Origin of the sequence: Bradyrhizobium sp. 153 (assembly GCF_023073835.1) — a bacterium.
Classification (GTDB): Bacteria; Pseudomonadota; Alphaproteobacteria; order Rhizobiales; family Xanthobacteraceae; genus Bradyrhizobium.
The window spans coordinates 1-57,671 of sequence record NZ_JADPKH010000015.1 but is presented as its reverse complement, the minus strand read 5'-3'; the positions used below and the strand labels follow the sequence as shown (position 1 = coordinate 57,671).

Genomic DNA, 57,671 nt, shown 5'->3' with positions numbered 1-57,671 from the left:
GTCAAGGGATGCTCGCTGACCGTGCACGCAGGTGAGGTCGTCGGGCTCGCGGGCCTGATCGGCGCCGGTCGCACCGAGCTCGCGCATCTCATCGTCGGCGCGGCACGCAAGTCCTCCGGCCGTATCGAGCTGGAGGGACATCCGATCGAGATCCGCACGCCGGGCGAGGCCCTTGAGGCTGGCATCGCCTATCTTACGGAAGACAGGAAGGCGCTCGGCCTGTTTCTCGACATGTCATGCCTGGACAACATCAATCTCGCCGTGCTCGCGCGCGATGCGAAGCTCGGCTGGTTTCTGGATCGCGACAAGGCGCGCGAGCGCGCCGAGCGGGCCTTCGCGGGGCTCAGCATCCGTGCCGCCAATGTCGCCGTCCCCGCCGGCGGCCTGTCCGGCGGTAACCAACAGAAGGTGCTGCTGTCGCGGCTTCTCGCTATTGCGCCGAAGGTTCTGATCCTCGACGAGCCGACGCGTGGCGTCGACGTCGGTGCCAAGTCCGAGATCTATTCGATCGTCGACAATCTGGCCAAGGCCGGCACCGCGATCCTCGTCATCTCATCCGATTTGCCCGAGATCATCGGCATCTGCGACCGCGTCATCGTGATGCGCGCCGGACACATCGCCGGTGAGATCAGGCGCGAAGCTGCGGCTCCCCTCAATCAGGAAGACATCATGGCGCTCGCGACAGGGACGGAGCAACTCGATGCATGACAGCTCGCCGAAAGCGGAAGCGGCTGCCGCTGCCGGTCTTGCGGCTGCGCAGGAGACGAAGCGTCAGCGCATAAGGATGCTGATCAGCGCGCTCGGCATGCTGCCAGTCCTGCTGATTCTCTGCATCGGCTTCCACCTGTTGTCCGAGGGCCGCTTCTTCACCGGACAGAATCTCGGCATCGTATTGCAGCAGGCCGCAGTGAATACCGTGCTCGCTGCGGGAATGACTTTTGTCATCCTCACGGGCGGCATCGACCTGTCGGTCGGCTCGATCCTGGCGGCCTCCGCGATGGCCGGATTGACGCTCTCCAAGCTGCCGCTTGGCATGCTGTGGCTGCCAGCCGCGCTGCTCACGGGCCTTGGCTTTGGCGTCGTCAATGGCGTGTTGATTGCGCTGCTTCGCCTGCCGCCTTTCATCGTCACGCTCGGCTCTCTCACCGCCGTACGCGGCCTGGCCCGATTACTCGGGGCCGACACCACCGTCTTCAATCCGTCCATTCCTTATGCCTTCATCGGCAACGGCTCGCTGACGCTCGTCCCCGGCGTCGCCTCGATCCCCTGGCTCTCGGTGATCGCCTTGCTCGTCATCCTCGCCTCGTGGCTGGTGCTGCGACGGACCGTGCTCGGCGTGCACATCTATGCGGTAGGCGGCAATGAAAGCGCGGCGCGGCTTGCCGGCATCAAGGTCTGGGCCGTGCTGATCTTCGTCTACGGCGTCTCCGGCCTTTTCGCCGGGCTCGGGGGCGCCATGCAGGCGGCGCGGCTCTATGCGGCCAATGGCCTCCAACTCGGCCAGTCTTACGAGCTCGACGCAATTACCGCCGTGATCCTTGGCGGCACCTCATTCGTCGGCGGCATCGGCTCGATCTGGGGTACGTTGGTCGGCGCGCTGATCATCGCCGTGCTGTCGAACGGCCTCATCCTCATCGGTGTCTCCGACATCTGGCAATATGTGATCAAGGGCCTGGTGATCATCGGCGCCGTGGCGCTGGACCGCTACCGGCTGCAGGGCTCTGCCAGAACGTGAAGGCTCCGCGAGAACTTGATGGGTTTGGCGCGCACCTGGAGTGCGCCATGGCTTGATGAGAGATTCCGTTGCGGCAACTGGTCTGCCGTGCCGGAGATGAAGACAGACCAGGGAGGAAGCCAATGTTGAAGACGATCACGCTCGCCGGCGCCGCGGTGACGCTTGCCCTAAGCACCGCGCCATCCTTTGCCAAGGAGCTCAAGTCGATCGGCGTCTCGCTGGGATCGATGGGCAACCCGTTCTTCGTCGCGCTGTCGAAGGGCGCCGAGTTCGAGGCGAAGAAGACCAATCCCAACGTGAAGATCACGACCGTCGGCTTCGAATACGACCTCGGCAAGCAGGTCACTCAGATCGACAATTTCATCGCCGCCGGCGTCGACCTGATTCTGTTGAACCCCGGTGATCCCAAGGCGATCGGGCCGGCGATCAAGAAGGCGCAGGCCGCTGGCATCGTCGTCGTCGCGGTCGACACTGCGGCCGAAGGCGCCGACGCCACCGTGACCACGAACAACGTGCAGGCCGGCGAGATCTCCTGCCAGTACATCGTCGACAAACTGAAGGGCAAGGGCGACGTCATCATCGAGAACGGGCCGCAGGTCTCCGCGGTGATCGACCGTGTCGTCGGCTGCAAGAACGTGTTCGCGAAGAACCCGGGTATCAAGGTGTTGTCCAGCGACCAGGACGGCAAAGGCTCGCGAGAGGGCGGGCTCACCGTCGCGCAGGGTTATCTGACCCGCTTCCCCAAGATCGACGCCATCTTCGCCATCAATGATCCGCAGGCGATCGGCACCGACCTTGCAGCGCGCCAGCAAAACCGCAGCGGGATTGTCATCACGGCGGTCGACGGCGCACCTGATATCGAGGCCGCGCTGAAAGATCCGCAGTCGCCGCAGATCCAGGCGTCGGCTTCGCAGGATCCGTTCTTCATGGCGCGTCGGGCCGTGCAGGTTGGTGTCGGCATTCTCAATGGCCAGAAGCCGGCCTCGACCGTCGAGCTGTTGCCTTCGAAGCTCGTGACCAGGGACAATGTTGCCGAGTACAAGGGCTGGACGTCGGATCGTTCTCAGTAGAACGCCGCCCCTAGCCGGTGCGCTCGACACACGAGATGACGGGCGGCGTCTTGAGCGATGCCGTCTGCTAAGCGATTCAGTAAGCGGTGTGTGGATTGGCTCGCGGAGACAAGACGGCCGATGGAGATCTGCTCGTGAAGGCGCGGGTCTTCGGTTGAACGCGCGATCCGTCGATCACCTCGAGCCGGCCGCAGCGGTTCAGGGTGTGCAACTTCCGTCCGGGCCATGCCGGTCCGGGCTTGAGGGAATGGCGGACGATCTGCCCGAATGTCGTCGGCGACAATTCGACGATTTCCGCTAGTGCGAGCGCTGCACCGTAACCGTCCGTACAATTCTGGACGGGCCGCCACAATTTATCATCGATAGTGACGAAATTCCCCGCCGGTCGTGTGCTCGCACGATCGATCAGGACCGGATTGCTAGCATGGGGCAACCACGGACCCGAGAGGCGATCGGCGTAATAGATCGCCAGCGCATCCGAATAGCCGCCCGCGCCGTCGCGCCAGGCTCCAAACAGATAGTGCAGGCCGTTGTGCTGCGTGATCGTGACATCGGCGAGTTCGAGGCCGGAAAGCAGCGTCGCGTGACGCTCCCATTTGTCCGGAAAACGAACGCATTTGTACAGCGCGACGTCGCCGTGAACCGAGCTCTCCGGGATCATCCACAGCGCACCATCGTTCTCGATCAGGAACGGATAGGAGAGGTGCCAGGGCTCCTCCAGCACCGGTACGACTTCGCCGACCGGACCTGCGTCGTTGAACTCGATCGCGGAAATGATCCCCTTTCCAATCCGGTGATCGAGATCTTCGAAGAAGACGAATGTCCGTCCCTGCCATATGATGGGAAACGGATCGGCGTAGAAGCGATGGCCGGGATCGCAGAGGACATTCCAGCCTGGTCCGGACAGATTTCCGGTCTGCCAGACGCCTGCACCGTCATTGAAGCGCCATCCGATTTGCCAATGCGGGGCATAGCAGCAGAGCCGATAGATCTCCTTGGCGATCGACACGGCGAGGCCGCGCGCAACGTATGCCGCCGGCTGCCGGCCGGTGCCGTCTCCGGCGGGGCGCGCCAGCTGCGGCACGATGCGCGGCCGTCCCGACAGGATTGCCGCCACCATGGTCAGGGTTCGCGCCATGACGGTTTCGAGTGCGCCACTCAAGCCGGCCGCAATCTCTCCGGAGGGGTGACCGCGATCGAGCACTGCACCGTCGAGCTCGTTGACGATCTCGATCACCGGCAGGTCGCCGGCCAGAATGGCGGCGAGGGCGGCGTTTTCGCCGGCGACACCGTTGAAGAGAGGGCGCAGATACAGCCGGGCGGAACAATCGGGATCGCGCGCGGCGCCCGTAAAATCGACGATCACGTCGGCCGTCCCGGTGCGAGCCTGCATCCGTTCCGGGATGATCTTCAGCTTGCCGGCGCCGCTGTGCCGGCCTCTGTGCAACACCATGCGTTCGAGTTCGAACAGCGCGTCGAGGCCTGTGGGCCGTGCCTCCGTCGTTGCGGTCCAGGCGATTTGAAGCGGGACATCTCGGCCGTCGATCGACAGCGCGTCGCGGTCCATCCACCGCCGCGCATGCTCTCGTTCACAGCGAAACTCGATGATCATGTCGAGCCAATCTGTTCCCACACATTCCGGTCAGATGACCTGGCCGAGAATCCGAACGTATTCCTCCACCATGGCATCTACCGAATAGCGCAGCCGCAGGCCTTTGGCGTTTTGTCGCAGTTCCTCGCTCAGTTGCTGGTCCGTCAGCAGCCTGGAGACGGCCGTCGACAGCTTCGCATGATCGGAGGCATCGACGAACAGCGCGGTAGGTTTTCCCTCGAAGGACAACACCTCACGTAACACGGGAAGATCGGTGACGACGGAGGGGACACCGGCGTTTGCGGCTTCGACCGCAGCCAGGCCGAAGGTTTCGGCCTGTGTCGGGAACACGAACACGTCCAGACAGGCGAGAAAATCCGCCATCTGACGCGGGGCGATTTCGCCGAGCAGATGCAGCCGGTCCGATACGTTCAATTCATCCGCCAACTGTCTCAGCCGGGCCTCGTCGGCTCCCTGTCCGGCCAGTGCAAGGTGCCAGGATGGTCGATCCGGCAACAGGCGTATCGCCGCATCAAGCCGCTTGTGCGGGTGCAGCCTCGCCGCGCAGCCAAGTAAGATGCGATCCGGCGGCAGACTGAATTTTTGTCGCGCAGCTTCCTTCGGCAGGGTAAGGGCCTTGTCGTCAAAGCCGTGCGGGACATGCACCATGCGTGACCGATAGGCCGCGGGGTAGCGCGAATATTCGCGCTGCATGTCCTTCGAATTGAGCGTGATGCGGTCGAAGAAGCCGAGACTGCCCATCACGACGTCGGCAGCGCGGACGGGCCAGCTCATCGAGAGCGCGGAAGAAACCTGATTGGCGATGACAGGCGCGCGGCAGACGAGGCGCGACACGCCGGCGCCGATCACGTTGCCAAAATGCTGAAAGGTCAGAACGGCGTCGGGTCGGCTGGTCCGGATATGGCGGCCGAGCGTCCACAGCATCCGCAGCAGGGCCAGGGGATTGCCCGGCCGGCTCGAGGCGCAATAGAACGTATTGGGCGGCTCGTCGAACGAATCCGACTGGCGGAAGAAGAACAGATTGGTGACTCGGTAGCCACGGGCGGTAAGGCCCGCACCGAGCAGCCTGGAGATCTCCTGCGCGCCGGCGTTTTCGGCCTGAGTCTGTACGAGAAGGACATGAAGCTTCGGCCCGCTGCCGTCGGACGGCATGAGTGCTGTCGCAGTCGTCTCGCCCAACTCCTTGTTTGGCTGGTAATGGAGCACGGATCCCGACCCGCTGAAGAAACGAAATTTTCACCCTTCTTGATCCCGTACCTACCATGCGAGCATCGCGCGGACACCGGCTAGCAACAAACGGAGTTAATGCGCTGCCTGCCGGAACGGCATCGTTTGCCAGAGAATTCTGGTGGTTTGCAAACGAAGTGAGCGACCGCGTTAACCAATTGGTGATGGTCGCGCGAGGGGCAGGTAACCGCGGATTAACCATAGATATTTACGGTGGAGCAGGCCACTGAACAGTGTTCGCCAGTTGAATCCGAGTAGAGTCCATGACGTTCGGTCGCCGCGCAGACCCGACAAGTTCCGGATCGACCGGCGTTGCCGCGTCTTGGAGCCAAAATTCGTCGGGCGTCGATGAGGCCGCCGGAGCCGCTGCACGCTTTGGCGGTATGTTCACTGCCGCCGGTGTGCTCGCCTTCCTTCGCGAAAACGCTCGGCGGATATTGACGCTCGCTCTTGCGATCTTCGCGCTTGGCGCCGTCGTTCTCCTGATGATTCCGGTGCGGTTCGCAGCGACCGCACTGGTCGTCGTCGATCCCCGCGAGCAACGCGTGACCACGGAGCAGGACGTTCTGCCGGGCATAGGGCAAGATAGCGCCGCGCTGCAAAGCCTGGTCGAAGTGGCGAAGTCCGACGGCTTTCTCGAGCCGCTGATCGAGCAGCTCAAGATTCGCGATGACGAAGACATTTCCGGCGGCTACACGGCCCCCGCGCGCCTGCTCGAGCGTTTCCGCAACCGTCTCGACATTTCCCGTCGCGGGCTGACCTATGTCATCGCCATCCGCTTCACCTCGAATCGGGCGGAGCGGGCTGCCTATTATGCCAACGCCATTGCCGAGGCGTTCGTCGCCAGACAGAGCCGCATCCGCACCGAGGCGACCGACGAGGCTGCCGACTGGCTCGGTGGCCGGCTCAAGACGTTGAGCGACCGGCTGAAGGCGTCGGAGGACGCCGTCGCCACATTCAAGCTCGAGCACCGTATCGTCAACGCCGGCAAGGACGCAACGACCCAGCAATTGCGGGTGACCGAGCTGTCGCAGCAGGTCGCCGCTGCCCGCGCGCGGACCGAGGAGGCCAAAGCCCGTTACGAGCAGGCGCAGCGTGACGCGAAGGCGAATGTCGAGGGTCCCGTCAAGCAGGACCTCCTGAGCGCGTTGCGCGCCCAGCGGTCGGCCCTCAATGATCAGATTGCGCAGAAGCGGGCGGTGCTCGGCGATCGCCATCCCGATCTCGTGATGTCGTACAGCCAGCTAAACGATTTGAACAGACAGATCGAGGTCGAGCGGACGAAAGGCATCGATACCGCGAAGTCGGAATATGAGGCTCAGCGCGATCAGCAGAAGGCTCTGGAAAGCCAGATGAAGGCGGCTGAATCGCAGCTCCTGGTCGACGGTCAGGCTCTGGTCCGGCTCCAGGAGCTACAGCGCGACGCCGAGGCCAACAGAAACATCTACGAGCAATTCCTCTCGCGGTCCAAGACGACGAATGAACAGCGCCTGTTGCAGAGTTCTCAGACCAAGGTCGCCTCGCCCGCCATTCCGCCGCTTCGCTCGACCCTTCCGCCGCTGTCTTTGCTGCTCGCCGCGCTGGCGATCGGATCGCTGCTGACATCGACGGCGGTCGTCGCGGCAACGGGACGCAGATCGAACAAACCCGTTCCGGACGTTCGCGCCCCCGATCCGGCTCCGCGCCAGCCCGGCGCGTGGTCGCGTCCGCCGGTGTGGGCCCGCGTTCCCGAACTCTTGCCCAGCGATGTCCCAAGAAACATCTGGCAAGGTCCGGTGTCCGCGACGAGTGAGCTCGATCTCGGTCCTCATCTGCGTCCGCTCATTGACAGGCTGGAGCAATTGCCTGGAAGCCGGGGTAGGGTTGCTCTCGTGATGTCGGTAGGGAAGCGGGCCGGCGGCAACACCGTCGCGCGCTCGCTCAATCGGTGGGCGCTGAACAGGGGAAAGCTGAGCGTCCTGATCCGGGTCGAGCCGGATCTCGGTGGTGCCGGGGCCAGCCTCGCCAAGGCGCCGGTGGATGGCGCAACCACCGCTGACGTTCGCAGCATCGATGCGCTTTTGAACGTCGGCAACGGACCTGAATCGTCGCCCGCGGACGATATTCGTTCGGAGTTCGATCTGATCGTGATCCATGCCACCTCTCTGGCCTTGCAGCCGGAGGCGGCGGCGCTGGCCGCTCACGCTGATCTCGTCATTCTGGTCGTCCGCGAAGACGCAATCGATTCAGCCGCAATGCGCAGGGTCACGGCCGCGCTCTCTCGCTTTGGCGGCGTGCCGACCGGGATCGTCGTCAATCGTGTGCCAGCAGACCCGTCGTCGGCTCAACGTCGGGGTGCAGCGCTCGGCCTGGCTGGTTGATCGTCGTCCGGCGTGTGCGCTGCCTGTCGCGATCGAACCGAAGCCTAATCGCCCGCGTCAGCGCCGCGGACTGCGTACGTGCCGCGTTTCGATCCGCCGAGGCGCAAGAGCACGAGAATTGAAGGATCGACCCCCGTTCGCCGGCGACAGAGGACGTTGAGCGCGATGGTCGCTAGCGCCAACGACACCGTGGCCGAGATCGCCGCGCCAAGCACGCCAAGCCAGGGAATCAGCACGAGAAATCCGACCACCCGCAACGCCACGTTCGCCGCAACGACGGGGACATAGATGCGCTCATGGCCGGTGAGCTGCAAGATCGCCGCGGATGGACCGCCCGCTGCCTGAAACGCCGTTCCGATCGCGAGCACGATAAGGACCCAGTGCTGCGCGGCGAAGTGAGGTCCGAACAGGTTGAGAAGATGGGGGCCGCCGATCCAGATCAGGAACAGCCCGCTGACCACACAAAGCGCGGTCACCTCCGCCATCAGCTGCAACGTCCGCTCGAATTCCTGATGGTTCTTGCTGAAGTACAGCGAGGGAAGCCGGCGCGCGCCGAAACTGTATAGCGCCGCCGACAGCATGGCGAAGATGTTGGCAAGGCGCGAGGCGGCGAAATAGATGCCGGCTGTCGCCGGATCCAGCATCCAGTACACCAGAATGACGTCGAAATACTGATTGGCGGCTTCCAGGACGGATGCGATCCAGAAATGAAGCGCGCTCGATCTCCAGCGAGACGGCTCGGACCGTGCCGCCGTACCGCGAAGATCCGGCAGAGCTCGCACAATCGAAACGACCTGCGCGACCAGGCCAACCGACATCGCGATCGTCATCACGGCGAACAATTCGGCGGGGTCGAGCCGCCGATGGTCGAACATGATTGCGAGCAGAAACAAGACGACACCGACCCGCCAGAAGAACTCTCTGTTTCCCTCGCCCATGAGGATGCTGACCAACGAGCGCGCAACCTGGCTGCCGAGCATCACCCCCGCATTAACGGCGGTGTAGGCGGACACGGCGAGGATCAGCAGCCACCAGTCGCCCTTCAAGCTCGCCGCAATCGACATTGCGGCGACCACAATCAGCATCGCGAGGGAGGAAATCTTCAGGCTGGACAGCAGCACTCCCTTGGTGAGATCGGGTCGATTTCCGACCTGATATTCGTTCAGAAAGCGCACCAGGAGCGATTCCTGGCCGACCAGGCCCACGACCGATGCGACCTGGGCAACCGAAAGCCAGGTCGCAAAGATACCGAAACCGTCGGGCGACATCGTTCGTGCCGCGAGCGAGAATACCGCAAACGCAAGCGCGCCGCTTCCAACCTTGAGGAGGATGGTCCCGACGACACCGCGCGTCACGTCGCGCCGCATGAGTTGGATGATGGATTCGATCATGGACGTTAAGGGGCAACTCTCCCCTGAAGAGATACGTGCCGATACCGGCGCCAGCCTAGCATGCCGAAAAACCGCGAGTGTTAATGAGCGGCTTCCAGGAGTTCGCCATACACGACGTCGCGGCCAAGTCGGTTGCTTCACTGTGGTACATCGCCGTCTCCATTGTCTCCAGATAGTGCAAGGCCCGGCTCGACCGGGGGGGCGGCAAAGGGCCAGATCGACCGCCGAGGACAGCACGGTCAGCCGTTCGAATGCGGAATGGCTCGCCGGAATGGCCGCGGATCTATCAAGGCGTGAACTCTGCAGAGCCTCCTGAGCAAGGTCCGTGCCGGGACATCGCAGGTCCAGATCTTCCTCCCGTCATTAACCTCGATCGCCGGAAATCATCGCGTTTGGCCCAGCGATGCGACATCAGGCGAGAAAGTTGCAAATGAAGCCACGTTAACCGTGAGAGCCCGGACCATGACGACCGATACAACCGTGACTGAGCCGATCGCCGCTGCGGCAAGCGCGTCGATCGCGACGGACATCGCGATCGTCGGCGGTGGCCTTGCGGGGTCGCTGGCGGCAGCCGTTCTTGCGCGGGCAGGGCATCGCGTTGCCCTGGTCGACAAGCGTGCGGTCTATCCGAACGAATTCCGGGTCGAAAAGATCGGCGGGCGACAGCTGGAGGCGTTCCGCAGGCTGGGCTTCATCCGTGGTCTCGAGAGCGCCGCCTGTCCATACGACCGCGTGCTCAATATCCGGGAAGGCAAGGTGGTCGATGTCAGCGTCGGCCAGGCTTACGGGCTTGCCTATGCCGATCTCGTCGCGATGGCGCGCAGCCAGTTACCTGATCCATCCAGCCTGATCGTCGACGAGGTCACTGCGATCAGCTGTAGCGACGAGCTCCAGCATCTCGAGCTCGCTTCCGGGCGGCGCGTCACTGCGCGCCTCATCGTTCTGGCCACGGGCATGGCAGGAGTTCTCGGCCACAAGCTCGGCATCAGGCGGCGCGTGCTGGCTGCGGGCCATTCGGTCTCGTTCGGCTTTACGATCGCCCGACGCGATGGCGCGCCGTTCGATTTCAACGCGCTGACCTGTTACGGCGAGCGCACAGGGGACGGCGTCGACTACCTCAGCCTGTTTCCCGTGCGCGCGGGTATGAGGGCGAATCTCTTCATGTTCCGCGACCCGGCCGATCCGATCATGCGCGATCTACGTCGCGAAACGGAAGCGACCGTTCTGCGCCTGCTGCCGGGATTGCAGACCTATCTCGGCGACTTCCGCGTGATTGACCGGATACAGAACTGGGTGATGGACCTCTCGGTCGTCGAGGGCCACCTTCAGCCCGGTGTCGTGCTCATTGGTGATGCGTTCCAGACCAACTGTCCCGCCGCCGGAACCGGCGTCGCGCGCCTGCTGGTGGACGTCGAGCGTCTTTGTACCGAATATGTGCCGCGGTGGCTGATGACTCCCGGCATGAACAGGGACAAGATCTCGGAATTCTATTCCGATCGCGACAAGGTCGCGGCAGACCAGCAGTCACTGAAGATGGCACGATTCCGCCAAGCCTTGACCTCGCGCGACGATATCGGCTGGGATGTGCGGCGGCGGCTGCACTTCCTGCGCCGCAGTATCACCCATCGGGTCGATCAAATGCGGCCAGGCTGGCTCGCGCATGTCCGCAGCGCGCTTCGCGCCTGAGCGCCCCGGCCGTTGGCGTCCCGCGCTCGTCAGCGTGTCGGGGTCGAGGTGCGAGTCGGCAGAAGCCTGAACTCCGACATCCGCTTGGCGGCCAGTTTGAGCCAAGGAGCCTGCTTCAGCGCGAACAACGCGACGGCGCCTGCGGTGCTGCCGGCCTTTGTGACCGCCCACATCGGCGATGGCTGCCCGCCGAACAGTTTTTTGTACGGCTCGTCACCTATGGTGAAGTCGAGCATCTGGTCCCCGCGCTCGATGCAATCCCTGGCCACCTGCTCGAACATCAGCGCGCCCAGCGACTGGCTCTTGTAGCCCGCAATGTCGAAGGCGCTCATGATGACGTGGAAGGTGTCGCGGTGGCACAATCCGAGCACGGCGGCGATCACCTCGCCGTCCATCTTCATGGCATAGAGCCGCACAAAGGAGCCGAGGCCGCGGAGGGCCACCTCGGAATAGAAGTCGAAATACTCAGGGCGCTGGAGCAGATCTCCGTCGCCTTGTGACTGAAACCGCGGCCCGCGAAATTTCTTCATGACCTCCAGCGCGTCGAGCATGGAGGCGCTATCGTTGCAGCACGAGAAGCTCAAGGCGCCCTTCTTCTGGAGCTGTCGATATTTCTTCGCGAGTTCCTTCTGATAGGAGCGATCCATCGCGCTGGCCCGCCATTGCTCGAACGGCGCGATGAGAACGGTCGCGTAGGCATTGGTGTCCATCGAGACGCGGCGGGGTGCAGCCAGGAGGTTCTCGATCGGAAGCCGTCCGTCGGGAAGCTTGGTCATGCGGAGCAGGTCGAAAGGGCGGAGGAGGCTCCGAAGCTCCGCGCATGCGCTCTCGTCCGCGAGCAGTTGAGAAAATGCTCCCGGGCTGCAAACCGGCGCCAGATAGTCGGAGACGCGGAGGTCGGCGAATTCGACGGTCCGTATCGGACCACGCCGGATCCGCAGCAGAGGCAGCACCATCGCAAGGGCGCGCGTCGTGCGATGGCGGACCACGACGATGAGACGCGTTGCCCCTGCATGAGATGCCAGCCTAGCATAGAGGCTGTGTAGCCACTGTGGATGCTGGAACGCGGTGGCGGCGGAGTTGTCAAACAACTCTGCGTATTCCGGACACAGAAAATCGAACGCCTGCTCGATGGCGATATCGAACGTGCTGCTGGATCTGTTCATGCGCAACCAAGAAAACCAGACAATTCGTGAAAATTCGATCGAGCTCGATCCGCGCTTTATAGCAGGGTCGTTACGGGCGAGACACCAGCGGGGTACGATTTGCATTAATGCGCCGCGCCGGGTCTCTTATCGTTATTAAATCCTTAAAGTTCGGCCTCCTGTGCGCTGGGAGTGGCGGAGCTCGACCGTGCTAGCAAATTATTAACCGTGCCTAGGGAAGGTCGGTTCATGGCCAGCCTGCAGACCGAGGTGGATTCCGGGACACTCGAGAGCGCGTTCTGGGAGACGCGCAGCGTTGGCGTTGAGAAGATTGCCAGAGCCGCGATCAGTTGTTCGATTACTATCAACGTGATTGCATCGATGGGCATCTTCAACGCCGCGCTCCTGCCGCCGGAGCTCACCTTTGTGCAGCAGACCGCGGCGCTTCTGATGTGGGGCGTCCTCATCTACGCAAGTGCATTCGTGCGCCCGCGCCTGCGTCTGCAGTTCAATCTCGATCTGATCGCGCTGCTCGCATTCTACACGTTCGCGGTGGCCTCCGTGTTCTGGTCGAGCCTGAGCGCGGCGGCGTTCATGAAAAGCGCGGCGCTTGCCATGACGACCTTCGGCGCGTTCTGTCTCATCACGCGCATCGAGATCGACGAGATTGTGAGGGCCACGGCCCTTGGGCTGGTGATATTGGTCGCCGCATCGGCTTTCTGTGCGCTTGCTGTCCCCGATATCGGGATAGACCAGACCTGGATGCATAGCGGTCAATGGCAGGGCGTCTATGAATCGAAGCAGACGCTCGGATTCGTCGGCGCGTATCTGATGTTTTTTGGCTGTTATCGTAAGATGAAGGGGCAGGGTTGGCCGACGTTCCTCTTCGTGTTCCTGCTGGCCTCGACCTGCGTCCTCGCGTCGGAATCGCGCGGTGCCGGCGCTGTTGCCCTGGCAGCCTGTGCGTTGCTCGTGACCTCGATGTGGTCGGTCGGCTGCATGAGGGTCTATGCGGTGCTGCCGTTCGTCATGTGTCTCCTGGCCGGAACTCTGTTTCTTTATTTTTACCTGACAGGCTATGACGCCATCCATGTCGGCGATGCGACGATCGATTTCACTGAACGAACCTTCATCTGGCACTACGCCATCAGCCATTTCGACGATGCGCCGCTGCTCGGTTTCGGGATCAACGGTTTTTGGACGGTGCCGTCGATCTACGATTATTTCGAACAAAACCACGGCTGGGTACTCGACAATTATCACAGCGGCTACATCGCGATCCTGATGGAAACCGGATTTCTGGGATACGTGCTTTTCGCAGCGAGTGTCCTTCTGTTCTCGAGCAAGATTCTCCATCTGATCTCGACCAGATCCATCGATCGTTCGCACTGTGCTCTCATCATCGGATTTGTCGTCCTGAGCTTCCAGACCAATTTCACGGAGACGACATTCCTCCGCTCGACCATGTTCACGTCGGTGTTGCTGGTGGCGTTCTTGTTCGCGACCTGCAGGCCTGTGCCACAGGCCGATTTGCAGTCCTTGCAAATGGACGCAAGATGACCGTCATGCGCGCTCGGTGGGCGGGGAGCGCCATGCTGGCAGCGACGGTGATATTCGTCGCATCGCTCTTCTCCGACGTTCGCGGAGCCGAGCGGGCCAATTCCCGCGACGTGCCGAAACTCGGGCGCGGCATCAATATTCTCGGCTACGATGGAATCTGGGAGGGCGGTCAGAACGCGCCCTTCCGCCTGGAGAATTTGACGGCAATCAAGAAGGCCGGATTTTCGCACGTCAGGATCAACTTCTTCGGCTTCAAGTTCATGGGTCCGGAGAATGTCCTGGATGAGATCGTCCTGAGGCGGCTCGACACCGTCATCGAGGAAGTCCTTGCGAGGGGCCTCATTCCTGTGCTCGACGAACACGATACCCACGTTTGTCAAAGCGACGTTGCCGGATGCACTGAGAAGCTGAAGTCGTTCTGGAGGCAGATATCCGAGCGCTATGCGGGGCAGTATCCCTCGCTCGTCTTCGAGGTCCTGAATGAACCTGGCGGGCTCATGACGTCCGCCAGCTGGAATTCACTGCTCAACGAGTGTCTCGCGATCATCCGCCGCACCAACCCCGAGCGGCCGGTCATTGCCGCCGTTCTCAACACGGATGATATTCCTGTCGACGAGCTGGCTCTGCCGGCCGAGGACAGGAAGCTCATTGTCACTTTTCACTACTACGCCCCCATACGGTTCACGCACCAGGGTGCACCATGGTCTGCAACTTTCTCGAAGATCGGTCCGCTGGCTTGGGGTACTCGGGATGACGAAGCAAAAGCCGCCGCCGATTTCAGGAAAATGAGTCTCTGGGCGGAGAGTGAGAGGCGCCCCCTTTATCTCGGGGAGTTCGGGGTGTACGAGCGTGCGCCGTCCGACAGTCGCTTGCGATACCTCTCCTTCGTGGCGAGAAACGCCGACAGGCTTGGCTGGTCATGGGCCTACTGGCAGTTCGACCATGATTTCGCGGCCTTCGACAGCGCGCGTCAGGCCTGGAAGCCGGGCATCCTGCGCGCCTTGATCCCGCCGCCGCATTGAAGCGGCGACGTGTTCGCAACGGCATCAGAAATGCGCAGCCAGGGCGCCGAGGCGCTTGAACGCCCGTTCACGGGCGGCCTCAATCGGTTGTGGGGGTCCCGTGGTCGGCCCGATCGGCACGAAACGGACATCGTTGATGCCAATGAAGCGCAGGATTTCCCGCACGTAGGGCGTTGCCATGTCGATGCGGCCGCGGTTCATGCCGGTGGAGAAATCGCTGCCGCTGGCGAGGATCACGAGCGTTGGCCGGTCCCTCAGCAGCGGAACGTATCCCTGGGACGGATCGAACCGAAAGGTAAGCCCGGGCTGGACGATGATGTCGATGAACTGCTTCAGCTTGTAGGGGATGCCGAAGTTCCACATCGGCGTCGAGATCAGCACGCGATCGGCGAGTGAAAAGCGCAGCGCGATGCGCTCGGCCTCGGTAAAACCGTCGCGTTGAGGATCGCTGAAGCGCTGGCCGTTCATGCGGGCGTATTTGGCCTCGAGGATGGGACCAGCGAACTCAGGCATCCGCTCGCGCCAGAGATCCATGAAGTCGATGTCCCAATCGGGATGGGTCTGACGAAAGCCGTCAATGAAGACCAGCGCGGCGGCACTCGATTCCGAGTCGGGGCGGGGCGAGCAGGACAGATGCAGGAGCTTCGGCACTGCGCGTCATCCCAGCGCCCTAATGACCGCCTCCGCCCTGGTCACCACCGCGACATTTTGCATGGCGAAGTTGATCGAGGCGTTGTGCCAATCCGCATTCATGGTCGAGCAGCAATCCTCGGGCACGATCATGAAGTAGCCCTTGTCGGCGCCGGTGCGCGCGGTGTGCTCGACCGACATATTGGTCCAGGCACCGGTATTGATTATCATGTCGCGGCCGGTGGCTTTCAGGATCGTCTCCAGCCGCGTGCCTTCCCACGCGCTCATGCGCATTTTCTCGACGACGAAGTCGCCCGGTCGCGGCTCGAGGCCGGACACGGGCGCCGCACCCCAGCTTCCGCGTACCATCGCCTTGCTGTCGACGAGGCCTTCGAACAGCGGCGCATTCAGCGTGACGCCGGGCGCGCCGGGTTCGACGATGAACCAGACATGGATGATGGCGACGCCGCGGGCGCGCGCGGTCTCGGCAAGACGGCGGACGTTGTCAACCACGTGCTGCTGCCGCGCATGACCGGGGGCGCCCGACTCGGCGAAGGCGCCGCCCTCCATGATGACGTCGTTCTGAAGGTCCTGGATGATCATCGCGCATCGCTGCGGATCGAGCCGCATCTCGCCCTCGGCGAGGATGGGCGAGGTTGGCGCGGAGCTTGGCGCCGTGCCGCCGCCGCTTCGCCGGCCGCTCATATAGGGCTCATGCCGCGGGCCGACCTTGGTCGGGATCGCGTACACCGAATGCGTCGCAGTCAGATACAGCATGCGGAAGTCCGGACCGCCCCAGGCGAGGTTAGCGACGAGCTCTGGCACCCGAACCTTGCCGAGCAGCTCACCGCGCGGCGAATAGACCCAGACGCCGCCGGGCGCGGTGACCCAGACATTGCCCTGCTGATCGCACTTCATGCCGTCGGGCAGACCTGGCTCGAGCTCGGAGCGGATGCCGCTCGCAAACACGCGCGCGTTCGACAGTGAACCGTCACTATCGACGTCAAAGACGCGGATCAGCGCCTGCACGGTGTCGTTGACATAGAGCAGCTTTTCGTCGGGCGAGAAGCACAGCCCGTTCGGCTGGTCGAACAGGTTGCGGTCGACGACGAGCTTCGGTTCGCCGCCGGGTACGAGGCGATAGACGCCCTGAAAGCCGAGCTGGCGTGGCCGCTCGACGCCATAGACCGGCATCCGACCATACCAGGGATCAGAGAAATAAATCGCGCCGGAAGAGTGTACGCAGACATCGTTCGGGCTGTTGAGTTCCTGGCCCTGGAAGTGTGAAGCCAGCACCTCTCGCCGCCCATCCGGCCGCTCGCGGACCAGCGACGACGTCGCGTGCTCGCAGACGATGAGGTTGAGCTCGGCATCATAGGTCATGCCGTTGCATTTGTTCGAGGGACGCTTGACCTCCACGACGCCGCGCCGCGCGTCCCAGCGCCGCCGCACGTCGCCCGGCATATCCGAGAACAGGAGGTAGTGATCGACCGGATGCCAGATCGGTCCTTCCGTGAACTCGAAGCCGGTGCCGACTTGCGCGACCGGCGCGTACGGGTCGATCAGGGTCTCGAAGTCGGAACGCAAGGTAACGTGGGTCATCGGTCGATCCTCCAGGACCATGGTCCGGAAAGTACGGCGCGGACTTCCGGCAAGATCATGCGCAGAAAGGGTCTCAGGCCGGGAACCAGTTGCGCTCGGGCAAGGACTGCACGATCGGGCCTGGGACCTGGTCGTGCAGCCGCCCGACGACATTGCCGCCTTCGATCTTGGCGGGGCGATCGTGCACGGGAAGGAGATAGCGCGAATTGCTGAGCAGCTTCTTGATCGCCGCCTTTTCCGCGCGCTTGCTGGTGCCGTGGTTGCCGGTGGTGCGCGGCTCCCAATCGTGGATCTCGTTGAAGGGCGTGACGATCTGGTCGTTGAAGTCGTAGATCACGTCGCCGCAGATGGTGGCAATGCCGTCGGCGGTGTGAACGATGATGTTCATCGATCCCTCGGTATGGGCGTTGGCGGCATCGCAATAGACGCCGGGCATCAACTCGATCGGGCCGGTGACCTCGAGATCCAGAAAGCGCAGCGCGCTCTTGGTGTGCAAGCGGTCGATCAGGTGCTTGATGTCGGGCGCTGGATATTGGGGATGCATCAGGCCGGAAACGGAATATTCGAGCTCCCTGCGGTTGAGGACGACTGTCGTGTTCATCGGAAATAGATCGTCCTTGCCGGCATGGTCGATGTGCAGATGAGTGTGGCAGACGAAGCGGACGTCGCCCATGCGCACACCATGGCGCGCAAGCTGATTCTCGATCATGTTCTCGTGGTATTGCAGCCCGCGCATGCCCAGCGTCTCCATGATCTGGTTGGAGCGATAGCCGGTATCGACCACGACCGGATATTTGCCGCCGAGGATCAGGAAGCCCAGGGTGAGAACGCGGCGCGTGCGGCCGCAGTCGCGGCCGAGCACCAGGAAGCTCGATTCCAGCTCGATATCGCCGTAGTCCAGGATCTTGATCTCCAGCGCCATTCGCGTCCCTCCTTGTATTGCTTCTTGTCTGTCAAAGCCGATAGACGCGCGTAGCGGTCGCCCGAAAGATCGCGTCCTGTTGTTCGGTGCTCAGCGGTGCGGCTGCCGCGCAAAACGCGTCGACGAGCTCGCGATAGCTGGTCCACAATTTCTCGATCGGGAAATTGGAGCCGAACAGGCAGCGCTCGGCACCGAAAATCGCAACGGTGTCGGCGAGAACGGCAGCGATGTGCGCGGGATCGTTGCGATGGATGAAGGTGCCGAGCCCGGAGAGCTTTGAGACTACGTTCGGGCAGGCCGCAAGCCGCGCCATGCCGGCGCGCCAGGCGGCGCGGCCTGCCGCCGAGAGGTCCTCCAGCATGCCGGCATGCTGGAGGATGAAAGTCACCTTTGGACAAGCGTCGGCCAGCTCCGCTGCCTCCGGCATCTGCGGCGTGAACACCTGCAGGTCGAAGCTCCAGCCATAGTCGGCGAGATGCGCGACGTTGCGGCGGATTATTGGATCTGCGCAGAGATCGGGGCGGGCTGCAAAGCGGTAGCGCGGGTTCTCGTGCCAATGCAGTTGCATGCGTACGCCGCGCACGAGCGGATAGCGCTTGAGACGATCGAGCTGGGGACGAACGTCCTCGACCGCGAAATTGGCGTAGGCGATGATCGCGTGCGGCCAGCCGTGTTCGTCGGCGGCCTGCTGCACCCAGGCGGCCTCGTCCTCGAAGCGGTCGTTGGCCCAGTTGGTCTGCACATAGACCGAGCGGGTGACGCTGGTGCCCTCGATGTCGTCGAGATATTCCTGGATCGGATAATCGCGCCGTATCGACTCGTAGGGGCCGAAGATTCGCGGCTGCATCGGACCGATCAGCCAGGGCAGGTCGGCCTGCCGCCAGATGTGATGATGGCCGTCGACAATATTGGTCACGCCGCTCTCCTTCGTCCCAACGCCAGAATGTGCGCGACGATCGACGCGCTCGAGCCGCCATCCACGAGATCATCGACGAAGCGCTCGATGGCAATGAGCGCTTCGGTCTGCGGGCGGAAGGCCGGGCTTGTGGCGAGCGGCGTCAGCCAGCTCAAGCGCCAGGACCGCCGCGATAGTTTCGCGACGGCGTCGCGAAGTGCGTCGCCTTCACCGCGCTCGAGTCCATCGGAGACGATCACCACAGCGGCGCCACGCGCATAGCCGCCGAACCGTGGCACGGCGAGGAAGGCTTGCAGCGCATCGCCAATGCGGGTGCCACCATCCCAGTCGCTGACGAGATGAGCGGCTGCGTTCAATGCCTGCTCGCGACGCTTCAGTCGTAAGGGGCGGGTGACCCGCGTCAGCCGCGTACCGAAGGTGAAGACCTCGACATTGGGTGCCGCCTGCACCAGCGCATGCGCGAGCTTCATGTTCTCCTCAGTGCGAGTCTTCATGGAGCCGGACACGTCGATCAGCAGCAATATCTTGCGTGACCGCTGCCGCCGCTTGAGGTGACCGAGCCGCAAGATCTCGCCGTCGCTGCGGACGGTGTCGCGCAAGGTGCGGCGGAGGTCGGCAAATGGTCCGCGGCGGGCGCGCATGCGCCGGTGGCCACGCCGTCGCGGCAGACGTCGCGACGCCTCGCGCGCCAGGCGGCGTAGCGCGTCCGTTGTCGAACTCACCCCAAAGCGGCGCTCGACCAGCGCCTCGCTTCGGGTCGCGGTGAGGCCGGACTCGCTCGCCTCGTCGGAGAGCAGGGGCTCCTCGTCGCCGCGCCCCTCTTCCTGGAGGCGAACCGTCTCGTCGTCCTCGCCCTCGTCATCGCGCGCAATCGTCTCGCTGCCGCGGAAGTGGAGATCGAACAGCCGGTCGAAGGTGGCACGACGATCGGGCGGCGGAGCTAGCGTCGCCAGTGCAGCTTGTCTGATATCCTCGATGCTATCAGGGCCGAGCAGCTCGATGGCCGCCAGGAACGTCGTGGTCTGCTCCGGCGCCACGGCAAAGCCATTCGCGCGCAGCAGCGGGACGAAGGCGACGAACACGCGCGCGGCGCGCGGGAGCTGCGGCTCGGTGCTCATGCGGTCGCCTCCGCGAGCATGGCGTCGAGCCGCGGCGAAATGAAATGCAGGTCTTCTTCGTCCTTCAGCGCCACGCCGATCGAGCGCTTGAACGCATCGGGCCAGCGCGCGCCGCCCTCGTGAAGGAGCGTCGCGGCCTCGGCCCAATCGACGGCCTCAGCGATGCCCGGTGCCTTGCTGAGCGGCTCGCGCCGCAGCCGTTCGACGGTCGCGACGACCGCGCGTGCCGTGGCCTCGGCGACGCTCGAGGCGCGCATCATGATGATGCGGGCTTCGCGCTCGGCGGTGGGATAGTCGATCCAGTGATAGACGCAGCGGCGGCGCAGCGCTTCGTGCAGGTCGCGTGTCCGGTTCGATGTCAGCACGACCACGGGTCGCTCCGCCGCGCGTACCGTGCCGCGCTCGGGGATCGAGATCTGGAAGTCGGAGAGGAATTCGAGCAGGAAGGCCTCGAACTCCTGATCGGCGCGATCGATTTCGTCAATCAGCAGAACGGTGGAATCGGGTGCGCGCAGCGCGGCCAGCATCGGCCGCTCGATCAGGAACGTCTCGCCATAGATGTCGATGCTCTCGTCGCCGGCCTGGCGGATCGCGAGCATCTGGCGCGGGTAGTTCCACTCATAGAGTGCGGCCGACGCGTCGATGCCCTCATAGCATTGCAGGCGGATGAGCCGGCGGCCGAGCACGGCAGCGATCGCCTTTGCAGCCTCCGTCTTGCCGACGCCGGGCGCTCCTTCCAGCAGCAGCGGCTTGCCGAGCGCGAGCCCGAGATAGGCGGCGGTGGCCAGTCCCTCGTCGGCGAGGTAATAGGCTGCGCGCAGCGCCTTCTCCAGCGCTTGTGGGCTGTCGATTCCGACGATGTTGCTGCGAACCGCCACGGCCAATCGTCTAGCGTCGCGCCTGCGGCCGTGCGCCGCCCTGGGCCTTGATCGCGCGCAGCACTTTCTCGGGCGTAATCGGGAGATCGTCGATGCGCACGCCGACCGCGTTGAAGATCGCATTCGCCACGGCCGGCAGCACCGGGTTGGCGCACATCTCGCCGGGACCCTTGGCGCCGAAGGGACCATCGGGAGCAGGGCGTTCCAGCACCGCGATATCGTGCGGGCAGATATCGCCGGGGCCGGGCATCAGATATTCGACGAAGTCGCGCGGGCCGTGAGCGGGGTCGGGATAGTAAGGCTCGGGCGTCTCGTAGAGCGCGTGGCTGACGCCCATCCAGGCGCCGCCTACGAGCTGCTGCTCGACCAGCCGCGGGTTGAGCGCGCGGCCGAGCTCATAGGCGGAGTCCATCCGGACCATCGCGACCTCACCGGTCTCGTCGTCGACCTCGACCTCGGCGACCAGGCAGGCATGGGCATAGCAGGTTGCCGGCGACATCTCTCCGGTTTCGGGGTCGACATCGGACAGCGGTACCAGGAATATTCCCCGGCCGGAGATGGTCTTGCCCTGCTTGAATTGCGCGGCGATCGCGACATCCTTGGTCGAGATCGAGCGATGCGGCGCGCCTTTGACATGGATGTTGCCGCGCCCGTCTGTCTCGAGGTCGGCGGCGTTGACCTCCAGCTCCTCGGCCGCAGCCTCCATCATCACGCCGCGGGCTTCGCGGGCTGCAGCCATCACGGCGTTACCGACGCGGTGAGTGCCGCGCGAGGCGAACGAACCCATGCAATGCGGGCCGGTGTCGGAATCCGCGGTGTCGACGTAGACGTCCTCGACCGGCACGCCCAGCGTCTCAGCGCAAATCTGCCGCGTCACCGATTTCATGCCCTGGCCGAGATCGATCGACGACAGCGCCACTGTGAACTTGCCGCTGGGATTGGAGTGAACCAGCGCCTGGCTGGGATCGCCGCCGAGGTTCATGCCGATGGGATAGTTGATCGACGCCATGCCGCGTCCGCGATGTCTGGTCATCTAGCGCCTCCTGGTCCCGAACACGGAAGAGAAGCGGGTGGCGCCGTGCGATGGTGCCGCCGGGCGGGGCGGAGGAGGCGGCGGTGTCGGCGGTGGCGGTTCGCGCGGCGGCTCTCTTGTCGCGGTCACGGGTGCGCGGTCATAGGTCGTGCGCTGCTGGGCGGGCGCGGCCGGCCGCGCGCGCACATCCGTCGGCGTCGGCGGAATCGCGGCGCGGCTGCCGCCACCATCCTTGCGCGAGGAGGCGCGCCTGAACTCGTCGCGGATCGGCCATTTGGCCTTTTCGGCGGCGACCTGAACGCATTCGATCAGCGCCGTGTTCTTGGCCTCGCGCCGATGCGCCTTCATGTCACCGTCGCGATAGGCGTTCAGAATCCGGAACTCCATTGGGTCCATGCCGACGAGGTTTGCGAGCTTGTCCATCTGGCATTCGATGGCAAAGTCCATCGCGGTGACGCCGAAGCCGCGCATGGCGGTCGCCGGCGTGCGATTGGTGAAGACGCAGTAGACGTCGCCATAAACGTTCGGGATGGTATAGGGGCCCGGCAAATGCGCGGCGCATTTCACCGCGGCGTAGCTAGAGAGCCGCGTATAGGCGCCGCTGTCGAAATAGGCACGGATCTTTCGGGCGACGATGCGGCCGTCGCGCATCACGCCGTCCTTGATGTAGATGCGCTCGGCGCCGCGCGGCGGGCCGTACTGCATCTCCTCCTCGCGACCGAACACGTAGCGCACGGGCCGTCCGGTCAGCATGGCGCCGAGGATCGCGAGCGGCTCGGTCAGGGTATCCACCTTGCCGCCAAAGCCGCCGCCGACCGTGCCACCGATGAAGTGGAAGGTGTTGGAAGGCACGTCCAAAATCTTGGCGCAGGTATCGACCGAGAAGAACAGCGCCTGGGTCGAGGTGTAGACGACGTAGCGGCCGTTGGTGTCGGGCGCGGCAATCGCGCCATTGGTCTCGGTCGGCGCGTGCTCGATCGGCGACATCTGGTAGCGCTGTTCGAGGACGTGGTCGGCGTTCGCGAGTGCCGCATCGGCATCGCCGAACCGCAGGCGCTGGTGATCGTAGACGTCGTGATAGATGAAGGCGTTCTTCGGATAGGTCTCGTTGACCACGGGCGCGCCCGGCTTGAGGGCATCCTCGACGTCGAACACGGTCGGTAGCGGCTCATAGTCGATCCGCACTTTTGCAATGGCCTCGAACGCCTCACGCTCGCTGTCGGCGACGATGGCGAGGATCGGCTCGCCCTTGTAGCGGACCTTGTCGACGGCCAGTGATGGCTCGTCGTCCTTGCCGAAATTGATCAGGCTCAGCAGCGTGTTGAGATTGACCGGCACGTCAGTGCCGCGAATGATCCGGCGCACGCCGGCTGAGCGTTCTGCGTCCGTGGTATCGATGCGGCGCAGCTTAGCATGGGCCTGAGTCGAGCGAACGACCTTCAAGTGCAGCATGCCCTGGAGCTTATGGTCGTTGAAATAGCTCGACGTCCCCGTGATGTGGCCGAGCATGTCCTGGCGCTGCGTGCCCTTGCCGATCTCCTTGAGATTGTCGTCGCGCTCGTCGGCGAAGATGTCCTTGCGTAGTTCCAGCATGATCTGACCTCAGGCGCTGGCCCGGCCGCCGGCGGCGGCGAGGATGGCATTGATGATCGGCTCGTATCCGGTGCAGCGGCAGATGTTGCCGGAGATCGCCTCGATCACGTCGGCCCGGCTCGGGGACGGATTGCGGTCGAGCAGCGCCTTCGCGGCCATCAGCATGCCCGGCGTGCAATAGCCGCATTGGGCGGCAAAATTGTCGGCAAAGGCGCGCTGGAGCGGGTGCAGGTTCGGACCCTGCTTGAGGCCGTCGAGCGTTTCGACGGAGTGGCCCGCGACGGTCTCGGCGAGCGTCAGACAGGAGAGGTGGAGTTCTCCGTCGATCAGCACGCTGCAGGTGCCGCAGCCGCCCTGGCCGCAGCCGAACTTAGGCGTCATGTCACCGACCAGCTCGCGCAAGGCGACCAGCAAGTTGGCGCCGCCATCGACGAAGATGGCGACGTCGCGGCCGTTGTGACGAAATTGCAGAGGCGTCTTGGACATGTTGGTCCTTGTCTATTCCTGACCGGACAGCAAACGGCGGAGATGGACGCCGACGATCTCGCGGCGATACCAGGCGCTGCCGAGCGCGTTGTCCGCGGGCGATGTGCCCTCGATTGCGGTAGAGGCGGCTGCATTGATGTTCGCGGTATCGAGCGTGCGTCCTTCGAGGGCACGTTCCGCGGCCTTGGCGCGGATCTGGGTCGCCGCCATCGAGCCGAGCGCAATGCGAGCACCGGCGATGCGCCCGCCGCTGACCGGCAGATGTGCGGCCAGCGTGATGACCGAGCCGCCCTTCGGCTTGATGCGGGCAACTTTGCGATAGCGAAAGGCCTCGGCGTTGGCCGGCCGGGTGCAGGAGACCGAGAGGACTAACGCACCGGATTGCCGCTCGCGCGATTGCAGGAACTCCTCGATCGCGATGTCGCGGGCGCCGAAGCCGCCTTGCAGCGCGACTGTGGCGTCGAGCGCCAGCAGCGCCACGGTGAAATCGCCGTAAGGGTTGGGCGCGAACAGATTGCCGCCGACGGTGCCCATGTTGCGCACGGCGGGCCCGCCGATCGAACGGGCGGGCGCGTGCAGGAAAGCGAGGTCCCGCTCGCCGAGAATTCTCGCGAAAGTGACGCCGGCACCGAGCGTGATGCGTGGGCCGGACGCATCGATCCGGCTCAGCGCCTGGTCACTGGCGCGAACGATGGTCGATATCGAGACGTCGCCCTCGTTCAATGCCCGCATCACCAGCGTGCCGCCGCCGAGATAGCGCGCGCTGCGGTCCGAGGATATGGCCCCGGCCGCTTCGCTGGCGCTGGCAAAGGTCTTTACGGTCACAGCCATGGTTAGGCGGCCTCCTTCAGATGGCGGCGGATCGCCTCGAATCCCGCCTGGTAGATGTCTTCCGCGACCATGTGGGTGATGCGGTCCCTATCCTCGGGCTTGGTGGTGAAGCGCGATTCCCAATTCCAGAAGGTGCGGTCGCCATCGGTCACCGGGAGCAGTCGGACATGGGCGACGTAATTGAACATCGGGATCGGGGTATCGAGCAGGCAATAGCTGAAGGTCTGTTCGAGGTCGGACAGCGCCAGCAACTGCTCGCGCAGCTCGGAGCCATCCTTGAGCTTGAAGCGCCTGATACAGCCGATCTTGTCGGAGGCCTGAGCGCGTTCGATCGAGGAGGTCGCAACCGCCGGATGCCAGCGGTCGTGGCCGTTGAAATCCCGCAGCAGGTCCCACACCGCATCGGTCGGTGCGCTCAGGATCGTGCTCTTGACGATATGCGGCACGGCTAACCTCCGAACACGCGTTTCAAGGCGTCGAAGCCGCCCTGGAACACGCCGCCGCCGATGTTGCTGACGAGCTCGGTCTCGCGCTCCGGCGCGCAGTCGAATTCGGCGGTCCATTCCACAAAGGTCTGGTCGCCGTCGGTGACGGGCGTCAGCCGCAAGGTCGCGACGTAGTTCTCGACGCCCATCGGCGATTCCAGGATCGAGTAGGTGCAGAACATGTCGTAGTCGGATAGGCCCAGGAGCTTCTCGCGAATGCGGTCGCCGTTGCGCAGGCGGAAATCCCTGACGCAGCCGATCTTGTCGGCGGGTTCGCCACCCTCGATCCGGCTTTCGGCGATGGCCGGATGCCAGTTCGGCAGGCCGTTGAAATCGCGCACCCGCGCCCAGACGCGGTCGTTGCGGGCGTTGACGACGGTGGAGACATAGACGCGGGCCATGGATCAGACCTCAGCTCTTCTTTCTCGGCCCGCGCTCGGCCGGCGGCTCGCCGCCTTCGGCCGCAGGCGGGGAGGCCGGCTTGTCGCCGCCACTCTTGCGCGCGGAATCCCTGATGCCCTGCATGTCGCGCGCCTCGCGGATCAGGCCCGGCATTTTTGCGAGACTGCCGCCCTCGACGCCGATGTCCGACAGGATCGAGTCGATCAGCGGCGCCTGAACGCGGTAGCGCAGCGCCGAATCGATCACCTCGTCGGTGGCGCTGCGGCCGCCATTGCCGTTTCCGTGGCCATTGCCGTTGAGGCCATCGACCTGGAGGATGCGGATGCCCTCGATCTTCTCCATCGGCTTGACGCTCTCGCGTACGATGCCCTCGATGCGGTCGAGCAGTTTTCTGCGGAAGAGGGAGTAGCGCGCCTGGTCGGTGAGAACGTTCTCGGCCTCGTTGAGCAATCGCTGCGCTTCCGCTTCCACGGCCGCGCGCACGCGCTCGGCCTCGGCGGCGATCCGTGTCTCCTCGGCCTGCTTCTCGGCGATGAGAATTTCTACGCCCTTGCGACGCTTGGCAATCTCGTTCTCGCGAGCGGTGATGACCCGCTCGGTGGCTTCTGTGGCGCGCATCCGCGCTTCCTCGGCTGATGCTTTGGCTGCGGATTCCTCCAGCGACTTCGTGTGGATTGCGATCGCCTTCTCCATCAGCACGGTCTCGACCTCCTTCTCGCGATTGATTTCGAGCTTGCGCAGCTCGCGTTCGCGGCCGATCCGGGCTTCGTCGAGGCCGCGGTCGGAGGAGATGCGCGCGCGCTCGACTTCCTCGCGCGCGGCAATCTCGGCTTCCTGCAAGGATTGCACCCGAGCAACCTCGAGCTGCTCGATGGCGCGACGCCGCTCGATCCGGGCGGCTTCCAGCGCCTGCTCGCGCGAGACGTCGGTGGTCTCGACCTCCTTGCGTGCGACGATCTCTGCCTGCCGGACCTGGCGATCGGCGTCGATCCGCTCGGACTTCTTGGTGGACAGCGCGATGACGCGGTCCTCGTCGGCGATCTCGATCGCCTTCTTCTGCTCGATGTTGAGCACCTCGCGCTTCTTGGAGGAATTGATCCGTTCGGCCTCGAGCGCCAGATCCACCGTGATACGCTGGCGCTCGATCGCGTCACGCCGCTTCAGCTCGGCCGCCTCCGAGACGCCGGTCCGTTCGATCTCCAGTGCGCGGGTTTCGCGCTCGGCCTGGATGCGCTCGGCCGCAACCGCCTTCTCCTGGGCGATGCGGGCCGCCTCGATCGCCTCGCGCGAGGCGATATCAGCTTCCTCGACGGCGCGGTTGCGGGCGATCTCAAGCGAGCGCACGCGCTCCTCCTGCGCGATGCGCGTGGCCTCCGTGGCTTCTCGCGCTGCGATGCCGGCGACGTCGAGTGCCTGGTTGCGCTCGATCTCGAGTTGCCGTGTGTTCTGTTCGGCGGCGATGCGCTCTGCCGCGAGCGTCCGCTCGCGGGCGATGCGGGCCGCCTCGACCGCGCGTTGAGCCTCGATCTCGGCCTCCTGGATTGTTCGCACCTGCTGGATCTCCAGCGCGCGGGTGCGCTCGTCCGAGGAGATGCGCTCGACATTGACCGTCATGGTCTGGGCGATGCGGGCCTTTTCGGTGGCTTCGCGCGCGGCAATCTCTGCCTCTTCCACGGCACGCGTGCGCTCGATCTCGCGGCGCCTCGTCTCCTCGTCGTTGGCGATGCGGGCGTCGGTCACGACGCGATCCTGCTGGATCCGCGCCTTCTCGATCGCCTCGCGCGCGGCGATCTCGGCTTCCTCGACCGTGCGCATCCGCTCGATCTCGCGTTGGCGTACCTCGCGCTCCGAAGCGATGCGGGTGGTGTCGATCGAGCGCTGGTTGGCGATCCGGGTCTTCTCGATCTCCTCGCGCGCCAGCAGTTCCTTCTCCTCGATGGTACGGGTGCGCTCGATCTCCTTCTGCCGGGTCTCCCGCTCGGAGGCGATGCGGGCCTCCGCGATCGCCTGATCATTGGCGATGCGCGCGCGCTCGATGGCCTCCCGCGCAGAAATCTGCGCCTGTTCGGCCTCGGTCTCGCGGAGCGCGCGTTCGCGGGCAACCTCGGTGCGCTGAAGGGCGCGGCGCATCTCGATGTCGCGCTCCTGCTCGAGGCGCGCGGTCTCGCTCTCGCGCTCGATCTCGAGCGCCTGCCGCTCGGCTTCCAGATTGCGCGAGCGGATCTTGATCATCGAGTCCTGCTCGATATCGTTGCGCAGCTTTCGCTTGGCCTCGATATCCTCCATCAGGCGGGTCAGGCCTTCGGCGTCGAACCGGTTCGACGGGTTGAAGAACTCCAGGTCGGTCTGATCGAGATCAGTGATCGCGACCGATTCTAGCTCGAGACCATTCTGGGCGAGGGCTTCGGATGCATTGGTCTTGAGGCGTGCGACATAGTCGCCGCGCCGCTCGTGCATTTCCTCCATGGTCATTTCGGAGGCGACCGAGCGGATCGCGGATATGAATTTGCCGGCCAGCAGCGCATGGAGCTGCTCGGGCTCCATGGTGCGGCGGCCGAGCGTCGCCGCCGCGATCGAGACCGCTTCGCGGGTCGGCTGGACCCGGACATAGAAGTCGGCCTCGATGTCGACGCGCATGCGGTCGCGGGTGATCACGGCGTCCTGCTTGGAGCGGACGATGCCCATCGGCAGCACGTTCATGTTGACCGGCGTGTAGTCGTGGATGAACGGCAGCACGAAGGCGCCGCCATCGATGACCACGCGTTCGCCGAGGAAGCCGGTCCGGACGAACGAGGTCTCCTTCGAGGAGCGGTGGTACAGCCAGTTGACGATGTAGACGCCAACCACGATCACGACGATCGCGACGATCAGCCAGAGGATCAATTCACCGACGAGAATCCCCGACATCTTTCCCTCCCTCGTACCTTCGGCGTTACCGCGCGCCGATCGCCTTGAATTGACGCACCTGCTCCGTCAGCGCCCGCTCCACGGGCAGTCGCTCCATCGAGGACGCCCCGTAGAAGCCGTGGCAATGGCGGGTGTTCTTCATGATGAAATCGGCATCGGCGGGATCCGCGATCGGGCCGCCGTGAGCCAGCACCAGAATGTCCGGATTGACACTGAGCGCAGCGGACGCCCAGATGTCGATCTGCGCGGGACAATCCTCGAGCTTCAGTGCGGTCTGCGCGCCGATGGTGCCGCCGGTGGTCAGGCCCATGTGACAAACGATGATGTCGGCGCCGGCGATCGCCATTGCGGCGGCCTCCTTCTCGCTGAACACGTAGGGCGTGGTCAGCATGTCCTTGTCGTGCGCCTTGGCGATCATGTCGATCTCCAGCGCATAGGACATGCCGGTCTCTTCGAGATTGGCGCGGAAGACGCCGTCGATCAGGCCGACGGTCGGAAAGTTCTGCACGCCGGCAAACCCGAGCGCCTTCAACTGGTCGAGAAACACGTCCATGTCGCGGAATGGATCGGTGCCGTTGACGCCCGCCAGCACCGGCGTCCTGGTGACCACGGGCAGCACTTCGTTCGCCATTTCGACGACGATGGCGTTGGCATCGCCGTAAGCCATCAGACCCGCGAGCGAGCCGCGGCCGGCCATCCGATAGCGGCCCGAATTGTAGATGACGATGAGATCAACGCCGCCGGCTTCCTCGCACTTGGCTGATAGACCGGTGCCGGCGCCGCCGCCGACTATCGGCTCACCGCGCCTTGCCATGTCGCGAAAGGTCTTCAGGAGCGCTGCGCGTTCAAACCTCGCCATCGGTCACCTCGCTACTCTTCGGCGCACCTTGGTACGGCCGAACAGGGTTCGGAACGCACTGACAATGGCGGCGGCGAACTCGGGATCGTTGATGTTCTTGGGCACGCGGATGAGCTGGCGGTTGCCGGTCTGCCGCACCGTGCGCTCCAGCGTGCGAAATAGCGCGGTGTCGGCGTCTGGATCCCAGAACGGCTGGCCCCGCGCATCGAGGGCGGACACGCCGCCCTCGGGCAGGAAAAAGCGTACAGGGCCATCCATCTGATTGAGCCGCTCAGCGATCCAGCGGCCCATGCGCTCGTTCTCTTCGGCCGTTGTCCGCATCAGCGTCACTTGCGGATTGTGGACGTGAAACTTGCGGCCGCGGTAGCGTTCGGGAATAGTCTCGGGCGCGCCAAAATTGACCATGTCGAGCGCGCCGACCGAGCCGACATAGGGAACGCGGCTGCGGATGATCGCGCCGAAGCGATCTTCGGTCGCAGGAAACACGCCGCCCATGAGCAGATCGCAGATCTCGGTCGTCGTGAGGTCGATGATTCCGGCGAGCTGGCCGGACTCGACGAGCTTCTCCATCGAGCGTCCGCCGACGCCGGTGGCATGGAACACCAGGCATTCGAAATCATCACGCAACTCGGCCGCGATCTTCTGAACGGCCGGCGTGGTGACGCCGAACATGGTAATACCGACCGCTGGCAGGCCGCCGGCCTCGCGCGCCGCTGCGGCGCGGGCATCGAGCCGCGCCTTGACCATGCCGGCGAGCGCGTTGGCGCCGTTGGCCAGCACCGCCCGCGAGATCGAGTTCAGCCCCTGCACGTCGGTGACCGAGTACATCATCGTGATGTCGGCGGGACCGACATAGGGCCCGACATCGCCCGAGGCGACGGAGGAGATGATCAGCTTGGGTACGCCGACGGGTAGCGTGCGCATCCCCGGGGCGACCAGAGACGCTGCGCCCGAGCCGCCGGCCGAGATCACTCCGACGACATTGCCCTGGCGCCGCAGCCAGTTGGCGAAGGCATCGGCCATCGCGGTCACGGCGGCGCCACGATCGGCGCCGAACACCGCTGCGCCGCCACGGCTGTGGTTCAGGGCGATCTCCTGCGCGGAGACATCGCACGACGAATGCTTGCCACTCGTGGAAACATCGACTAGCCGCGTGCGCAGGCCGCTTTCTGCGATGATGTCGCGGATGAAGCGCAGCTCAACGCCCTTGGTGTCGAGCGTGCCGACGACCAACGCCACAGGCGGGCCGGCGGCCTGCGTCGTCACCGGCTCGCGCTTGCGCCGCGTCGTCTCTTCGAGCCGGGTGACTTGCGTCGAGACCGTTCGCGCAGCAGCTTCGATGCGGGCGATCGGTACCGGTTGCGACCATCGGGTCGGGAGCGTCGGGTTGGAGATGTAGATGCGGATCGGTCCCTCGCGGCGTGGCGCCGGCGCCGGCCTGGCTTCGACACCGGGCGCGGCGACGTCGATATCCGGCTCGAGCTCGGCGTGAAGCCCGACGCCGAGCAGGCGCTGCTGGAGCTCGCGGTCGGCGGCGAGGCGGGCGGAGTCGATGATGCGGTTGATGCGGCCGTTGACCATGATCGCGACGTTGCGCGAGATCGCGGTGGCGACGCCGATATTCTGCTCGATCACGAGCACGGACATGTCGCCGTCCTCACCGAGCCGCAGCAGCATCTCCTCGACCTGCGCCACGATGACGGGCGCGAGCCCTTCGGTCGGCTCGTCCATGATCAGGAGATGCGGATTGGTGAGTAGCGCGCGAGAGATGGCGAGCATCTGCTGCTCGCCGCCGGAGAGCTGGCCGCCGCCGTGATCCTTGCGCTCGGCGAGTCGCGGGAAGGTCTCGTAGATGCGATCGACAGTCCAGGCGCCGGGCCGCAGGCCGCCGGCCAGCCGCAAATGCTCGTCGACGCTGAGCGAGCGCCAGAGCCGGCGTCCTTGCGGCACATAGCCGACGCCGAGCCGGGCGATCTGGGCCGGAGGCCGCCGCGTGATGTCGTCGCCACGAACGCGGATCGAGCCGCCGCTCACGCCTACCAGACCCATGATCGCCTTGCACAGCGTGGTCTTGCCCATGCCGTTGCGGCCGACGACGGAGAACACACCGTTCTCCAGTGTGAGATCGACGCCTTGCAGGGCGTGCGAGTGGCCATAGTAGACATCGAGGCCGCGGACCTCGAGCGCGGCCTTGCTGCGGCGGACCTCATTCATGACCGCCTCCGAGGTAGAGCTCCTGCACCTCGGGATCGGACTGGATCTCCTGCGGCAGGCCTTCCTTGAAGATGCGGCCGTTGTGCATCATCGTGACGCTCTCGACGACGCGTAAAGCGACATCCATGTCGTGCTCGATGATGATGTAGCCGATATGCGCGGGCAGCGAGGTCAGGATCTCGATCAGCTCGGCCCGTTCGGTCGGCGACAAGCCGGCGGCCGGTTCGTCGAACAGGACAAAGCGCGGGGCGCCCGCGAGCGCGAGCGCGATCTCGAGCTGGCGCTGCTGGCCATGCGCGAGCTCGGCCACGCGCTGGTCCTTCACGGCCGAAAGATGCACGGCCTGGACGAGATTGTCCGCCGCATGCATCAGGGCGTCGTTCTGTCCCGGACGCAGAAACGAGAAGCGTCCGCGCGAGACGCCGCGGCAGGCGAGATAGACGTTGTCCTGCACGGTGAGGCCGGGGAACAGCGCCGAGATCTGATAGGTCCGCCGCAATCCGCGCCGGATGCGTTCATAAGGCGGGAAGTGCGTGACGTCCTCGCCGAAGAAGCGGATGGTGCCGGAGGAGGGCGGGAAGTCGCCGGTGATGCAATTGAACAGCGTGGTCTTGCCGGCGCCGTTCGAACCGAGCACCGCGCGCCGCTCACCCGGACGCACCGTGATGGTGACGTCGGTCAGCGCCGCCAGCGCGCCGAACAGGCGCGTCACGCCGCGGAGCTCCAGCGCAGCGCCGGCGCCCACGGCGGAGAGGCGTTGAGCGACGCTATCCATCACGGCGCCCTCCGCCGGAACGGTCCGCGCCGCGGCGCTGACGCTGGCGCCATCGCTGCCATAGGCCGATGACGCCGTCCGAGGACCAGAACACGATGGCGAGGAAGCCGAGCCCGATCAGCAGGCGGAAGCGGTTGCCATCGAGGCCAAGCCTGACCAGGAAGTCGAGCGCGAAGGTGCGCAGTAGCACGAAGATCAGCGCGCCGATGAAGGGACCGATCGGGCGCGTGATGCCGCCGACAACGGCGATGATCAGCACGTCGATGCAGGCTCCGACGCTGACCGACCCCGGCGAGATCTGACGGTAGTTCCAGACCTGGAGCACGCCGGCCAGCGCGGCCACGAACGAGGCGAACGCATAGGCGGCGACGCGGTGCGCATTGACGTTGAAGCCGAGCGCAGCCATGCGCCTGGGATTGTCACGCACGCCCTGGAGGGCAAGACCGAAGGGCGCGCGTGAGAGATATTCGACTGCGAAATAGCAGAGCGCGGCGACCGCGAGCACGACGTAGTAGAAGGGAATGTCGGCGCGCCAGTTCACGCCCCAGAAGTGCGGCGTGGCCACGGTGTTGATACCGGTATGGCCGTTGAAGATCGCCCAGTTCTGGTTGGTGAAATAGTAGAAGGCCGCGCCGATCGCGAGCGTGATCATGATGGTGTAGATGCCTTCGGTGCGGACCGCGAGCGCGCCGCCGAGCGTGCCGAAAGCGGTCGCCAGCGTCAGCGCCATCGGCACCGCGAGCCACCACGGCCAGCCCAGGCTGATATTGGCATTGCCGCTGACGCCGAACACGGCGACCATATAGGCCGCGAACCCCGCGATGGTAAGCTGCATCAGGCTGACCATGCCGCCATAGCCGGCGAGGAACATCAGGCTCAGCGCCATGGTGCCGAGGATCAAGGTGGAGGCGAAGATCTCGATCAGAAAGAAGCCGTTGGCGATCAGCGGCATGATCAGGAGAATGACCGCGACGATCCAGGCGGCGGGATTGTTGACCTCCGGCCACGTCCGTGCCGGGCGCTGCGCCATTGTGGCGGGGCGTACGGCAAGCCGTGCATCGTGGGCGAGCGACATCTCAGCGCCTCGCCAATAGGCCTTGCGGCCGGATGGCCAGCACCAGCACCATGATCAGGAAGGTCACGACGATGGCGTAGGTCGGGATGTAGACCGAGCCGAGCTGTTCGGCGAGGCCGATGATCAGTGCGCCGAGTGCGGCGCCGGGGATCGAACCCATGCCGCCGACGATCACGACGACGAGGGACGCCAGCAGGAAGCGGATGTCCTCGCCGGGCGACAATGACTGGAACGTGCCGCCGACCACGCCGGCGGTGCCGGCAAGTCCCGCGCCAAAGGCGAACACCAGCACGAAGACGAGCTGGATGCGCACTCCGGTCGCAGCAAGGATATCGCGATCATCGACGCCGGCACGAATGATCATGCCGATCCGGGTGCGGTTGAGCGCGAGCCACATCGCCACGCCGATGATCACGGAAGCGGCGAAGATCACGAGCCGCACCAGCGGATATCTGAGATAGACCGGCTCGCCTGAGGATTTGATCGCCGTGATCAGCGGCAGCTCCACCGGGCCGATCAGCCAATTCGGCGTCTGGATCTGGTAAAAGTCGCCGCCGCAGGCCCACAGCATGAGGTCGGCGAATACGATCGAAAGCCCGATCGTCACCATGGTCTGCCTGAGATCCTGTCCCTCCATCCGGCGGAACACGATCAACTGGAGCAGGACGCCGACCAGGGCGGTCAGGATGAAAGCGACGATGAAGCTGAGGATCCAGGAGCCGGTCGAGGCGCTGATGGCGTAGCCGACATAACCGCCGAACAGATAGAGCGAGCCATGCGCGAGGTTGACGTTGCGCATCAGGCCGAAGATCAGCGTGAAGCCGCTGGCGACGAGGAAGTAGAGCCCTCCGAGCGTGATGCCGTTGAAGACGGCATTGAGGAAGACGCGCTTGCGGCCGATCGCCTCTTCGAGGCCCGGCGGCCAGACCGCGAAGACCAGCCAAAGCACGACGGCAATGGCAATGATCACGATCAGCGCCCAGACGGGATGGCGTTCGACAAAGCGGCTCATGGTCTCGCCCCGCTTGCGGCAGGGCAATCGCATATGGGAAGCGATTCCCTGCGGCCCATCCTTCGAGACGCCCGCTTTGGCGGGCTCCTCAGGATGAGCGCGGAGTGTGCGGCAGCAGGTTCAACGGGCCGGATGCCAATTAGCCTCGTCCTGAGGAGACCGCGGAGCGGGTGTCTCGAAGGACGAGGCGCTTGCTCAGACCACTCCAAGAGATCATATGCGATAACCCTGCCGCTTCCGGGGAGCGGTCGCGTCCAACGGGTCGCGCCAAAGGCGCGCTCGATGACGGGCTTCGGCGCGGGTGCACCCCAACCCTCTCCCCGCAAGTGGGACGAGGCGGCGTGCAAGCCGTTATCGGCTGCGAGCCCTGCCATGGGCGAACATCCTCCCTGGACTCGCAATTCTCTAGCGAGATCGCGTTGCCCACATCCTAGCCGGGCTGCGAGGAGGACGTTTGATCGTGAGTATCTTTTCGCGCAGCGGCTAGGTGCGCAAAACTTTGGCCGCGCGACGATAATCGGTCGGGGCCATCCCGACATTGGCGGCGAAGAAGCGGGTGAAGCCGCTTTGCGAGGAGAAGCCGAGATCGAAGCCGATATCGGCGATCGGCGCCTCGCTCGCCACCAGCGCTTCGAGCGCCTGTTCCATGATCAGCGTGTTGAGATAGAGATTCGGCGTGACGCCGGTCTGGACGCGGAACAGCCGGTAGAAATGCGGTCGAGACAAACCGGATTCCCGCGCGATCCTATCGAGCTCCATCTCGGCCCCGGGGCTCTCCGACATCAGCCTGATGCATTTGCGCACACGGAAGTCGGTCACGGCACCATTGGCGCGCGGATCGCGCGCGATCTCGGCCTGTTGCCAGCTTTCATCGTAGCAGATGTCGATCAGCCGCCTCAGCTCGGAATCGAGGCTGGAAAGCGATGGTGCGCCGCACACGAGCGCGGCGGTCCGCCTGATGTGCTTGTCGAGCGCAGGCGTGCGCCTGAATTGGGTGCGGCCGAAACGCAACCGGTCGGAGCCGGATGCGTCCGGCGCAAACCATTCGGCGTTGACGTAAAGCACGAAGAAGATCGCGCCGCCGTCGACATCGGCCGGCAGGAAGTTGTGCGGCTCCCACGGATTGACGGCAACGACCGAGGATTCGGTGAGATCATAATGCCCGTTGGAGACATCGATGCATGCCGGCATGCCGCCGACATGGAAGATCAGATGACCTTCACGATGGGCGTGGATATTGAAAGGGCGGTTCAACTGATAAACCGTCGCCCGGCCGAACCGGCCGTGGAAGACGGCGAGCGCGCGGCTCATGCCTTCCCCTCCCGAATGTTCTTGTCTTTTCGGCCAGCGTTCAACAACCCCGGCGAGATTGCAAGAGCGGAGAGCGACCGCGTCAGCAAGTCGCTCTCCGCCAGCGCGGTGCAGGCGTGATGCGTCAGTACTTCTTACATTCCGGTACTGTGCGGCTCGGCAGCCCGATCTTCGAGAACACGGCCGGATCATAGCCGAGCGTCTGGTTCACGTTCGGGATCACCTTCACGACCTTGCTGAACAGCGCGCCCTTGCCGTCGTCGACGACTTCGGTGACGAAGTTGGTGCCGATCGCCTGGCGATTGGAGTCGAGCTTGATCTTGCCGTTCGGCGCGTCGAGCTCGATCTTCGCCAGTGCTTCCTTGAACTTCGCCTGGTTGTTGGAGAGGTCGCCATTGACTTGGCGCAGCGCAAGGATCAGCGCCATGGTTGAATCATAATAGTTGGTCGCGAGCAGCGACGGGCTCGGGAAGCGCTTGTTGGGCGGGAAGGCGTCCTGATAGGCCTTCACGAACTTCTGCCAGCCCGGATCCTCCCAGGTATCGGCTTGGCCGCTCGCCGCAATGGTGCCGATCAGCGCGTTCTTGGCGTTGCCCTTCGACGACAGGATGGTCTGGTCGATCATGATGGAACCGCCCATCAGGTGCGCCTTGCCGCCGGCCTGCTGATACTGGTTGAGAAAGTTGACGGCATCCGCGCCGCCGAGCCCGAGATAGATGGCGTCGACGTCGTCGGGCAGGGCGGCGATGACCGAGGCGAAATCCTTCGTTCCGAGCGGCACCCATTGCCGGTTGGTGACCTGTCCGCCGGCACCGCAGAACTCGAGCACAAGGCCGAACACCTGGGTGTAGATGAAGGAGTAATCCTCGCCGACGGTCGCGATCTTGCGATACTTCTTTTCGTCATAGGCGTATTTGCCGAGGCCGACTTGCCACTGTGCGCCGTCCATGTTGTACCGGAAGAAGTTCGGGGCCGGATCGACATAAGTCGTTTCCTGGGCGCCGGAGGCCGCATTGATGAAGGTCAGCTCGGGATGAGTTTTTGCAAAATTCTTTACCGCGATGCCCTCGTCGCCAGAGAGCGGTGAGAGCAGGATCTGCACCTTGTCCTGTTCGATCAGCTTGCGCACCGCGCGCACGGCGGAGTCGGGCGTTGCGTCGGTCGAGGCGACGATGAATTCGAGTTCCTTGTCGCCGACCTTCTTGCCGAGCACGTTGAGGGCCGTCTGGTGGCCGCGCATGCCGTCCTCGCCGAGCACCGTGTAGGTGCCTTCGAGCGTCGCAGTCACGCCCACCTTGATCTTCTCCTGAGCGATCGCGGCGCCTGAAAGAAACAGGCTGCTCAGCGCCAGCAGTCCCACACTGCATTTCGACATTGTGCTCCTCCCTGTACCGTCGATTTGTCGCCGTGCCAACCGGCGCGGCGCCCGCAGCTCGAAAGGCTGGCGGATTTGACGGGAAGGCTAGCCGAAGTCGCATGCGGTGCATGCGCGGGCGCCTCGTTCCGCTTGACGGGCAGTCTCATTTTGGATGTTGCGGCGCAAATGGTTTCGCGGTGCAGCACGTGGCGGGTGACTTCGCGCGCGCCTGTTGAGATAGTGGCGCCCGCCGCTTTTCGATCTCGACCGCAGGATCTGCAACATGACGACTGACAGCTTCACCATCCGCGCGATCGAGGCGTTCTGCTATCGCTATCCGCTGGCAACGCCGGTGGTGACGTCGTTCGGCAAGATGCTCGACCGTCCCGCCGTCTTCGTTCGCGCTGTCGACGAGGACGGCGTCGAGGGATGGGGCGAAGCCTGGTGCAACTTTCCGGCTCCAGGCGCGGAGCATCGCGCCCGGCTCGTCAACGAGGTGCTCGCCCCCGGCCTCGTCGGACGCAAATTCGAGGGTCCTGCCCAGGCCTTCGAGCCGCTGACCAAAAGCACCGAAGTTCTGGCGCTTCAATGCGGTGAACCTGGTCCGTTCGCGCAGGCGATTGCGGGCATCGATCTCGCGCTGTGGGATCTCTCCGCGCGCCGCCAGCGCCTGCCGTTGTGGCGGCTGCTCGGCGGTCAGTCGCGCAAGATCAAGGTCTATGCCAGCGGCATCAATCCCGGCGGTGCGGCGCAGACGGCGGAGGCCGCGCTCGAGCGCGGCCATCGCGCGCTGAAGCTGAAGGTCGGGTTCGGCGCCGAGACCGACCTCGCCAATTTGGCGGCGCTGCGCCGGATCGTCGGCCCCGGTATGCTTGCTACCGATGCCAATCAGGGCTGGTCAGTCACGCAGGCGATGGAGATGCTGCCGCGGCTGGCCCAGTTCGATCTGCGCTGGTTGGAAGAGCCGATCCGCGCCGATCGGCCGCGCGAGGAATGGCGCAGGCTGCACGCCGCAGCGAAGATGCCGATTGCCGCCGGCGAAAACATTTCGAGCGCCGAGGGTTTCAGGGAAGTTCTGGCCGAAGAGGTGCTCGGCGTGGTTCAGCCCGATATTGCGAAATGGGGCGGGCTGAGTGTCTGCGCTCCACTGGCTCGCGACATTCTGAAGGCGGGCAAGACGTTTTGCCCGCACTATCTAGGCGGAGGTCTTGGCTTGCTTGCATCCGCGCACCTGCTCGCCGGTATCGGAGGCAATGGCTGGCTGGAAGTCGACGCGAACGACAATCCCTTGCGCGATCTGTTTTGCGGCCCGGTCCTCAACGTGAGGGAAGGCACGATTGAATTGGACGAAGAGCCGGGCCTCGGAGTAGCGCCTGATCTGGCATCTATCGAGCGTCATCGCACCATTTAGATCAGAGATTCGTCGGCTTCCGACCAACCCGCGCGTCGGGTGGCGATGTCATCGCCCGCTGGCGGTCGCCGAAATGGCGCGCGCGTGCGCGATCAGCGCTCTCGCCGTCGGACCTTTCAGGTGATCATCGAGAATGCCGACGGGTGCACCCCGCGAGCGAGGACGCCTGCCTTGTTCTGCTTCAAAGACCTGGCTGTGACCGAAGGCCTCGGGCTCTATCGGGAGAGGCCTATGGCGACAATGCCGGTCATCGGCCGGCGGCCTGACATCACGTTGCCCGTTTCGGATGTCGCGGAGTCCGCCAAGAGCCTGGACACCCACAAGGATCCCTCGAAACAGCCGGTCGTCTTCTAAAAGCCGCCGCCTCGGTAATCGGCCCGGGAGCGGCGGTGGAATACATTCCTGCATGTGTGTGCCGCTTCACATTTTGTACGTGAAACGATGCTACCATTGACTTGAAAGTCCCTTTTATTTTTTGGCCCAACGTCAGCGTTTTTTTGCAATTGCCTTCTTCCAGGGGCGCGTAATGAGTAGTCGTGATCGGGTCTGCGACCGTATGGTCATTCTGCACCAACGTGTCTGGTCGCTCAATTCTCAACTTGCAGAGCTTCGAAACCTTAGCACCCGGGTGCAAAAGGCGTTGGAAAGAAGCAACGGCAAACGTTCAAGAGTCCCATGTGTCGGGGCAGTGCGGCGTCGAGCTCGGAGATAAGTGCGCGTTGAGAGCCATTAGCCATGGCTCGGCCATGTGACAGCAACCCGCCGAAGGGAGGCTCTCTGCCAGAGGTCTGCTCTGGGGCCAAAAGCGTCGTTCTCGTTGCCTGCTGGTCAGTTCAGGTCTGCGCCGATTGGCGCAGATTTGGAGCCCGGCCATGGGCATTCGCGGGGGGTGATCCTTGGGGTGGTCCAATCGCGTACCGCTCTATTTCCATGTGTGCTATCTGTTGGGTAGCAAAATGGTAGCAGGAAGAGCGGATCATGACTGACGATCAGGTCAACCTTGTCGTTCAGCACCTTTGCGAGCATTTGCACTTGGCACTCCGATTAAAGGGCAGCGAGGCGCATCCACCAAACGCCAAGGATATTGGATTCGATCCTGCCTCCGTAAGAACCGTGTTCCTAACCGGGTTGCGTTCGGCGGGGGTCACGATCCATGACGATGCGGCCGGGACGAGCGAAGAGCCGCCGTGGTCCTAAAGGCAAAACGGGGGACACCCTAGACAGCCGACGCTTGGACGAGCATCGAGTTAGGCAGCGTCGGGCCGGACGCTGCCGTCGTGAACTTACGAAACACTCTTCGGCAGCTCCCGTTGCGCCTGGCCGACTACGGGCCGGGTCGATGGCGGCGCTGATTGAAGCGTGCCGCTTTTCAATGGTCCGCATTGACATCGTCGCGCCGCATCCGCTTGCAAGGCTGCGTCTGGACGATTGCCGCATTCCGATCAACCGTCGCCTGGGAGCGCGGAGCGTAGAGGGCGGCATACCCAACCTTCTCCGTGATATCGTCGAGGCTGAGCCGAGTTGCGGCATCATTCGATTTGAGTGATGGGGCGATCACTGGGCTGGCCGAACCCACCGTTGCGGCTCGATCCGGTGCAGGTCAAGGGCGCGGAAATTTGGATCGAGGCGCAGAGGCGACATCCGCGTCGATGATGACATCATGCCCCTGTTTTGCCCGACGTGTCAAAAGCATCTGCGACATGGACTTTTTTCTCAGGAAATTGTCCTTTGGAAACAAGGGCCTTCTACTGTGCATGGGGTTGTTTTCGCATTTATTGGTTCAGTGCTCGGCGGGCAGCGTCGACCAGAACGCCGTAAGGCCTCGAGAATGGGAGGCTGCTTGGCCCCATGCCATGCTTGATTGCCGATCTCGGGGATCATGCCGCCAAGAATGTTGAACATGGTCCTGAGATGGGTGTCTCAGAGACGTACCCCGGTTGTGGCAAACGCTTGCGCGACTGGCTCCTGGATTCGATTCAAGATCACCATCCCCACAATCGCGATCAACGTTGCAGCGACGCAGCCAAGAAGAAAAGCCTTCATCCGCAGCCTCCCTCGATCGAAACGTCAAGCTGTTATACGACACCGCTTGGCGCGAGCAAACTCGTTGATCGTATCAAGGCAGAAGCCGCCTACGGGCTCTTGAACATCGCATCGACGGAAAGTGCATCACCCATCAAGCCGAGGGACTGAAGTGCGGCGCCATTCCTGTCGATTTCCAATATTGCAAGAAGAAGCGCAAGCACGACGGCAACGAGGATCAGGAATGGCGAGGCGTCTCGGGAATCGGGATCTTGCGATCCATCAAACGCGCGCAAAGCGCGCAGTCGCGCCAGCATCTGCAGAAATGGCCGCGTTCGCCCCTGCATGCCGTCATCCTTGACGTGGCCAGTCGGAGATTAGTCTCCGGATCACCGGCATTCAAGCGGGATGCGCAAAGCCAGCCCGTTGCGACGCACACGCCGGAACGGAATGCAGTGTCGCCCCGTTTAGTACGGGCATTCGGAGGATCCAACGTGAAATTTCTGATGACGATTTTGTGCTTTGCAGCACTCTGCCTGTTCGAGCGCGCCTCCGCCGAACCCCCACAAACCAATTCGTCTGCGGCGCCAACCCGGCCCGAGGAGAAGGGCCAACCACAACCGCAAGGCTGGACGGGTCCAATCAATACGGGTTCGGGTGGTGCGCCCGCCGAAAGTCCCCAAGGTCAGAGTCCGCCTGGAATGCAGGCCGCGCCTGAAGGATCGTCCAAGAGGACGACGGCACCAGCCAAGTAAATGGGTTCGGATTTTCATCTCCGTGGGCTTCTGGCAATCTTGAGGCCGTGAACGTGACCAGAGCCGGTGACGGATGATGAGGTTACCTTTCTGCACGGGCGGCGCCGCAGCCCTGTGGGCCATCTTCGCGCTATCATCCGCGCACGCCGACATGGTGGGACATGGCGGCCCCGTACGGGCGCTTGCCATTTCCCCCGATGGCGAGGCCCTCTTGTCCGGCAGCTTCGACACAGCAGCCATCCGCTGGTCCCTGAAGACCGAAACGGCACAGCAAGTGCTGCGGTATCATGCTGACGCCGTCAATGCCGTCGCCTTTCTGAAGGACGGCCGCATGATCACAGCGGGTGCCGATGCGCGAATTGCAGTGTGGATGCCTGGCCGGCAGCAGCCGGATCGGGTGTTTGAGGGACATCGAGGTCCAATCGTGGCGCTTGCGGCGTCCCCTGATGGGGCGCTTCTCGCATCGGCTTCATGGGATCGGACGGTGCGGCTCTGGTCGCTGTCGGACGGCGCGTCGCGCGTGCTCGAAGGTCATTCACAGAACGTCAACGGTGTCGCTTTCACGCCGGACGGCAAGTCGCTTCTCAGCGTCGGCTATGATCTCACCTTGCGCATCTGGCATTTGCCGGACGGCCAACCTGAAGTCTTGACGTTGCCGGCGCCGCTCAACGTCGTTGCTGCGGCGCCGGATGGTGAAATCGTCACGGGCGCGGTCGACGGCACGCTGCGGATACTGACCACAGACGGCAAGCCGAGCGGCGAGGTCGCGGCCGGTCCCACGGCGGTGGCGGCCTTGACGATATCGGAAGACGGCACGTTGATTGCTGCGGCCGGCATCGGCGGCACGGTGGCGATCATAGATCGCAAGTCGCGCAGCCTGCTACGAACGCTGGTCGTGTCCGGCTTGCCGGTATGGTCGGTCGCCTTCCTTCCGGATCGAGAAACACTGATGACGGGTGGCGCGGACGGCAAGATCAGGCGCTGGAATGCCCGCACCGGCGATCCCATTGGTTCGAACCTCTTGGGAACGCCGGCCGATCCTCTCGCCGCCTATGCGGGCGATCGGGGCGCCGATGTATTTCGGGCGTGTGTGGCCTGTCACACCCTGTCGGACAAGGATGTTCAGCGTGCGGGGCCGACGCTTGCCCGACTATACGGTCGCAAGATCGCTTCGCTGCCGGGCTATCGCTTCTCCGACGCGCTGAAGAGCATGGACATCGTCTGGACGCCGGAGACGGTCGCACGACTGTTCGAGGTTGGACCGAATGCCTACACCCCCGGCACCAAAATGCCGGAGCAGCGCATCGGCGCGGCCGAGGACCGCCGTGCGTTGACGGACTTCTTGGGCCGCGCAACGTCGCAATGATTGCCCCTTCCGACCCTGCGAAGATGTTCGCTCGTCTAATCCTTACCATCGCGCTGGCGTAGATAGTCATCCGTCGTTCGCGGCGGCGTTCGTTCCGGAACGCCCTTGAACGGGTCGAATTGCTGTTCGCTCATGACGATGACGCGGCAGTCTGCGCACATCCTAAGTGCTGCGACCCGCTTGTCGCCGGCCGGATACATCCAGTGCCGGCCCTCGAGCTTGGCTGCGATGCGGTCGATCGTGCTCTTGACGCCGAAGGCGGTACCGCAGCGGACGCAGAGTGCGGGCTCCTCTTCCTTGATAATCACGGCGGAGGCGCGTGCCGCGCGGAAATCGATCTGCGGCTTGAGGCTGATGACTTTCTCCGGACAGGTGCTCTGGCACAGGCCGCATTGCACGCAGGCGTCCTCGACGAACTTCAGCACTGGCCGCTCAGGATCGTCGCGAAGCGCGCCGGTCGGGCAGGCCGAGACGCAAGACAGGCATAGGGTACAGCCGCTGGTATCGACGCTGATTGCGCCGATCGGCGCACCCTTGGGCAGGGCGATCACGTCGACCGGCGTCGGCGCCACGCGATGCAACTCGCTCAGGGCGAACCGCAAAAGGTCGCGCCGCTTGCCGACGGTTTTGAAGGTCGCGGGCGTCGCGACGGCCGCCAGTGTGCCGATAGCAGCCAAATGCCCGCCGAGCGCGTCGGGATCATCCGTTTCGATGGTGGCGAGGCGGTGGCCCTCAAAGCCGAGGCCGCCAAGGATCGCTTCAGCCATGCCGATCGTCTGTGACAGTCCGGTGAGATCGTGGCGTGGTCTTGCGCGGAGCAGGAATCGTATGGCCGATACGCCATAGGCAAAGGCACCGACGATCGCCTCCAGCCCGAGTTGCGTGAGTTCGTTGATGGCAAAGGGGAGCACGTTTGCCGGCAGGCCATCGCCATGCCGCGCCAGGGCATCGATCAATGGCGTGCCGTGCGGGCTGTCATGAAAGAGTAGCACCGCATTCGTGCCACCGGCCTTGTGGTAAGCCAGCAGCATGGCACGAATTCTTTGAAGCTGCGTATCAGCGGGCGGGAGCGTATAAGATGCCGCGCCGGTCGGGCAGGCGGCGGCGCATTGGCCGCAGCCCGCGCAGATGTTCGGGTCAATTGCGACATGATCGCCGACGGGCGTGATCGCTCCAGTGGGGCAGAGATCGAGGCACCGCCGGCACCCCGTGCGCTTCGAACGCGAATGGGCGCAAAGAGCGGGCGTGACGTCGACATATTTCGGCTTGTCGAAGCTGCCGACGAGGTCTCGCGCGGTCAGCACGGCGCGAAGCACGGCGGCGGGATCGCTCGGATCGGCGCGCAGATAGCCGTCGCGTAACGCGTGGGCAGGAAACAATGGCATCCCACCGGAAATGTCGAGCACGATATCGCAGCGCGAGGTCACCCCACTTCGCGGTGCGTCCAGCACGAAGCGATCGCGCGAAGAAGGGCGGGGGCGCGCGTAATCGTCGATCGCAAGCTCGAACGCTCCGAAATGTCCCTTTGCGGAGCGGATCGTGCCCTTCACGATCGGGAAGACCGTTGCAGCGGGCGGCACGATCTCGTCGAGCTGCTTCAGCATCACCGTCACGTCGAGGTGATCGGCAAGCAGGCGGCCGGCTTCAATCGCGGCCTCATCGCGCCCGTAGGTCAGGACCACGCCCTCGCTCGACAAAGTGACGAGCGGATAGTCCGGCGCTGGGATGGAGGCGGAAGCGAGCAGGGCAGCCATTTTCGCGCCGGCGCGCGCGCCATCTCGCGACCAGCCGGCCGTTTCGCGGATGTTGACGAAGCTGATCGCATCAGGCCGCTCGCCGGCCTCCTCAGTGAACTGCGCGGCCTGCTGCGTGCAGGCGACCGTCAATGCGCCGCCAGCGGCCGCTGCGCTGCGGAAGTGATCGAGCTCGGCGCCGCAGAGATGATGAAAGCTTTTGATTTCGCAGTTGGGACATCCGCGCTGAATCGCGGCCGCGTCGAGACGCATCGTGTCTTCGCACGAGCAGATCAGGACGGTCTTGGATGGCTGCTCCAGGTTAACCCCTCCGCCAATCCGGCACCGACGACGGACTCGCGCCGGCCCTTCGCCTCGTATAGAACTTATCCATCGGGAAGAAAAGGAAAGCGGAGGACGGCCTGCCGTCGATCCCAGTCAGCCACGTTTCCCTGGTGGAACCGATCCACCTGCCGCCGCCGTTCACATTGGTGCGGCTGCGCGAGAGTGGCGACGCTTTTGCCCACGCATGCCGCATTGCACCGGAGAGCGGCGCCGGAACGCTCGTCTATGTCGGCCGCTTTGATCTGGCGGAGTTCGCCGTGGTGCTGGAGCCAGCCGAGCCCTTACGTACGGCGCGGCGCGCGTTCTACGCCGGCATGGTCGCCCTCACCGATGCCTTGCGTGCCTACGCACCGCCGAGCAAGCCGATCACGATCGTTTGGCCCGACGCCGTCAGGATCGATGGGGGGCTGGTGGGCGGTGGGCGGATGGGATGGCCTCCTGAGGCTGACGAGGACGCGTCGCCACCATGGATGGTTTTCGGCGCGATGATCCGGACGGTTGCCATGAACGAGGACGAGCGGGGTGTTCACCCGCTCGCTTCGGCGCTCGAACAGGAAGGCTTTGGCGAGGCTGGTGCGGTGCAGATCACGGAGAGCTTTGCTCGGCACCTGATGCTGGCATTCGATGATTGGCAGGCGGGCGGTTTTGAGGGCGTGGCGCGAGAATATCTTTCCCGCATGCCCCGCGAACGGCAGACCGTTCTGCGCATCGACGATCGCGGCCATCTTCTCACGCGCCGGGTTGGGGCGGGCGAGATTGAACGTGGCGACCTCGTGCGGGCGCTGGCGACGCCTTCGTGGCTCGATCCGGCGCTCGGAGGGCCGCGGCTGTGAAGCTCCTGCGTACCATCGCGCTCGATCCCTCCGACACCTTCGTGTTCGATGTGGCGGCGGAGCCGGGTGAATGGGCCGTCTCCGGTGCTTTCCGCTTCTGGGATTGCGACGGTGCGAAGCTCGAGGGCAAGGCGCGCGCGGCGTTTCGCGGCGGGTTCCTCGGGGTGCAATCCTGGGGCTGGTCGACGCTGGCGCAGATCGTTCCGGCGACCGAGGACGATTACCGCAGCCTGATCGATCTCCTTGCAAGGCAACTCATCGATCGTTTCGGTGCGCCGGACATGGCCACAGCAATGACGGCCGCGGAAGAAGAGGTGGCGTTCTCGCAATCGCTGTGCAGTCATCCGATCAGCTCCCTTATTGCGGTGCACCGGACTTCAATTTACGGCGAAGTCCGCGAGTCCTTCCGCCGACTGAAGCTCCGCGTAGGGCAGGGGCACAGCAAGGCGTTCTCGTTCATGGAAGTGGAGGACAACGTCCAGCCTGACGGCGACGTCAGGCTTGCGGATCTGGGCCGGGAGCCGACCGTCAGATGAACGATTTCTGGATCGCCTGCGGCCATCATCTGCTCGATCGCGACGAGGGCGGTGGGCTGTGCGTCACCGACGAATTCCTCAAAGCCTATTTTGCCCGTCCCGAGCTGATGCCGCCCGACGATGCGTGTCCGGTCGAACGCCGGTTGCACCGCGAGCTGCTCGCCGATCCGCGTCAGGGGGTCGGCGCCGACGAAATTGCCGGAATTTCCGACGCCGACGCCCGGGAGAACTGGCGGTTCGTGCTGGCGTTTCGCGATCTCCTGTTGCGGCATCCGACGCTCGAAGCGGCCTATCTTGCATCGCTGCGATCAGGCGCGAACGACCTGCCGCCGCTGTTCGTCAATCAGCTGGTACATGTCATCCTGCGCAACGCGCTCGATGGCTGCGACGACCCCTTTGTGCTCCGCGCGGCCGAGCTATTCTTCCGGGTTCAGCGGATCCTGCCGCATGAGCAAGCCCTGCTGCTCGGCGACGAGGAGATCGTCGGCGGCCGGAGCCCGACCCCGGTGCTCTCCCTGATGTCGATGCTGGGCGCCACCAACGAGGCGATGCTCGATATATTGAGCGAAGAGAATGTCGACGCCTATTGGCAGCGCAGCGACCAATTCGACATGGCCCTTGATCTCACGGCCGGCGGACGCGGACCAACTGCGCTGGCGCAGGCGATGATGCGCTGGGTCTCTCATCTGCTCGGCATCGAGGTCACGATCGAGCCGCTGCGCGCGCTGCAGGACGCAAAGCTCACCTGGTATGTCGGGCTCGATACCGAGGCCACCAGGCTTGGCGACCGTCTGTGGCAAGGCGAAGACGTCGACGAGCGCGACGCCGACCGGGTGCTTGCACTGTTCCGGCTGATTTTTGCGGATTCGAGCCGCGCGCACGACGACGTCCGGGACGAGCCCGTCTACCTGATCCTGTCCATGACGGCGGATCAGAAGCTCCGGATGAAGCCACAAAATCTGCTGACCGGCCTTCCCGTGAAGCGCCTGGAGATGTTCACATGAGCCCCGCGGCATCGCCACTCGCATCCATCTCCGTCGGCGTCGTCGTCGAGCGGCGCAAGGCTGCCTCGCCCTGGGTTGACTTCGTCTGGCGCGGAATTGCTGTCCTGCCGGACGAGCCGGCGACACAACCCTGGACCGTGCTTCGCGAGCAGGATGGCACAGCCCTGTTCTATGCCGGAAGCGCGACCGTGGATCTCTATCCGTCCGAGACGGCGCGCTATCGCGATAATCTCGCCTCCGGCAATCCGAGCATCTGGACTGTGCTGTCGCCCTCGGAAGGCGCCTGGCCCTATGCCGTGACTGCGGTTACCGCTGACCCCGCGGAGGGCGAGGGCTTTACCGAAGCCGCCGATAATCTGGTCGAGGCCGTGCCGATGCCGGAGGTGCTGCGCGAAGTAATTGAAAGGTTCGTGGTCGAGCACCATGTCGAGCGGGAGTTCGTCAAGCGCAAGCGGCGCCGCGCTGATCCGGAGGCGCTGGCGCGGCGCGAACATGAAGGCGGACAGGAATGACTGAGGAGGAGTTCCTTGCACGCTGGTCCCGCCGTAAGCGCGAGGCGCAAGCGGAGCCGGCGGAGCCTGCCCGGGCGCAGCCCACGCCCCCGCCTGCGGCAAAGCAGGATGAGAGCGAGTTCGATCTCTCGACCCTGCCGTCGATCGACGAGATCAACGCTGCGACCGACATCACCGCCTTCCTGCGCAAGGGTATTCCACAGGAGTTGAGCCGTGCGGCTCTTCGCCGCGCGTGGGCAACCGACCCCGCCATTCGCGACTTTGTCGGGCTTGCGGAGAACGCATGGGACTTCAACGACCCGACCGCGATGCCGGGTTTTGGCCCGCTGGATTGCTCGTCGGAACAGCTGGCGGCGCTCGTCGAGCGCATCGTGGGCGGCGTGCGTGAGGCGGTGCAGTCTCTCCCCGAGGCGTCGATTGAAACAGCGGATTCTTCGGCGGAATTGCATCAAGCCGATGCGGCGGGCGCGCCGGATATTGTGCGGACAGCAGGCGCCACGGAACGTCCGGCAATCTCTGTTGCGGTGCAACCGTCAGTGGCGGAGAGATCTGCGGATTTCGCTGAGCCCCTCAGGCACCGTATTCACGGTGGCGCACTGCCGCGCGAGCAGCACGACTAAAGGCTATAGGTTCATATGGACGGATGATTGACCATCCGTGGAACCGGGACTACGATTTCGTTAGAACACTGTTACAAAAGCAGTAATCAAGCAGACGGGACTCGGATGGGAGGTCCACGTGCGGGATGACGGGCTTGATCGCGCAATCGATGCCGCAGGCGGCATTGCTCAGCTTGCGCGCAAAATCGGCATCAGCCAGCCTTCGGTCTCGAACTGGACCCGGGTGCCAGCACAACGGGTGGTTGCAGTTGAAACGGCCACCGGTATTCCACGCAACGATTTGCGGCCCGATCTCTACAGCGAAAAAGCCGTCCCAGCGGGGCTCATCGATCCCGTCGATGCTGCGCGCGCGCAAGAATACGCGTTGCTAGCAACCTTGCTGTCCGCGCCGCCGTCGAAACGACTGCTCGAGCAGCTCTCGGCATTGAGTGGTGACGCCACGCCGCTCGGCCGCGCGCATGCGGCGCTCGCCGACGTCGCCTCAAGCGCAGTCGCGGCTAAGGTCGAGCGCGAATATTTCGATTTGTTCGTGGGGCTCGGTCGCGGCGAATTGCTGCCTTACGCCTCCTACTATCTCACCGGCTTTCTCAACGAACGGCCGCTATCGCGCCTGCGTGGGGACCTGACGACGCTCGGCGTCGAGCGTGTTGCCAACAATTCCGAACCCGAGGACCACGCCGCCATCATTTGCGAGATCATGTCCGGCCTTGCCGGCGGACACTTCGGTGCCTCGCCAGAGGCACAGCGCGCCTTCTTCGAGAAACATGTGTCGCCGTGGCTGGGGCGACTATTCGCAGACATGGAGGGCGCCGGGAACGCCCGCTTCTATCGGGCCGTCGGCGCGCTCGGTCGCACCTTTATCGAGATCGAGACGGAAGCATTCACATTCGCCAACTGACCGGCACGCGCAGGTCCAGGAGAGATGCGATGAGTGAAGACAAGAAGACCACAGTGGGACGCCGCGACTTCCTGCGCAAGGTCAGCATCGGCACGGTCGGTGTCGGTGCGACACTCGCGACACCGTTGGTCGGGTCGGCGCAGGCCGACGGTGAGACCAACGATGAGAAGCGCAAGGCGCGCTACCAGGAGTCCGACCACGTCAAGGCGTTCTACCGCGTCAATCGTTATCCGGCCAAGGGAGGCTGACCGTGCTGATCAAGCGAACACACCAGCATTCCCCGGGCCACGGCTCCGTTGTCGAGTCCCTTGCGGGCCAGGCCGGCGGTCTCGACCGCCGCAGCTTCTTGCGCAAATCCGGGCTTGCCGGCGGTGCGCTTGCCGCGCTCGGCGCCCTGCCGGTCGGCAGCGTGCGCAAAGCGGAAGCCGCAATGGCTGGTCCGCTCACCGCAGGCGCGACCATCCGCAAGAACATCTGCACGCATTGCTCCGTTGGCTGCACGGTGACGGCCGAGGTCTTGAACGGCGTATGGATCGGCCAGGAGCCGAGCTGGGATTCGCCGATCAATCGCGGCTCGCATTGTGCCAAGGGCGCCTCGGTACGTGAACTCGTACACAGCGAGCGGCGGCTGCGCTATCCGATGAAGCTGGTAAATGGTCAGTGGACCCGCGTCTCCTGGGATACCGCGATCAATGAGATCGGTGACAAACTTCAAGCTGTACGCGAGAAGTCGGGCCCCGATTCCGTCTATTGGCTCGGCTCGGCCAAGATGACCAACGAAGGCGCCTATCTGTTCCGCAAGCTCGGTGCGTTCTGGGGGACCAACAATACCGATCATCAGGCTCGCATCTGCCATTCGACTACCGTGACCGGCGTCGCCAATACCTGGGGCTACGGCGCGATGACCAACAGCTACAATGATATTCGCAACGCAAAGACACAGGTCATCTTGGGCGGCAATCCGGCCGAAGCGCATCCCGTGTCGCTGCAACATCTGCTCGAGGGCAAGGAGCTGCAAAAGGCCAACTTTATCGTCATCGATCCGCGCCTGACGCGTACGGCGGCCCACGCGACGGAATATGTGCGGATGCGCCCGGGCACCGACATTCCGGTGCTCTACGGCATGATGTGGCACATTCTCCAGAATGGCTGGGAGGACAAGGAATTCATCCAGCAGCGCGTTTACGGTTTCGACGACATCAAGAAAGAAGTTGAGAAGTGGCCTCCGGAAGAAGTCGAGCGCGTCACCGGCATTCCCGGCGAGCAGCTCAAGCGCGTCGCCAAGATGTTCGCCACCGAGAAGCCGGCAACCCTCATCTGGGCCATGGGCCAGACCCAGAAGACCGTCGGCACCGCCAACGTCCGCGCGAGTTGCATTGCCCTCCTGATGACCGGCAATGTCGGGAAAGCCGGCGCGGGCGCCAACATCTTCCGTGGCCATGACAACGTGCAGGGCGCGACCGATGTCGGGCTCGATATCGTCACGCTGCCGTTCTATTACGGGCTCGCCGAAGGCGCCTGGAAGCATTGGTCGCGGGTTTGGGAGGTCGACTATGACTTCCTGAAGTCCCGCTTCGACTCCAAGCAGATCATGGAAACCCCGGGCATTCCGCTGACCCGCTGGTTCGAGGCAGTGACATTGCCCAAGGATCAGGTCGCTCAGAAAGACAATGTGAAGGCGGTGTTCGTGCAGGGACACGCCTCCAACAGCATCACCCGCATTCCTGAGTCCCTGAATGGTCTGAAGGCTCTCGAGCTGCTCGTCATTGCCGACCCGCATCCGACGACCTGGGCCTCGCTCTCCGTCGAGGCCGGCCGCAAGGATGGCGTCTACATTCTGCCGGTCGCTACGCAATTCGAATGCAAGGGGTCGCGCGTCGCCTCCAACCGCTCGCTGCAATGGGGCGAGCAGATCGTGAAGCCGATCTTTGAATCGAAGGATGATCTCGAGGTCATCTATCTGATGGCGAAGAAGCTCGGCTTCGCTGACCAGATGTTCAAGAAGATCAAGGTCGAAAACAATCTTCCTGAAGCCGAGGATGTGCTGCGCGAGATGAACCGCGGCAGCTGGTCGACTGGCTATTGCGGGCAATCGCCCGAGCGCCTCAAGGCGCACATGAAGAACCAGGCCAAGTTCGATATGCTGAGCATGCGGGCACCGAAGGACGATCCCGAGGTCGGCGGCGATTATTATGGCCTGCCCTGGCCGTGCTGGGGATCGCCTGAGGTCAAGCATCCCGGCACGCCGCTGCTCTACAACACCAATTTGAATGTGATGGACGGCGGTGGCACGTTCCGGCCACGGTTCGGCGTCGAGCGCGAGGAGAAGCTGCCGGACGGCACGACGCGGAAGGTGAGCTTGCTCGCGGACGGCTCGTACTCGTTGGGGTCGGGAATTCAGGACGGCTATCCGGAGTTCACGCTGGCGAGCTTGAAGAAGCTCGGCTGGGACTCCGAGCTCACCGAAGCGGAAATGGCCGTGATCAACAAGATCAATCCGGCCAATCCGGACACGGTGTCGTGGGCGCTCGACCTGTCGGGAGGCATCCAGCGCGTGGCGCTGGCGCATGGCTGCGTTCCCTATGGCAACGGCAAGGCGCGCATGAATGCCTTCGGCTTGCCCGATCCTATCCCTGTTCACCGCGAGCCGATCTACACGCCGCGCGTCGACCTCGTCGCTAAATATCCGACGCTGCCCGATGCCAAGCAGTTCCGAATGCCGAATATCGGTTTTTCCGTGCAGAAGGCAGCGGTGGAGAAGGGAATTGCAAAACAGTTCCCGCTCATCCTGTCGTCCGGCCGTCTGGTCGAATATGAGGGCGGCGGCGAGGAGACGCGCACGAACCCGTGGCTTGCCGAATTGCAGCAAGACATGTTCATTGAGATCAACCCTGCCGATGCCGCCGAGCGCGGTGTCAAGGACGGTGGCTGGGTGTGGGTCACGGGTGCAGAGAACAATTCCCGGGCGAAGATGAAGGCGCTCGTTACCGAGCGCGTCGGCAAGGGCGTCGCCTGGATGCCATTCCACTTCGGCGGCTGGCTCGCGGGCAAGGATCTTCGCGGCAATTACCCGAAGGGCACCGACCCGATCGTGCTCGGCGAAAGCGCCAACACGATCACTACCTACGGATACGACCCCGCGACGGGCATGCAGGAGCCCAAGGTCACTCTCTGCCAAATCGCGGCGGTTTAGGGAGTAACGACGATGGCACGTATGAAATTTCTCTGTGACGCTGATCGCTGCATCGAGTGCAACGCCTGCGTCACCGCCTGCAAGAACGAGCACGAGGTGCCCTGGGGCATCAACCGGCGCCGCGTCGTCACTATCAACGACGGCAAGCCGGGCGAGCGGTCGATCTCGATGGCCTGCATGCACTGCACGGATGCGCCCTGTGCGGCCGTGTGCCCGGTGAATTGCTTCTACACCACGGCCGATGCTGTGGTGCTGCATTCCAAGGACCTGTGCATCGGTTGCGGCTACTGCTTCTACGCCTGCCCGTTCGGTGCTCCGCAATATCCGAAGGTCGGGAATTTCGGCTCTCGCGGCAAGATGGATAAGTGCACCTATTGCGCCGGCGGTCCGGAGGCCGACGGCAGCAAAGAGGAATACGAGAAATACGGCGCGAACCGGTTGGCCGAGGGCAAGCTGCCGCTGTGTGCCGAAATGTGTTCGACCAAGTCGCTGCTTGCGGGTGACGGCGAGATCATTGCCCAGATTTACAAGGAGCGCGTGATGAAGCGCGGTTACGGCTCGGGTGCCTGGGGGTGGAAGACGGCCTATCGCGAGACGATCGAATCCTGACGAAGGTCGCGCGAGCATTGAGGAGGAGCTCATGGTGTCGTTTGCAAAATTCGTTCGGGCGGCTGTCTGGGCTTGTGCTTTACTCCTTCTCATCGTGGCAGCTCCGGCACCGGTAGGCGCTCAGCAGGTCAATCCGACCGCAAGCGCGGTCAAGGAGCGGCAGCTCTTGCAGGAGCTGAACCGGATCCAGGGTCGCGTCAGCATTCCTGATCAAAGGTCCGGCGTTCTCGAGCAGCCACAGGGGCGGGAATGGCGCGAGTTCCACAATGTCACGCTGCGCTGGATCGGCGGAGTCGCGATCATCGGCATGCTGGCGGTGCTCGTGATCTTCTATCTCACGCGCGGCATGGTGCGCCTCGAAAGCGGACGATCCGGCCGCACCATCGTGCGCTTCAACACGTATGAGCGTTTCGTGCATTGGATGACCGCCACCTGCTTCATCATTTTGGCGATCTCCGGACTGAACATCACCTTCGGGCGACCGCTGCTATTGCCGCTGATCGGCTTCGAGGCCTTCTCCGAATGGTCCCTTTGGGCAAAGTACGCCCACAACTATCTGAGCTTCCCGTTCACCATTGGGGTCGTTCTGATTCTTCTGATGTGGATCGGTGGCAATATTCCGAACAAGGTGGACGTCGAGTGGATGAAGCGAGGCGGCGGCATCGTCGGGCACGATCATCCGCCGGCCTACCGCTTCAACGCCGGCCAGAAGGCGATCTACTGGATCGTCGTGATCGGCGGCGGTTTTGTCGCCGCGAGCGGCTATGTCCTCATGTTCCCGTTCTACACGACGGGGATCGAAGGCATGCAGCTGGCCCAGATCGTCCACTCCATCGTCGCTGTGCTGTTCGTCGCGGCGATGATCGCGCACATCTATATTGGTACGATCGGAATGGAAGGTGCGTTCGAGGCCATGGGCTCGGGCGAAGTCGACGTCAATTGGGCCCGCGAGCACCATAGCCTCTGGCTCGACGAGCAGATGGCGCGAACGGGTCCGAACGACGGACAGCCTCAACCTGCGACCGCGGCGGCCGAGTAAGACGAACAGCCTGAAAGTGGCCGGGCGTTCTACTGAACCGGCTCTCTCGCAAACAGGACAGAGCGGTCCTGCATCTGCAACTCCGGCAGCTTGCTCGCCTGACCGGTCTGCAGTTCCTTGATGGATGGCATGCTGCTCTGGCCGGCATGGAACAGGACGTGCGATTTGAGCACGCTGCTGGCGGCACCGGCGAGAAGCAAGGCTGCGATGAGCGAGGGCATGAGGCGTTTCATGCGCATCTCCGTCTGCCATTCCACCCGGCACGACCGATAAACGTAAATTGCCTGGCGGGATGTGAGCCACGTCACAGCCGGCCTTCAAATTACATCGGCCCCAGCGAGGCGGGAGTATGAAGCGAAGCAACTAAGCCGTTTCGCGCGAGCACGCCCTGCAAGCTCTATGGAATCCCTGATGTGCGCTATCGAGTGACGGGCCATTGTCGTTCTAGTGTGCGTGACGAGTGCACTGATAATCGAAAATGCGATTTCCGCTTCCAATTCGTGCCTATATGGGTTCCAGAAGAGCCAAGCTGCGGAAGCCTCGTCAAAGCAGATTTCTCAATCGGTCCAATCGCATAAAGAGACTGATCAGAGTAAAAATATATCAACAGAATGAATGGCTTAGATCGGAAATTTTCCACGGCGCCCATGATGGATTGGAGCGAGAGTTCAAGTCTTTCAATTGGTTGGAAGGCGTCGTATGCACGGCGTGTGCACCGAGAGATCAAGAAAAATCTACTGGCAGCAAGCGTGGACTTCGCTCTCCGAAGAATTTGGCTTCCAATGGCCCGAAAGTGCCGCGACTTATCAAGGGCAGTCCCTGCCAGCATTCCGTTGTTTACGAAGAAGCGCGAAGAATGACCGAAAGGCCAGCTCGAATTTCAAGCTGGCCGTCGCACACTTGCTCATCAACCGCCGACACGCGTCACGAAAAAGTAACATGCAGAAGCGGAAATCTAAGGCGCTCGTTCTACCTTATTCCCAGCATGACGTGGCTCGGACACGCGTGATCGCCGCTCTTTTTAGCGGCGCAGGCATTGCGACAGGCGCAAAAACGTGGCGGGCAGGCGCGGTCGATCCATCCTATTGCGACAAATGTGCCCACCGGGCGTTTCACTCATCGAAATAGGCGCGCTCGGGCGAAGCGGCAGAGAATGCCAAAATCCGCAATAACTGGCTCATCCATCGCATGTTTAGCTCCAAATGCCGGAGTTTTCGGCAAGATATACCATGACACCCAATGCTACCAAGGAGGGAATTCGAGGGAGCCTGACGACAGTGCGTTGCCTGGTGCGAAGAGGCCGACCAAGCGCGCCAGCCATTAGAAATCGAAAACCTGAGCCGGCATCACGTGTCCCTCTGCCGTTCTTTCATGTGGGACCCGAATATGGCGGGAGATTCTCGGAGCGCCTTCAAGGTACCTTTGAGCGTTCAAGAGGAGGAGTTTGCCGCGGCGTGTCGAGACTTCGTTCTGGAGAGAAAACCCGATCTGCCGGCATCCATCGTCATTAGGGACAACCAGCTCACGATCGCGGACGATCCGCATGTTCGAGACGCATTCGTAGAACTCGGTCTTGCCAGATTGATACGAGTTCTACATCTCGCAATCGAGGGCAGGGCGATTGCGCTCAAAAGAGTGCCAAGGCTTCTGTTCGATCTGTCGAGTTTCAGAAGAAAGGTGCTCTGCGCGTTAGATAGAGACGGTCGAGGTCGGCCCCTCGGGAAATAGGCGCGATTTCTCCAGCGCACCGTTTCAAGTGATAGATGGATGTGCGGTAAGGGCCTGGTATCGGGCCTGCTAAGTCACGCACGCATTCCTTGCGGTGCTGTCGAAATCTAACGACGCGGCAAATGCCGGAAAAGGCGCTCAAAGCCATCAACTTTAGCAGAAAATGCTTTTTGATGTGTACGATAGTTCTGCTGCTGGACGTCGTTCGTTGGGTTGCTTCGATCGAATTTCGCATTTGGCGTTTGCGAGAGATTTCCTATCGCTCGTTTCCTCCCTCTACTCGGCCCGGCGGCGATCGCCGGGCCCTTTTCCCAGGTCTCCGCTACGTCTGATGCTTCTCGGAACGCGGCTGATCAGCGTCGTATGACCTTCTTCAAGATTTCGGTAAGCGTTCGACATTCATCTCGGGTCTCTCGCGCGACCGCGCGAGAGGCTGGACGGCTGCGTGTTTAGGTTTCGCACTACGGCCGTTCTGCTCTCCGTGGTCTACCTTGCGAACGGCTGTTTCAACGACAGGGCTGGCGGCCGCTTCGGAGCTCTCGTGCCCGCGCTGTTTTCGGTCGGGTCTCTTGTCGGTATGGCCGTGTGGGACAGCCGTCCGGCTGCTGGCAAGGCTCGTGGTGCATCCGCAGCTCAATCCCTGGGCCGGCGATTTCTTTCCCGCCTCCTATTCCCCGCTCATCAAGCGCCTGAGGAAGTATGGCACCGCGAACCGCATCGTCGCCTCGATCCTCGGGCCGATGCTCGACGTGCCCGCCGGCCTCCGGCACCTCCTGATCCGGCTGGTGCTGCTCAACGGCACCGCCTTCCAGGCGACGCTCGCGGACGACCGCGCCTTCGAAGCCTTCGTGCGGCAGAGCGTGTTCGGCGTTTGGCATCCGGTCGGAACGTGCCGCATGGGCGATCCCGCCGACCGCACGGCGGTGGTCAATCCTGAGGGGCGAGTGATTGGCAGCGCGAACATGTACGTGGCGGATGCGTCCATTATGCCGCGCCTGCCCGCGGCCAATACCAATATTCCCACGATCATGATTGCGGAGAAAATCGGCGATTTCTTGCGAAAGTCGACCTGAGAAAATCGCGACGAGCGCGGGAGAACCAGAAGCAAGCGCTACCCCACTCGACCAATGCTGGAGGGAGACCGGGGACAAATGGAACGTCTAACTGGCGAGATCGTCCTGGTCTGCCGCTGCCTGACTCAGCACCGCAAGGGGAATAGATACGGACCTGATGTTGGCTCCAGAAAGCGCGGCATGGGCCGGCTTGGGTGGGAGCTGGCGCAGCAGATCAGGGAAATCTCGCCTGGCTTTCCCGTAGTCTACATGACGAGCGCCGGCGCGCCCTGACTGGAAATTGCAGGGCGTCGACGGCAGGGCCTTTGCCCCAGTTGGCTGCCGCGGTGTCGCAGCTACTCGATACCGGGGCCTCATCGGCTTGAACCGCTCCGAGTTTCCGATCCTTCGACCCCTCGGTGGTGGCTGATCGTCGGCTCCAGTGTCTCGTCGGATGGCAAAACTTCCTCTTGTAAAACCTCGCCAGCCATCCAAATAGCTTCTTAGGCGCCATCCACGGGGATGGTCAATGGATAATTTCGATGTATGACAATGTTCGCGACCTGCGTCCCAAAGCCCCAGACACCGAGAAAATCACGATCAACCTTGGCTACGTGGACCTCGGCCATGTCGATCTGATGGTGCAGGAAGGGTTCTATTCGAACCGCACTGATTTCATTCGCACGGCCATCCGCAATCAGCTCGAGCGGCATGCAGATGTTCTCAAGCAGTCGACGGCCAGACACAGCTTGGACCTCGGGCTACGCAACTTCACCCGCCAGGATCTCGAAGCGGCTCAGC

At 63.5% G+C, this 57,671-nt stretch carries 51 protein-coding genes and 1 pseudogene (1 of these 52 running past the window's edge); 25 read left to right on the top strand and 27 right to left on the bottom strand.

Going from position 1 to position 57,671, the window contains the following annotated elements:
- The 3 genes from IVA91_RS02740 to IVA91_RS02730 form a co-directional block, all read left to right on the top strand.
- Positions 1-708: the end of a sugar ABC transporter ATP-binding protein gene (locus tag IVA91_RS02740; protein ID WP_247278156.1), read on the top strand. It extends 816 nt beyond the left edge of the window; 708 of the gene's 1,524 nt are visible here — the last part of the coding sequence; its start codon lies beyond the left edge, outside the window; its stop codon occupies positions 706-708.
- On the top strand, positions 701-1,735 hold the full coding sequence (locus IVA91_RS02735) for a ribose ABC transporter permease (protein WP_247278155.1): 1,035 nt from the start codon (positions 701-703) through the stop codon (positions 1,733-1,735). The genes IVA91_RS02740 and IVA91_RS02735 overlap by 8 nt, the downstream gene beginning before the upstream one ends.
- A gap of 122 nt (positions 1,736-1,857) precedes the next feature.
- Positions 1,858-2,805 (top strand): ABC transporter substrate-binding protein, encoded by a 948-nt coding sequence (locus IVA91_RS02730; protein WP_247278154.1) that lies wholly within the window; start codon positions 1,858-1,860, stop codon positions 2,803-2,805.
- Between the two features lie 76 nt (positions 2,806-2,881).
- On the opposite strand, the gene IVA91_RS02725 is transcribed toward IVA91_RS02730, so the two are convergent.
- Both IVA91_RS02725 and IVA91_RS02720 read right to left on the bottom strand, forming a co-directional pair.
- Positions 2,882-4,417, bottom strand: a complete 1,536-nt coding sequence (locus IVA91_RS02725) for a hypothetical protein (RefSeq protein ID WP_247278153.1) — start codon at positions 4,415-4,417, stop codon at positions 2,882-2,884.
- Positions 4,418-4,447: 30 nt separating this feature from the next.
- Positions 4,448-5,623, bottom strand: a complete 1,176-nt coding sequence (locus IVA91_RS02720) for a glycosyltransferase family 4 protein (RefSeq protein WP_247278152.1) — start codon at positions 5,621-5,623, stop codon at positions 4,448-4,450.
- 284 nt (positions 5,624-5,907) lie between these two features.
- Here IVA91_RS02720 and IVA91_RS02715 point away from each other — a divergent pair, with 284 nt between their 5' ends.
- The gene (locus IVA91_RS02715) at positions 5,908-8,004 is read left to right on the top strand and encodes a GumC family protein (protein WP_247278151.1); all 2,097 of its coding nucleotides are present in this window, start codon (positions 5,908-5,910) and stop codon (positions 8,002-8,004) included.
- 44 nt (positions 8,005-8,048) lie between these two features.
- Here IVA91_RS02715 and IVA91_RS02710 read toward each other — a convergent pair whose 3' ends face one another.
- Positions 8,049-9,395 carry a polysaccharide biosynthesis C-terminal domain-containing protein gene (locus IVA91_RS02710; protein WP_247278150.1) on the bottom strand — a complete coding sequence of 449 codons (1,347 nt, stop codon included), beginning with the start codon at positions 9,393-9,395 and terminating at the stop codon, positions 8,049-8,051.
- Between the two features lie 462 nt (positions 9,396-9,857).
- On the opposite strand from IVA91_RS02710, the gene IVA91_RS02705 reads away from it, so the two are divergent.
- Positions 9,858-11,081 carry an NAD(P)/FAD-dependent oxidoreductase gene (locus IVA91_RS02705; protein ID WP_247415339.1) on the top strand — a complete coding sequence of 408 codons (1,224 nt, stop codon included), beginning with the start codon at positions 9,858-9,860 and terminating at the stop codon, positions 11,079-11,081.
- A 29-nt stretch (positions 11,082-11,110) separates the two neighbouring features.
- On the opposite strand, the gene IVA91_RS02700 is transcribed toward IVA91_RS02705, so the two are convergent.
- Positions 11,111-12,247 carry a GNAT family N-acetyltransferase gene (locus IVA91_RS02700; protein WP_346015463.1) on the bottom strand — a complete coding sequence of 379 codons (1,137 nt, stop codon included), beginning with the start codon at positions 12,245-12,247 and terminating at the stop codon, positions 11,111-11,113.
- 228 nt (positions 12,248-12,475) lie between these two features.
- On the opposite strand from IVA91_RS02700, the gene IVA91_RS02695 reads away from it, so the two are divergent.
- Positions 12,476-13,786: an O-antigen ligase family protein gene (locus tag IVA91_RS02695; RefSeq protein WP_247278270.1), complete on the top strand. Its 1,311-nt coding sequence runs from the start codon at positions 12,476-12,478 to the stop codon at positions 13,784-13,786.
- On the top strand, positions 13,783-14,808 hold the full coding sequence (locus IVA91_RS02690) for a cellulase family glycosylhydrolase (RefSeq protein ID WP_247278147.1): 1,026 nt from the start codon (positions 13,783-13,785) through the stop codon (positions 14,806-14,808). The genes IVA91_RS02695 and IVA91_RS02690 overlap by 4 nt, the downstream gene beginning before the upstream one ends.
- Positions 14,809-14,832: 24 nt before the next feature.
- On the opposite strand, the gene IVA91_RS02685 is transcribed toward IVA91_RS02690, so the two are convergent.
- The 20 genes from IVA91_RS02685 to IVA91_RS02590 all read right to left on the bottom strand — a co-directional run bounded on the left by IVA91_RS02685 (position 14,833) and on the right by IVA91_RS02590 (position 37,232).
- Positions 14,833-15,459, bottom strand: a complete 627-nt coding sequence (locus tag IVA91_RS02685) for an NAD(P)H-dependent oxidoreductase (protein ID WP_247278146.1) — start codon at positions 15,457-15,459, stop codon at positions 14,833-14,835.
- 6 nt (positions 15,460-15,465) lie between these two features.
- Positions 15,466-17,040 (bottom strand): isochorismatase family protein, encoded by a 1,575-nt coding sequence (locus IVA91_RS02680; protein WP_247278145.1) that lies wholly within the window; start codon positions 17,038-17,040, stop codon positions 15,466-15,468.
- A 73-nt stretch (positions 17,041-17,113) separates the two neighbouring features.
- The gene (locus IVA91_RS02675; protein ID WP_247278144.1) at positions 17,114-17,962 is read right to left on the bottom strand and encodes an MBL fold metallo-hydrolase; all 849 of its coding nucleotides are present in this window, start codon (positions 17,960-17,962) and stop codon (positions 17,114-17,116) included.
- A 31-nt stretch (positions 17,963-17,993) separates the two neighbouring features.
- Entirely contained in the window at positions 17,994-18,878 is an 885-nt protein-coding gene (locus tag IVA91_RS02670; RefSeq protein ID WP_247278143.1) for an amidohydrolase family protein, read from the bottom strand.
- On the bottom strand, positions 18,875-19,996 hold the full coding sequence (locus IVA91_RS02665; protein WP_247278142.1) for a VWA domain-containing protein: 1,122 nt from the start codon (positions 19,994-19,996) through the stop codon (positions 18,875-18,877). Before IVA91_RS02665 ends, IVA91_RS02670 begins: the two co-directional genes overlap by 4 nt.
- Positions 19,993-20,874: a MoxR family ATPase gene (locus IVA91_RS02660; protein WP_247278141.1), complete on the bottom strand. Its 882-nt coding sequence runs from the start codon at positions 20,872-20,874 to the stop codon at positions 19,993-19,995. The genes IVA91_RS02665 and IVA91_RS02660 overlap by 4 nt, the downstream gene beginning before the upstream one ends.
- 10 nt (positions 20,875-20,884) lie before the next feature.
- Complete coding sequence (locus IVA91_RS02655) at positions 20,885-21,907, bottom strand: molybdopterin cofactor-binding domain-containing protein (protein WP_091887626.1); 1,023 nt, start codon at positions 21,905-21,907, stop codon at positions 20,885-20,887.
- Positions 21,908-23,500, bottom strand: a complete 1,593-nt coding sequence (locus IVA91_RS02650) for a molybdopterin cofactor-binding domain-containing protein (RefSeq protein WP_247278140.1) — start codon at positions 23,498-23,500, stop codon at positions 21,908-21,910.
- A 9-nt stretch (positions 23,501-23,509) separates the two neighbouring features.
- On the bottom strand, positions 23,510-23,986 hold the full coding sequence (locus tag IVA91_RS02645; RefSeq protein ID WP_247278139.1) for a (2Fe-2S)-binding protein: 477 nt from the start codon (positions 23,984-23,986) through the stop codon (positions 23,510-23,512).
- A 12-nt stretch (positions 23,987-23,998) separates the two neighbouring features.
- On the bottom strand, positions 23,999-24,817 hold the full coding sequence (locus IVA91_RS02640) for an FAD binding domain-containing protein (protein WP_247278138.1): 819 nt from the start codon (positions 24,815-24,817) through the stop codon (positions 23,999-24,001).
- Positions 24,818-24,819: 2 nt separating this feature from the next.
- The gene (locus IVA91_RS02635) at positions 24,820-25,263 is read right to left on the bottom strand and encodes an SRPBCC family protein (RefSeq protein WP_247278137.1); all 444 of its coding nucleotides are present in this window, start codon (positions 25,261-25,263) and stop codon (positions 24,820-24,822) included.
- A 2-nt stretch (positions 25,264-25,265) separates the two neighbouring features.
- Entirely contained in the window at positions 25,266-25,703 is a 438-nt protein-coding gene (locus tag IVA91_RS02630; RefSeq protein WP_128939213.1) for an SRPBCC family protein, read from the bottom strand.
- A 10-nt stretch (positions 25,704-25,713) separates the two neighbouring features.
- Positions 25,714-28,611 carry a flotillin family protein gene (locus IVA91_RS02625; protein ID WP_247458327.1) on the bottom strand — a complete coding sequence of 966 codons (2,898 nt, stop codon included), beginning with the start codon at positions 28,609-28,611 and terminating at the stop codon, positions 25,714-25,716.
- Positions 28,612-28,636: 25 nt separating this feature from the next.
- The gene (locus IVA91_RS02620; protein ID WP_247278135.1) at positions 28,637-29,470 is read right to left on the bottom strand and encodes a phosphoenolpyruvate hydrolase family protein; all 834 of its coding nucleotides are present in this window, start codon (positions 29,468-29,470) and stop codon (positions 28,637-28,639) included.
- 3 nt (positions 29,471-29,473) lie between these two features.
- Positions 29,474-31,684 (bottom strand): ABC transporter permease, encoded by a 2,211-nt coding sequence (locus IVA91_RS02615; protein WP_247278134.1) that lies wholly within the window; start codon positions 31,682-31,684, stop codon positions 29,474-29,476.
- Complete coding sequence (locus IVA91_RS02610) at positions 31,677-32,459, bottom strand: ABC transporter ATP-binding protein (protein ID WP_025035423.1); 783 nt, start codon at positions 32,457-32,459, stop codon at positions 31,677-31,679. The genes IVA91_RS02615 and IVA91_RS02610 overlap by 8 nt, the downstream gene beginning before the upstream one ends.
- Positions 32,452-33,534: a branched-chain amino acid ABC transporter permease gene (locus IVA91_RS02605; RefSeq protein WP_247278133.1), complete on the bottom strand. Its 1,083-nt coding sequence runs from the start codon at positions 33,532-33,534 to the stop codon at positions 32,452-32,454. The genes IVA91_RS02610 and IVA91_RS02605 overlap by 8 nt, the downstream gene beginning before the upstream one ends.
- Position 33,535: 1 nt before the next feature.
- Complete coding sequence (locus tag IVA91_RS02600; RefSeq protein WP_247278132.1) at positions 33,536-34,546, bottom strand: branched-chain amino acid ABC transporter permease; 1,011 nt, start codon at positions 34,544-34,546, stop codon at positions 33,536-33,538.
- Between the two features lie 483 nt (positions 34,547-35,029).
- A complete protein-coding gene (locus tag IVA91_RS02595; RefSeq protein WP_247278131.1) occupies positions 35,030-35,857 on the bottom strand; it encodes an AraC family transcriptional regulator in 828 nt (275 codons plus the stop codon).
- Between the two features lie 124 nt (positions 35,858-35,981).
- Entirely contained in the window at positions 35,982-37,232 is a 1,251-nt protein-coding gene (locus IVA91_RS02590; protein ID WP_247278130.1) for an ABC transporter substrate-binding protein, read from the bottom strand.
- 265 nt (positions 37,233-37,497) lie between these two features.
- Between IVA91_RS02590 and IVA91_RS02585 the strand changes: the two genes are divergently transcribed.
- The 4 genes from IVA91_RS02585 (at position 37,498) to IVA91_RS02575 (ending at position 40,171) form a co-directional block, all read left to right on the top strand.
- Positions 37,498-38,625, top strand: coding sequence for a mandelate racemase/muconate lactonizing enzyme family protein (locus tag IVA91_RS02585; RefSeq protein ID WP_247278129.1), 1,128 nt, complete (start codon positions 37,498-37,500; stop codon positions 38,623-38,625).
- A 231-nt stretch (positions 38,626-38,856) separates the two neighbouring features.
- Positions 38,857-38,979, top strand: coding sequence for a hypothetical protein (locus tag IVA91_RS36755; RefSeq protein WP_256464607.1), 123 nt, complete (start codon positions 38,857-38,859; stop codon positions 38,977-38,979).
- 624 nt (positions 38,980-39,603) lie between these two features.
- Positions 39,604-39,822 (top strand): hypothetical protein, encoded by a 219-nt coding sequence (locus IVA91_RS02580; protein ID WP_247278128.1) that lies wholly within the window; start codon positions 39,604-39,606, stop codon positions 39,820-39,822.
- Positions 39,823-39,964: 142 nt separating this feature from the next.
- Positions 39,965-40,171: a hypothetical protein gene (locus IVA91_RS02575; RefSeq protein WP_247278278.1), complete on the top strand. Its 207-nt coding sequence runs from the start codon at positions 39,965-39,967 to the stop codon at positions 40,169-40,171.
- Positions 40,172-40,757: 586 nt separating this feature from the next.
- On the opposite strand, the gene IVA91_RS02570 is transcribed toward IVA91_RS02575, so the two are convergent.
- Positions 40,758-40,964: a hypothetical protein gene (locus IVA91_RS02570; RefSeq protein WP_247278127.1), complete on the bottom strand. Its 207-nt coding sequence runs from the start codon at positions 40,962-40,964 to the stop codon at positions 40,758-40,760.
- A 589-nt stretch (positions 40,965-41,553) separates the two neighbouring features.
- Here IVA91_RS02570 and IVA91_RS02565 point away from each other — a divergent pair.
- Positions 41,554-42,768, top strand: coding sequence for a c-type cytochrome (locus tag IVA91_RS02565; RefSeq protein WP_247278269.1), 1,215 nt, complete (start codon positions 41,554-41,556; stop codon positions 42,766-42,768).
- Positions 42,769-42,803: 35 nt separating this feature from the next.
- Here IVA91_RS02565 and IVA91_RS02560 read toward each other — a convergent pair whose 3' ends face one another.
- Positions 42,804-44,774 (bottom strand): 4Fe-4S binding protein, encoded by a 1,971-nt coding sequence (locus IVA91_RS02560; RefSeq protein WP_247278126.1) that lies wholly within the window; start codon positions 44,772-44,774, stop codon positions 42,804-42,806.
- Positions 44,775-44,956: 182 nt separating this feature from the next.
- Here IVA91_RS02560 and IVA91_RS02555 point away from each other — a divergent pair, with 182 nt between their 5' ends.
- From IVA91_RS02555 to IVA91_RS02510, 10 genes are all read left to right on the top strand, one after another.
- The gene (locus tag IVA91_RS02555; protein ID WP_247278125.1) at positions 44,957-45,679 is read left to right on the top strand and encodes a biotin/lipoate--protein ligase family protein; all 723 of its coding nucleotides are present in this window, start codon (positions 44,957-44,959) and stop codon (positions 45,677-45,679) included.
- Positions 45,676-46,215 (top strand): DUF6505 family protein, encoded by a 540-nt coding sequence (locus tag IVA91_RS02550; protein WP_247458325.1) that lies wholly within the window; start codon positions 45,676-45,678, stop codon positions 46,213-46,215. Before IVA91_RS02555 ends, IVA91_RS02550 begins: the two co-directional genes overlap by 4 nt.
- Positions 46,212-47,219 carry a DUF6352 family protein gene (locus IVA91_RS02545; protein WP_247458324.1) on the top strand — a complete coding sequence of 336 codons (1,008 nt, stop codon included), beginning with the start codon at positions 46,212-46,214 and terminating at the stop codon, positions 47,217-47,219. Before IVA91_RS02550 ends, IVA91_RS02545 begins: the two co-directional genes overlap by 4 nt.
- Positions 47,216-47,731, top strand: coding sequence for a DUF3305 domain-containing protein (locus tag IVA91_RS02540; RefSeq protein WP_247278122.1), 516 nt, complete (start codon positions 47,216-47,218; stop codon positions 47,729-47,731). Before IVA91_RS02545 ends, IVA91_RS02540 begins: the two co-directional genes overlap by 4 nt.
- The gene (locus IVA91_RS02535) at positions 47,728-48,351 is read left to right on the top strand and encodes a DUF3306 domain-containing protein (protein WP_247278121.1); all 624 of its coding nucleotides are present in this window, start codon (positions 47,728-47,730) and stop codon (positions 48,349-48,351) included. Before IVA91_RS02540 ends, IVA91_RS02535 begins: the two co-directional genes overlap by 4 nt.
- 118 nt (positions 48,352-48,469) lie before the next feature.
- Positions 48,470-49,249 (top strand): molecular chaperone TorD family protein, encoded by a 780-nt coding sequence (locus tag IVA91_RS02530; protein ID WP_247278120.1) that lies wholly within the window; start codon positions 48,470-48,472, stop codon positions 49,247-49,249.
- Positions 49,250-49,278: 29 nt separating this feature from the next.
- A complete protein-coding gene (locus tag IVA91_RS02525; RefSeq protein ID WP_247278119.1) occupies positions 49,279-49,497 on the top strand; it encodes a twin-arginine translocation signal domain-containing protein in 219 nt (72 codons plus the stop codon).
- A gap of 2 nt (positions 49,498-49,499) precedes the next feature.
- Positions 49,500-52,442, top strand: coding sequence for a formate dehydrogenase subunit alpha (locus tag IVA91_RS02520; RefSeq protein WP_247278118.1), 2,943 nt, complete (start codon positions 49,500-49,502; stop codon positions 52,440-52,442).
- A 12-nt stretch (positions 52,443-52,454) separates the two neighbouring features.
- The gene (fdh3B, locus tag IVA91_RS02515) at positions 52,455-53,051 is read left to right on the top strand and encodes a formate dehydrogenase FDH3 subunit beta (RefSeq protein WP_027571966.1); all 597 of its coding nucleotides are present in this window, start codon (positions 52,455-52,457) and stop codon (positions 53,049-53,051) included.
- Between the two features lie 31 nt (positions 53,052-53,082).
- Positions 53,083-54,090: a formate dehydrogenase subunit gamma gene (locus IVA91_RS02510; RefSeq protein ID WP_247278117.1), complete on the top strand. Its 1,008-nt coding sequence runs from the start codon at positions 53,083-53,085 to the stop codon at positions 54,088-54,090.
- A gap of 29 nt (positions 54,091-54,119) precedes the next feature.
- On the opposite strand, the gene IVA91_RS02505 is transcribed toward IVA91_RS02510, so the two are convergent.
- Positions 54,120-54,329, bottom strand: a complete 210-nt coding sequence (locus IVA91_RS02505; RefSeq protein ID WP_247278116.1) for a hypothetical protein — start codon at positions 54,327-54,329, stop codon at positions 54,120-54,122.
- A gap of 2,106 nt (positions 54,330-56,435) precedes the next feature.
- On the opposite strand from IVA91_RS02505, the gene IVA91_RS02500 reads away from it, so the two are divergent.
- The 3 genes and pseudogenes from IVA91_RS02500 to IVA91_RS02490 all read left to right on the top strand — a co-directional run.
- Positions 56,436-56,891 (top strand): GMC oxidoreductase, encoded by a 456-nt coding sequence (locus tag IVA91_RS02500; RefSeq protein WP_247278115.1) that lies wholly within the window; start codon positions 56,436-56,438, stop codon positions 56,889-56,891.
- Between the two features lie 78 nt (positions 56,892-56,969).
- Positions 56,970-57,164: a hypothetical protein gene (locus IVA91_RS02495; RefSeq protein WP_247415326.1), complete on the top strand. Its 195-nt coding sequence runs from the start codon at positions 56,970-56,972 to the stop codon at positions 57,162-57,164.
- A gap of 248 nt (positions 57,165-57,412) precedes the next feature.
- Positions 57,413-57,671, top strand: a pseudogene (locus IVA91_RS02490) (CopG family transcriptional regulator); the annotation flags it as partial.

Coding starts and splice junctions, on each gene's coding strand:
- IVA91_RS02735 (WP_247278155.1), top strand. CDS start 701: ATGCATGACAGCTCGCCGAAAGCGGAAGCGGCTGCCGCTGCCGGTCTT.
- IVA91_RS02730 (WP_247278154.1), top strand. CDS start 1,858: ATGTTGAAGACGATCACGCTCGCCGGCGCCGCGGTGACGCTTGCCCTA.
- IVA91_RS02725 (WP_247278153.1), bottom strand. CDS start 4,417: ATGATCATCGAGTTTCGCTGTGAACGAGAGCATGCGCGGCGGTGGATG.
- IVA91_RS02715 (WP_247278151.1), top strand. CDS start 5,908: ATGACGTTCGGTCGCCGCGCAGACCCGACAAGTTCCGGATCGACCGGC.
- IVA91_RS02710 (WP_247278150.1), bottom strand. CDS start 9,395: ATGATCGAATCCATCATCCAACTCATGCGGCGCGACGTGACGCGCGGT.
- IVA91_RS02705 (WP_247415339.1), top strand. CDS start 9,858: ATGACGACCGATACAACCGTGACTGAGCCGATCGCCGCTGCGGCAAGC.
- IVA91_RS02700 (WP_346015463.1), bottom strand. CDS start 12,247: ATGAACAGATCCAGCAGCACGTTCGATATCGCCATCGAGCAGGCGTTC.
- IVA91_RS02695 (WP_247278270.1), top strand. CDS start 12,476: ATGGCCAGCCTGCAGACCGAGGTGGATTCCGGGACACTCGAGAGCGCG.
- IVA91_RS02690 (WP_247278147.1), top strand. CDS start 13,783: ATGACCGTCATGCGCGCTCGGTGGGCGGGGAGCGCCATGCTGGCAGCG.
- IVA91_RS02680 (WP_247278145.1), bottom strand. CDS start 17,040: ATGACCCACGTTACCTTGCGTTCCGACTTCGAGACCCTGATCGACCCG.
- IVA91_RS02675 (WP_247278144.1), bottom strand. CDS start 17,962: ATGGCGCTGGAGATCAAGATCCTGGACTACGGCGATATCGAGCTGGAA.
- IVA91_RS02665 (WP_247278142.1), bottom strand. CDS start 19,996: ATGAGCACCGAGCCGCAGCTCCCGCGCGCCGCGCGCGTGTTCGTCGCC.
- IVA91_RS02655 (WP_091887626.1), bottom strand. CDS start 21,907: ATGACCAGACATCGCGGACGCGGCATGGCGTCGATCAACTATCCCATC.
- IVA91_RS02650 (WP_247278140.1), bottom strand. CDS start 23,500: ATGCTGGAACTACGCAAGGACATCTTCGCCGACGAGCGCGACGACAAT.
- IVA91_RS02645 (WP_247278139.1), bottom strand. CDS start 23,986: ATGTCCAAGACGCCTCTGCAATTTCGTCACAACGGCCGCGACGTCGCC.
- IVA91_RS02640 (WP_247278138.1), bottom strand. CDS start 24,817: ATGGCTGTGACCGTAAAGACCTTTGCCAGCGCCAGCGAAGCGGCCGGG.
- IVA91_RS02630 (WP_128939213.1), bottom strand. CDS start 25,703: ATGGCCCGCGTCTATGTCTCCACCGTCGTCAACGCCCGCAACGACCGC.
- IVA91_RS02625 (WP_247458327.1), bottom strand. CDS start 28,611: ATGTCGGGGATTCTCGTCGGTGAATTGATCCTCTGGCTGATCGTCGCG.
- IVA91_RS02620 (WP_247278135.1), bottom strand. CDS start 29,470: ATGGCGAGGTTTGAACGCGCAGCGCTCCTGAAGACCTTTCGCGACATG.
- IVA91_RS02615 (WP_247278134.1), bottom strand. CDS start 31,684: ATGAATGAGGTCCGCCGCAGCAAGGCCGCGCTCGAGGTCCGCGGCCTC.
- IVA91_RS02610 (WP_025035423.1), bottom strand. CDS start 32,459: ATGGATAGCGTCGCTCAACGCCTCTCCGCCGTGGGCGCCGGCGCTGCG.
- IVA91_RS02605 (WP_247278133.1), bottom strand. CDS start 33,534: ATGTCGCTCGCCCACGATGCACGGCTTGCCGTACGCCCCGCCACAATG.
- IVA91_RS02600 (WP_247278132.1), bottom strand. CDS start 34,546: ATGAGCCGCTTTGTCGAACGCCATCCCGTCTGGGCGCTGATCGTGATC.
- IVA91_RS02595 (WP_247278131.1), bottom strand. CDS start 35,857: ATGAGCCGCGCGCTCGCCGTCTTCCACGGCCGGTTCGGCCGGGCGACG.
- IVA91_RS02590 (WP_247278130.1), bottom strand. CDS start 37,232: ATGTCGAAATGCAGTGTGGGACTGCTGGCGCTGAGCAGCCTGTTTCTT.
- IVA91_RS02585 (WP_247278129.1), top strand. CDS start 37,498: ATGACGACTGACAGCTTCACCATCCGCGCGATCGAGGCGTTCTGCTAT.
- IVA91_RS36755 (WP_256464607.1), top strand. CDS start 38,857: ATGGCGACAATGCCGGTCATCGGCCGGCGGCCTGACATCACGTTGCCC.
- IVA91_RS02580 (WP_247278128.1), top strand. CDS start 39,604: ATGACTGACGATCAGGTCAACCTTGTCGTTCAGCACCTTTGCGAGCAT.
- IVA91_RS02575 (WP_247278278.1), top strand. CDS start 39,965: ATGGCGGCGCTGATTGAAGCGTGCCGCTTTTCAATGGTCCGCATTGAC.
- IVA91_RS02570 (WP_247278127.1), bottom strand. CDS start 40,964: ATGCTGGCGCGACTGCGCGCTTTGCGCGCGTTTGATGGATCGCAAGAT.
- IVA91_RS02565 (WP_247278269.1), top strand. CDS start 41,554: ATGGTGGGACATGGCGGCCCCGTACGGGCGCTTGCCATTTCCCCCGAT.
- IVA91_RS02560 (WP_247278126.1), bottom strand. CDS start 44,774: ATGCGTCTCGACGCGGCCGCGATTCAGCGCGGATGTCCCAACTGCGAA.
- IVA91_RS02545 (WP_247458324.1), top strand. CDS start 46,212: ATGAACGATTTCTGGATCGCCTGCGGCCATCATCTGCTCGATCGCGAC.
- IVA91_RS02540 (WP_247278122.1), top strand. CDS start 47,216: ATGAGCCCCGCGGCATCGCCACTCGCATCCATCTCCGTCGGCGTCGTC.
- IVA91_RS02535 (WP_247278121.1), top strand. CDS start 47,728: ATGACTGAGGAGGAGTTCCTTGCACGCTGGTCCCGCCGTAAGCGCGAG.
- IVA91_RS02525 (WP_247278119.1), top strand. CDS start 49,279: ATGAGTGAAGACAAGAAGACCACAGTGGGACGCCGCGACTTCCTGCGC.
- fdh3B (WP_027571966.1), top strand. CDS start 52,455: ATGGCACGTATGAAATTTCTCTGTGACGCTGATCGCTGCATCGAGTGC.
- IVA91_RS02510 (WP_247278117.1), top strand. CDS start 53,083: ATGGTGTCGTTTGCAAAATTCGTTCGGGCGGCTGTCTGGGCTTGTGCT.
- IVA91_RS02505 (WP_247278116.1), bottom strand. CDS start 54,329: ATGCGCATGAAACGCCTCATGCCCTCGCTCATCGCAGCCTTGCTTCTC.
- IVA91_RS02495 (WP_247415326.1), top strand. CDS start 56,970: ATGGAACGTCTAACTGGCGAGATCGTCCTGGTCTGCCGCTGCCTGACT.